This window comes from Bradyrhizobium sp. PSBB068, from assembly GCA_016839165.1.
GTDB lineage: Bacteria > Pseudomonadota > Alphaproteobacteria > Rhizobiales > Xanthobacteraceae > Bradyrhizobium.
On record CP069300.1, the window covers coordinates 1475388 to 1532396 of the forward strand.

At 65.7% G+C, this 57009-nt stretch carries 55 protein-coding genes (2 of these 55 running past the window's edge); 37 read left to right on the top strand and 18 right to left on the bottom strand.

Annotation, left to right across the window (positions count from 1 at the left end):
* The 5 genes from JQ507_07030 to JQ507_07050 all read right to left on the bottom strand — a co-directional run.
* Window positions 1-14: the start of a YiiG family protein gene (locus JQ507_07030; protein QRI73228.1), read on the bottom strand. Its footprint begins 904 nt before the window's first position; only the first 14 of its 918 coding nucleotides appear in the window; its start codon is at window positions 12-14; its stop codon lies beyond the left edge, outside the window.
* Between the two features lie 191 nt (window positions 15-205).
* Window positions 206-853 (bottom strand): arylsulfatase, encoded by a 648-nt coding sequence (locus JQ507_07035; protein QRI71240.1) that lies wholly within the window; start codon window positions 851-853, stop codon window positions 206-208.
* A gap of 166 nt (window positions 854-1019) precedes the next feature.
* Window positions 1020-2030, bottom strand: coding sequence for an amino acid ABC transporter substrate-binding protein (locus tag JQ507_07040; protein ID QRI71241.1), 1011 nt, complete (start codon window positions 2028-2030; stop codon window positions 1020-1022).
* 12 nt (window positions 2031-2042) lie between these two features.
* Complete coding sequence (locus JQ507_07045) at window positions 2043-3392, bottom strand: aspartate aminotransferase family protein (protein ID QRI71242.1); 1350 nt, start codon at window positions 3390-3392, stop codon at window positions 2043-2045.
* Between the two features lie 5 nt (window positions 3393-3397).
* Window positions 3398-4273 (bottom strand): MurR/RpiR family transcriptional regulator, encoded by an 876-nt coding sequence (locus tag JQ507_07050; GenBank protein QRI71243.1) that lies wholly within the window; start codon window positions 4271-4273, stop codon window positions 3398-3400.
* A gap of 95 nt (window positions 4274-4368) precedes the next feature.
* Here JQ507_07050 and JQ507_07055 point away from each other — a divergent pair, with 95 nt between their 5' ends.
* The 14 genes from JQ507_07055 (at window position 4369) to hemC (ending at window position 20659) form a co-directional block, all read left to right on the top strand.
* Entirely contained in the window at window positions 4369-5556 is a 1188-nt protein-coding gene (locus JQ507_07055; protein QRI71244.1) for an ABC transporter permease subunit, read from the top strand.
* 1 nt (window position 5557) lies between these two features.
* Entirely contained in the window at window positions 5558-6679 is a 1122-nt protein-coding gene (locus tag JQ507_07060; protein ID QRI71245.1) for an ABC transporter permease subunit, read from the top strand.
* Between the two features lie 124 nt (window positions 6680-6803).
* Window positions 6804-7598 (top strand): FadR family transcriptional regulator, encoded by a 795-nt coding sequence (locus JQ507_07065; GenBank protein QRI71246.1) that lies wholly within the window; start codon window positions 6804-6806, stop codon window positions 7596-7598.
* 30 nt (window positions 7599-7628) lie between these two features.
* Window positions 7629-9041, top strand: coding sequence for an amidase family protein (locus JQ507_07070; protein QRI73229.1), 1413 nt, complete (start codon window positions 7629-7631; stop codon window positions 9039-9041).
* A gap of 15 nt (window positions 9042-9056) precedes the next feature.
* Window positions 9057-10511, top strand: coding sequence for an amidase family protein (locus JQ507_07075; GenBank protein QRI73230.1), 1455 nt, complete (start codon window positions 9057-9059; stop codon window positions 10509-10511).
* A gap of 404 nt (window positions 10512-10915) precedes the next feature.
* The gene (locus JQ507_07080; GenBank protein ID QRI71247.1) at window positions 10916-12136 is read left to right on the top strand and encodes an ABC transporter substrate-binding protein; all 1221 of its coding nucleotides are present in this window, start codon (window positions 10916-10918) and stop codon (window positions 12134-12136) included.
* A 1060-nt stretch (window positions 12137-13196) separates the two neighbouring features.
* On the top strand, window positions 13197-13949 hold the full coding sequence (locus JQ507_07085; GenBank protein ID QRI71248.1) for a hypothetical protein: 753 nt from the start codon (window positions 13197-13199) through the stop codon (window positions 13947-13949).
* A 124-nt stretch (window positions 13950-14073) separates the two neighbouring features.
* Window positions 14074-15666 carry an NAD(P)/FAD-dependent oxidoreductase gene (locus tag JQ507_07090; GenBank protein QRI71249.1) on the top strand — a complete coding sequence of 531 codons (1593 nt, stop codon included), beginning with the start codon at window positions 14074-14076 and terminating at the stop codon, window positions 15664-15666.
* Window positions 15666-16073: a cytochrome c gene (locus JQ507_07095; protein ID QRI71250.1), complete on the top strand. Its 408-nt coding sequence runs from the start codon at window positions 15666-15668 to the stop codon at window positions 16071-16073. Before JQ507_07090 ends, JQ507_07095 begins: the two co-directional genes overlap by 1 nt.
* 25 nt (window positions 16074-16098) lie before the next feature.
* Window positions 16099-16599: a hypothetical protein gene (locus tag JQ507_07100; GenBank protein ID QRI71251.1), complete on the top strand. Its 501-nt coding sequence runs from the start codon at window positions 16099-16101 to the stop codon at window positions 16597-16599.
* Between the two features lie 130 nt (window positions 16600-16729).
* A complete protein-coding gene (locus JQ507_07105; protein ID QRI71252.1) occupies window positions 16730-18148 on the top strand; it encodes a M20/M25/M40 family metallo-hydrolase in 1419 nt (472 codons plus the stop codon).
* Window positions 18148-18966 carry an aspartate dehydrogenase gene (locus JQ507_07110; GenBank protein ID QRI71253.1) on the top strand — a complete coding sequence of 273 codons (819 nt, stop codon included), beginning with the start codon at window positions 18148-18150 and terminating at the stop codon, window positions 18964-18966. Before JQ507_07105 ends, JQ507_07110 begins: the two co-directional genes overlap by 1 nt.
* Entirely contained in the window at window positions 18966-19586 is a 621-nt protein-coding gene (pncA, locus tag JQ507_07115) for a bifunctional nicotinamidase/pyrazinamidase (protein ID QRI71254.1), read from the top strand. Before JQ507_07110 ends, pncA begins: the two co-directional genes overlap by 1 nt.
* A 101-nt stretch (window positions 19587-19687) precedes the next feature.
* Window positions 19688-20659 carry a hydroxymethylbilane synthase gene (gene hemC / locus JQ507_07120; protein ID QRI73231.1) on the top strand — a complete coding sequence of 324 codons (972 nt, stop codon included), beginning with the start codon at window positions 19688-19690 and terminating at the stop codon, window positions 20657-20659.
* An 8-nt stretch (window positions 20660-20667) separates the two neighbouring features.
* Here the strand turns inward: hemC and JQ507_07125 are convergent, their stop codons facing one another.
* Complete coding sequence (locus JQ507_07125; GenBank protein ID QRI71255.1) at window positions 20668-21456, bottom strand: crotonase/enoyl-CoA hydratase family protein; 789 nt, start codon at window positions 21454-21456, stop codon at window positions 20668-20670.
* 32 nt (window positions 21457-21488) lie between these two features.
* Window positions 21489-22736, bottom strand: a complete 1248-nt coding sequence (locus tag JQ507_07130; GenBank protein QRI71256.1) for a Rieske 2Fe-2S domain-containing protein — start codon at window positions 22734-22736, stop codon at window positions 21489-21491.
* A gap of 150 nt (window positions 22737-22886) precedes the next feature.
* On the opposite strand from JQ507_07130, the gene JQ507_07135 reads away from it, so the two are divergent.
* On the top strand, window positions 22887-23741 hold the full coding sequence (locus JQ507_07135; protein ID QRI73232.1) for a LysR family transcriptional regulator: 855 nt from the start codon (window positions 22887-22889) through the stop codon (window positions 23739-23741).
* On the opposite strand, the gene JQ507_07140 is transcribed toward JQ507_07135, so the two are convergent.
* Genes JQ507_07140 through JQ507_07150 form a run of 3 tightly spaced genes read right to left on the bottom strand, consistent with a single transcriptional unit; the run spans window position 23738 to window position 26280 of the window.
* Window positions 23738-24430 (bottom strand): DUF1045 domain-containing protein, encoded by a 693-nt coding sequence (locus tag JQ507_07140; GenBank protein QRI71257.1) that lies wholly within the window; start codon window positions 24428-24430, stop codon window positions 23738-23740. The two genes, JQ507_07135 and JQ507_07140, sit on opposite strands and share 4 nt — an antisense overlap.
* A 15-nt stretch (window positions 24431-24445) precedes the next feature.
* On the bottom strand, window positions 24446-25618 hold the full coding sequence (locus JQ507_07145; GenBank protein ID QRI71258.1) for an alpha-D-ribose 1-methylphosphonate 5-triphosphate diphosphatase: 1173 nt from the start codon (window positions 25616-25618) through the stop codon (window positions 24446-24448).
* The gene (locus tag JQ507_07150; GenBank protein QRI71259.1) at window positions 25615-26280 is read right to left on the bottom strand and encodes a chloramphenicol acetyltransferase; all 666 of its coding nucleotides are present in this window, start codon (window positions 26278-26280) and stop codon (window positions 25615-25617) included. Before JQ507_07150 ends, JQ507_07145 begins: the two co-directional genes overlap by 4 nt.
* 210 nt (window positions 26281-26490) lie before the next feature.
* Between JQ507_07150 and phnC the strand changes: the two genes are divergently transcribed.
* From phnC to phnE (JQ507_07170), 4 genes are all read left to right on the top strand, one after another.
* A complete protein-coding gene (gene phnC, locus JQ507_07155; GenBank protein ID QRI73233.1) occupies window positions 26491-27306 on the top strand; it encodes a phosphonate ABC transporter ATP-binding protein in 816 nt (271 codons plus the stop codon).
* A gap of 76 nt (window positions 27307-27382) precedes the next feature.
* Window positions 27383-28315 (top strand): phosphonate ABC transporter substrate-binding protein, encoded by a 933-nt coding sequence (phnD, locus tag JQ507_07160; GenBank protein QRI71260.1) that lies wholly within the window; start codon window positions 27383-27385, stop codon window positions 28313-28315.
* A gap of 80 nt (window positions 28316-28395) precedes the next feature.
* Window positions 28396-29280 (top strand): phosphonate ABC transporter, permease protein PhnE, encoded by an 885-nt coding sequence (gene phnE, locus JQ507_07165; protein QRI71261.1) that lies wholly within the window; start codon window positions 28396-28398, stop codon window positions 29278-29280.
* A complete protein-coding gene (gene phnE / locus JQ507_07170) occupies window positions 29277-30125 on the top strand; it encodes a phosphonate ABC transporter, permease protein PhnE (GenBank protein QRI71262.1) in 849 nt (282 codons plus the stop codon). The genes phnE (JQ507_07165) and phnE (JQ507_07170) overlap by 4 nt, the downstream gene beginning before the upstream one ends.
* A 52-nt stretch (window positions 30126-30177) precedes the next feature.
* On the opposite strand, the gene phnF is transcribed toward phnE (JQ507_07170), so the two are convergent.
* Window positions 30178-30903, bottom strand: coding sequence for a phosphonate metabolism transcriptional regulator PhnF (gene phnF, locus JQ507_07175; GenBank protein ID QRI71263.1), 726 nt, complete (start codon window positions 30901-30903; stop codon window positions 30178-30180).
* A 104-nt stretch (window positions 30904-31007) separates the two neighbouring features.
* On the opposite strand from phnF, the gene phnG reads away from it, so the two are divergent.
* From phnG to JQ507_07220, 9 genes are read left to right on the top strand one after another with little or no spacing between them, the layout of a single operon-like run.
* Complete coding sequence (phnG, locus tag JQ507_07180) at window positions 31008-31478, top strand: phosphonate C-P lyase system protein PhnG (protein ID QRI71264.1); 471 nt, start codon at window positions 31008-31010, stop codon at window positions 31476-31478.
* 4 nt (window positions 31479-31482) lie between these two features.
* Window positions 31483-32091, top strand: coding sequence for a phosphonate C-P lyase system protein PhnH (gene phnH, locus JQ507_07185; protein ID QRI71265.1), 609 nt, complete (start codon window positions 31483-31485; stop codon window positions 32089-32091).
* Between the two features lie 3 nt (window positions 32092-32094).
* Window positions 32095-33198 (top strand): carbon-phosphorus lyase complex subunit PhnI, encoded by a 1104-nt coding sequence (locus JQ507_07190; GenBank protein QRI71266.1) that lies wholly within the window; start codon window positions 32095-32097, stop codon window positions 33196-33198.
* Window positions 33195-34079 carry an alpha-D-ribose 1-methylphosphonate 5-phosphate C-P-lyase PhnJ gene (locus JQ507_07195; protein QRI71267.1) on the top strand — a complete coding sequence of 295 codons (885 nt, stop codon included), beginning with the start codon at window positions 33195-33197 and terminating at the stop codon, window positions 34077-34079. The genes JQ507_07190 and JQ507_07195 overlap by 4 nt, the downstream gene beginning before the upstream one ends.
* Window positions 34072-34869 carry a phosphonate C-P lyase system protein PhnK gene (gene phnK, locus JQ507_07200; protein QRI71268.1) on the top strand — a complete coding sequence of 266 codons (798 nt, stop codon included), beginning with the start codon at window positions 34072-34074 and terminating at the stop codon, window positions 34867-34869. The genes JQ507_07195 and phnK overlap by 8 nt, the downstream gene beginning before the upstream one ends.
* An 8-nt stretch (window positions 34870-34877) precedes the next feature.
* Window positions 34878-35576 (top strand): phosphonate C-P lyase system protein PhnL, encoded by a 699-nt coding sequence (gene phnL, locus JQ507_07205; protein ID QRI71269.1) that lies wholly within the window; start codon window positions 34878-34880, stop codon window positions 35574-35576.
* A gap of 13 nt (window positions 35577-35589) precedes the next feature.
* Complete coding sequence (locus JQ507_07210; protein ID QRI71270.1) at window positions 35590-36744, top strand: alpha-D-ribose 1-methylphosphonate 5-triphosphate diphosphatase; 1155 nt, start codon at window positions 35590-35592, stop codon at window positions 36742-36744.
* Complete coding sequence (phnN, locus tag JQ507_07215) at window positions 36741-37334, top strand: phosphonate metabolism protein/1,5-bisphosphokinase (PRPP-forming) PhnN (GenBank protein QRI71271.1); 594 nt, start codon at window positions 36741-36743, stop codon at window positions 37332-37334. Before JQ507_07210 ends, phnN begins: the two co-directional genes overlap by 4 nt.
* A gap of 35 nt (window positions 37335-37369) precedes the next feature.
* On the top strand, window positions 37370-37981 hold the full coding sequence (locus JQ507_07220; protein QRI71272.1) for a pyridoxamine 5'-phosphate oxidase family protein: 612 nt from the start codon (window positions 37370-37372) through the stop codon (window positions 37979-37981).
* Between the two features lie 61 nt (window positions 37982-38042).
* Here JQ507_07220 and JQ507_07225 read toward each other — a convergent pair whose 3' ends face one another.
* Entirely contained in the window at window positions 38043-38642 is a 600-nt protein-coding gene (locus tag JQ507_07225) for a TetR/AcrR family transcriptional regulator (protein ID QRI71273.1), read from the bottom strand.
* 204 nt (window positions 38643-38846) lie between these two features.
* Here JQ507_07225 and JQ507_07230 point away from each other — a divergent pair, with 204 nt between their 5' ends.
* Window positions 38847-40091 (top strand): efflux RND transporter periplasmic adaptor subunit, encoded by a 1245-nt coding sequence (locus JQ507_07230; GenBank protein QRI71274.1) that lies wholly within the window; start codon window positions 38847-38849, stop codon window positions 40089-40091.
* Between the two features lie 23 nt (window positions 40092-40114).
* Window positions 40115-43297 carry a multidrug efflux RND transporter permease subunit gene (locus tag JQ507_07235; protein QRI71275.1) on the top strand — a complete coding sequence of 1061 codons (3183 nt, stop codon included), beginning with the start codon at window positions 40115-40117 and terminating at the stop codon, window positions 43295-43297.
* A gap of 37 nt (window positions 43298-43334) precedes the next feature.
* Here JQ507_07235 and JQ507_07240 read toward each other — a convergent pair whose 3' ends face one another.
* The 4 genes from JQ507_07240 to JQ507_07255 all read right to left on the bottom strand — a co-directional run bounded on the left by JQ507_07240 (window position 43335) and on the right by JQ507_07255 (window position 46122).
* Window positions 43335-43553 (bottom strand): hypothetical protein, encoded by a 219-nt coding sequence (locus JQ507_07240; GenBank protein QRI71276.1) that lies wholly within the window; start codon window positions 43551-43553, stop codon window positions 43335-43337.
* A 216-nt stretch (window positions 43554-43769) separates the two neighbouring features.
* A complete protein-coding gene (locus JQ507_07245) occupies window positions 43770-44570 on the bottom strand; it encodes an SDR family oxidoreductase (protein QRI71277.1) in 801 nt (266 codons plus the stop codon).
* A gap of 1 nt (window position 44571) precedes the next feature.
* Complete coding sequence (locus JQ507_07250) at window positions 44572-45126, bottom strand: carboxymuconolactone decarboxylase family protein (protein QRI71278.1); 555 nt, start codon at window positions 45124-45126, stop codon at window positions 44572-44574.
* Between the two features lie 42 nt (window positions 45127-45168).
* On the bottom strand, window positions 45169-46122 hold the full coding sequence (locus JQ507_07255; protein ID QRI71279.1) for a hypothetical protein: 954 nt from the start codon (window positions 46120-46122) through the stop codon (window positions 45169-45171).
* A gap of 204 nt (window positions 46123-46326) precedes the next feature.
* Here JQ507_07255 and JQ507_07260 point away from each other — a divergent pair, with 204 nt between their 5' ends.
* The 4 genes from JQ507_07260 (at window position 46327) to JQ507_07275 (ending at window position 53208) form a co-directional block, all read left to right on the top strand.
* The gene (locus JQ507_07260; GenBank protein ID QRI71280.1) at window positions 46327-49800 is read left to right on the top strand and encodes an indolepyruvate ferredoxin oxidoreductase family protein; all 3474 of its coding nucleotides are present in this window, start codon (window positions 46327-46329) and stop codon (window positions 49798-49800) included.
* Between the two features lie 187 nt (window positions 49801-49987).
* Window positions 49988-50359, top strand: coding sequence for a hypothetical protein (locus tag JQ507_07265; GenBank protein ID QRI71281.1), 372 nt, complete (start codon window positions 49988-49990; stop codon window positions 50357-50359).
* Window positions 50360-50641: 282 nt separating this feature from the next.
* On the top strand, window positions 50642-52222 hold the full coding sequence (locus JQ507_07270; GenBank protein QRI71282.1) for an alkaline phosphatase D family protein: 1581 nt from the start codon (window positions 50642-50644) through the stop codon (window positions 52220-52222).
* Between the two features lie 167 nt (window positions 52223-52389).
* The gene (locus JQ507_07275; GenBank protein ID QRI71283.1) at window positions 52390-53208 is read left to right on the top strand and encodes an aldo/keto reductase; all 819 of its coding nucleotides are present in this window, start codon (window positions 52390-52392) and stop codon (window positions 53206-53208) included.
* A 92-nt stretch (window positions 53209-53300) separates the two neighbouring features.
* Here JQ507_07275 and JQ507_07280 read toward each other — a convergent pair whose 3' ends face one another.
* On the bottom strand, window positions 53301-53519 hold the full coding sequence (locus tag JQ507_07280; protein ID QRI71284.1) for a hypothetical protein: 219 nt from the start codon (window positions 53517-53519) through the stop codon (window positions 53301-53303).
* 160 nt (window positions 53520-53679) lie between these two features.
* Between JQ507_07280 and JQ507_07285 the strand changes: the two genes are divergently transcribed.
* The 3 genes from JQ507_07285 to hpaD all read left to right on the top strand — a co-directional run bounded on the left by JQ507_07285 (window position 53680) and on the right by hpaD (window position 56196).
* Complete coding sequence (locus JQ507_07285) at window positions 53680-54960, top strand: amidohydrolase/deacetylase family metallohydrolase (protein ID QRI71285.1); 1281 nt, start codon at window positions 53680-53682, stop codon at window positions 54958-54960.
* A gap of 111 nt (window positions 54961-55071) precedes the next feature.
* The gene (locus tag JQ507_07290; protein QRI73234.1) at window positions 55072-55320 is read left to right on the top strand and encodes a helix-turn-helix domain-containing protein; all 249 of its coding nucleotides are present in this window, start codon (window positions 55072-55074) and stop codon (window positions 55318-55320) included.
* Window positions 55321-55341: 21 nt separating this feature from the next.
* Window positions 55342-56196, top strand: a complete 855-nt coding sequence (gene hpaD, locus JQ507_07295; protein QRI71286.1) for a 3,4-dihydroxyphenylacetate 2,3-dioxygenase — start codon at window positions 55342-55344, stop codon at window positions 56194-56196.
* Window positions 56197-56315: 119 nt separating this feature from the next.
* Here the strand turns inward: hpaD and JQ507_07300 are convergent, their stop codons facing one another.
* Window positions 56316-57009, bottom strand: the 3' portion of a protein-coding gene (locus JQ507_07300) for a PLP-dependent aminotransferase family protein (GenBank protein ID QRI71287.1). 545 nt of this gene lie beyond the right edge of the window; the window shows 694 of its 1239 coding nt (coding positions 546-1239); the start codon falls outside the window, past its right edge; it ends in the stop codon at window positions 56316-56318.

Genomic DNA, 57009 nt, shown 5'->3' on the forward strand with positions numbered 1-57009 from the left:
AAGACGGCTGCAATCACAAGGAAAGGGGTATTTCGCATCGGGAATTTGCCCTCATCTCGGCCGGAAGTTGGCCGCCTCAGTCTAGGAAGGTTATGTGACGGCAGGAGGTGTCCGTCACGCGCCTCCGCCGAGGCCGCGCGGCACACTATCGACAGACTTGTTTGTCGGCTACGGGCCAAAAGCCACTACCGCCGGAACAAGGCGCTTATCGGTGCGCCTGGTTGATTCCGAGCAATGCCTTCAGCTTCTTGACCGCGCTGTCCGGCGTCGTCAGCACCTCGCGGCCGGTGGCTTCGGCGACACGCTCGGCGGCCGGCGCCATGCTGTACTGCGCGAGCGCGATCAGGTCGCAGTCGCGCAAGTCCTTGCTGGCCTCGACCACGATGCGGTCATGCTCCGCACGGTCGCCGCGATCGAGCGCGGCCAGCGCGCCCTCGGCGAGCTTCGGCACCAGCGTGACCTCAGACGGAAATTCCGGCGGCATCGACACCAGCGTCGGCGGGAAGGTCGAGAGCAGGCCGATCCGCTTTCCCCGTGCGACCGCCTGTTCGATCATGGCTTCGTTCGGCTTCAGGACCGGCATCGGCGCCTGCGCGCGCGCCACCGCCTCGATGCAGGGCCCGAATGCCGAGCAGGTGAACAGGATGCCGTCAGCGCCGGTGCTGGTCGCATAGCGGCCCATCACGAGGAAGCGTTCGGTCATGCGCTCGGTGAGCTTGCCCTCGCGCGCGAGATCAGCCGACAGGCTGTCGTCGAGCAGATTCATCAGCCGCGCTTCCGGCCAATGTCGTGCGAATGACGCCTCGATCGGCACGATCGAGTGCTTCAGGGCGTGAATGAGCGTGATACGCATGGTCGCTGCTCTTCTCCCTCTCCCCGCTCTTCGCGGGGAGAGGGTTGGGGTGAGGGGCTCTATCGTCGTAACAGGTCAGAGGGGGATATGCGGAGACTCCCCCTCACCCGTCATTCAAGCTTTGCTTGAATGACGAACTCTCCCCGCAAGCGGGGCGAGGTGGAGATCACTTGAACGGGATCGCGTACATCAAGCCGCCCTTGCTCCAGGTGGCGTTGAGGCCGCGCTCGAGCTTCAGGGGGCTCGCCTTGCCGACATTGCGTTCGAAGATCTCGCCGTAATTGCCGCCGGCCTTGATCGCCGGGACCAGCCATTTGTTGTCGAGGCCGAGCCGGCTGCCGAGATCGCCGGATACACCGAGCAGGCGCTGGATCGCCGGGACCTGCGACTTCGTCATCTCGTCGGCGTTCGACTGGGTGACGCCGAGCTCCTCGGCTTCGACCAGGCCGTAATGCAGCCAGGTGACGATGTCGCTCCAGACCTCGTCGCCGTTGCGGGTGAACGGGCCGAGCGGTTCCTTGCTGATGGTCAGCGGCAGCACGACGTAATCGTCGGGCTTCGGTGCTGCGGTCGCGACCGCGCCGGCGAGCGCGGAGGCGTCCTGGGTCATGGCGTCGCAGCGGCCGCCGAAGAAGGCCTGGTACATGGTGTCGGGCCGATCGAACACCAGCGGCTTCCAGTCGATGCCGTTGGCACGGCCGTAATCGCCGAGCGTCACCTCATGCGTGGTGCCCTGGGCGACGCAGACGGTGGCGCCCTTGAGATCCTTCGGCTCCTTCACGCCGAGGTCCTTCTTCACCACAAACCCCTGGCCGTCGTAGAAATTGACCGGGCCCTGGCGCAGGCCGAGCGTGGTGCCGCGCAGATAGGTCTGCGTCGAGTTGCGGTAGAGCACGTCGATTTCGCCGGACTGCAGCGCGGTGAAGCGGTTCTGCGCGGTCAGCGCGACGTAGCGCACCTTGGCAGGATCGCCGAGCACACCGGCGGCGAGCGCGCGGCAATAATCGACGTCGAGGCCCTTGAAATTGCCTTGCGAGTCCGGCGCCGAAAAGCCGGCAAAGCCGGTCGAGACGCCGCACACCAGCGTGCCGCGCTGCTTGACGGTGTCGAGCGTCGCCGCGCTTGCGGTTGAAAGCCCCGCGACGAGCAGGCTCGCCGCGATCAATACGTTCCTCATTCTGTCCTCCTCCTAATGACCAACGTCTTTCAATGCGCTGTCGACTGCGACACCGAGCCTTTCCACGATCATGTCGATGTCGCCGGACGTCGCGATATAGGGCGGGGCGAGCAGCACATGGTCGCCGCGCTGGCCGTCGGCAGTGCCGCCGGACGGATAGCAGCCGAGCCCGCCAGCGAACGCCGCGGACTTGATCCGCTGATGCAGCTTCAGCTTGGGATCGAACGACTGCCGTGTGCCGCGGTCAGCGACCAGCTCGATCCCCCAGAACAGGCCGCGGCCCCTGATGTCGCCGACATGGCGGTGATTGCCGAAACGCTCGACCAGCCGCTGCTCGAGCTGGCGGCCGCGCTCCTTGACCTGGTCGAGCAGCCTCTCCTCGCTGATGACCTTCTGCACTTCGAGCGCGGCGGCGCAGGCGAGCGGATGCGCCAGATAGGTGTGACCGTGCTGGAACGCGCCGGAGCCGTTGCGCACGGTGTCGACGATGCTGCCGCTCGCAAGCATCGCGCCGATCGGCTGATAGCCGCCGCCGAGCCCCTTGGCGACCGCCTGGATGTCGGGTGCGATGCCTTCCTGCTCCCACGCATGCAGCGTGCCGGTGCGGCCCATGCCGCACATCACCTCGTCAAGGATCAGGAGCGCGCCGTGGCGGTTGCAGATCTCGCGCACCGCCTTGAAGTATCCCTCCGGTGCCGGCACGCAGCCGGCAGTGGCGCCGACCACGGGCTCGGCGATGAAGGCCGCGACATTCTCCGGGCCGAGCCGCTGGAATTCGGCCTCGAGCTCGGCGGCGAGGCGGCCGACGAACGCGGCCTCCGATTCATCGTCGCGCTTCTCGTGATAGGCAAAAGCGGGCGTGACGTGACTGAACGACGGCGACAGCAGCGGCGCGTAGGGCTCGCGGCGCCAGGCATTGCCGCCGGCCGACAGCGCGCCCAGCGTGTTGCCGTGATAGCTCTGCCGGCGGGCGATGAAGCGGGCACGCTTCGGCTCGCCGCGCTCGATGAAATATTGCCGCGCCAGCTTGATCGAGGCCTCGATCGCCTCCGATCCGCCGCTGACGAAATAGACATAGCCGAGGCCGCCCGGCTCGTGGCCGACCAGCCGTTCGGCGAGCTCTTCCGCCGGCTCCGACGAGAAGAACCCGGTATGGGCATAGGCGATCTTCGACGCTTGTCTTGCGATCGCGGCCAGAATCCGCGGGTGCTGGTGGCCGAGACACGAGACGGCGGCGCCGCCCGAGGAATCCAGAATGCGGTGGCCATCCTCCGCGATCAACCAGACGCCTTCACCACCGATCGCTTTCGGCGGGGTCTCGCGCAGGCTGCGATGCATCACGCGGCTCTTGTTGGCGGCCATGACGGTCATCCTTTCTCGACAAAATATTGCGACGTCTCGGCAAGCCGGCCCTCGGTCTCCTCCAGCTTGCGCTTTGCGCTTGCGCCCCCGAGCGTGAAGGCGACGGCGGCCAGCGACTGCGCCACCGCGATCGCGCCGGTGAGGCTCGGGAAGAAGCCGGGGGAGGAGGCGGCCTCGAACAGCAGCAGGTGATCGGCGCCCTCGGCCATCGGCGCGCTGATCGTGTCGGCGATCGCGATCAGCGTGGCGCGCGCTTGATGCGCCGCGCGCGCCGTCTCGACGCTGACCAGGGTGTAGGGCGCAAAGCCGATCACGACCACGGCGTCCTCAGTGCGGAAGGCACCGTGGTCGAGATCGAACGGACCGGAACCGCCGACCAGCTGCACGGCGTCGGGCCGGAACAGGCGGAGCTGATAGGTCAGCAGTTCCGCCACGCTGCGGCAGCTGCGAAATCCCGTGATCCAGATCCGGTTTGCCGCGTGCAGCGCACGCGCGGCGTCCGCAATCGCATTCGCGGAAATTCGCGCAAGCCCTGCCGCTTCGGCTTCGAGCTTGTCGTGAATCAGTTTGACGTCGGCATTCGGCCCGCCGCGGCGGCTCCTGGCGCGGCCGGAGAACGGCGAGCCCTGCGCCGGCCGTCGCGCCTCGGTGAGTGCGGCGCGCAATTCGTCCCAGCCGGAATAGCCAAGCGCTTTTGCCAGCCGGGTGAAGGAGGCCGGGTCGGCGCCGGCGACGGCGGCAAGCTCGCGCATCGAGCGGGTGGTGGCGTCGTAATCATTGGCTGCGACAAACCGACCAACCTCCTGCAAGCGCATTGGCAGCGACGGCAATGCGCTGCACAATTCGTTCAGGGGCGATGGTTTCGGCTGAGCCTGGGCCATGAAACATATGTTGCACGTTTATCAATTTGGTGCAACATATGACGCGCGCGCATAGCGCATGGCAGCAGATCGCTTCTCATTGGGATCCTTGCGCTGTGACGACATCGACGCCGAAACGCCCTCCCGCCCGACCCTGGCGGTTTTCGCTCAGCGATCCCCGCGTCGCCGGCCTGTTCTGGCAGGTCCTGGTGGTTGCCGTTGCAGTTGCCGTCATCGCCTTCCTGTGGTCGAACGCGGTCCATAACCTCTCGGTGCGGCGTATCTCGACCGGCTTCGCCTTCCTCGGCCGCGAAGCCGGCATGCCGATCGCCGACAGCTGGATCGACTACACGCCGAAGGACACCTATCTGCGCGCCTTCATCGTCGGCGTCGTCAACACGCTGCGCGTCGCCGTGATCGGCATCGTGTTGGCGACCGTGATCGGCACGCTGGTCGGCATCGCGCGGCTGTCGTCGAACTGGCTCTTGGCACGGCTCGCCGCCGTCTATGTCGAGGTGCTGCGCGACCTGCCGCTGCTGCTGCAGCTGTTGTTCTGGTACGTCCTGATGCAGGGCCTGCCGGCGGCGCGCCAGGCGTTCAAGCCGGTCGAAGGCGTGTTCCTGTCCAATCGTGGATTGATCCTGCCGTCGGTCCCGCTAAGCGCGTCCAACTGGTGGACCATCCTCGCGCTGGTCGCAGGTCTGACCGTCTTCACCATCGTCAGGCGCCGCCTGATCGCGCAGCAGATGCTTGACGGCAACGCGCGCCCGGCGTGGCCTTACGCGCTCGGCCTGATCGTCGCGCTGCCCGCGCTGGTGTCGTTCCTCGCGGGCGCGAGCTGGCGCATCGTGCTGCCGGAGCTGCGCGGCTTCAACTTCGTCGGCGGGCTGACCCTGGCGCCGGAATACTTTGCGCTGCTGATCGCGCTCGTCACCTATACCTCCGCCTTCATCGCCGAGATCGTGCGCAGCGGCATCCAGGCTGTGCCGCGCGGCCAGTCGGAGGCCGCCAAGGCGCTCGGGCTGAAGCGCGGCTTCGTCTTGCAACACATCGTGCTGCCGCAGGCGCTGCGCGTCATCATCCCGCCGATGACCAGCCAGTATCTGAACCTGACCAAGAACTCCTCGCTCGCGGTCGCGGTCGGCTACCAGGACATCGTCTCGGTCGCCAACACCACGCTGAACCAGACCGGGCAGGCGATCGAGTCGATCGCGCTGATCATGATGGTGTTCCTCACCATCAGCCTCGGCATCAGCCTGTTCATGAACTGGTACAACGCGCGGATCGCGCTGGTGGAGCGCTGAGATGAGCTCGGTCGCCCATGTCCCGCAGGATCCGCTGCCGATCGGCCCGCGTCCCGCCCCGCGCGCGCTCGGCGGACATCTCACCGCCTGGCTGCGCGCCAATCTGTTCGCCTCGATCCCCTCCAGCATCATGACCTTGCTGCTGCTGTTCCTGCTCGGCAAGGCCTGCATCGGCCTCTGGCAATGGGGCATCGCCAATGCGGTCTGGATCGTCTCCGGCAGCGACACCAGCGCATGCCGCGCGCTGCGCGGCGTCGGCGCCTGCTGGGCCGTCGTCCCCGAGAAGTATCGCTTCATCCTGTTCGGCACCTATCCGTTCGACGAGCAGTGGCGGCCGGCGCTTGCGGTGCTGATCTTCATCGCGCTGTTCGTGGTCTCGAGCCGCCGCAGCTTCTGGCGCAAGGAGCTGTTCCTGCTGTGGGCCGCGGCCCTGATCGTGATCGGCTGCCTGATGTGGGGCGGCTTCCTCGGCCTCTCCTTCGTTACCCAGGATCGTTGGGGCGGGCTGCCGGTGACGCTGATCCTCGCGACCTTCGGCCTCGCGTTCGGCTTCCCGCTCGGCATCCTGGTCGCGCTCGGCCGCCGCTCGAAACTGCCGGCGATCCGCTCGCTCTGCGTGCTCTATGTCGAGCTGATCCGCGGCGTGCCGTTGATCAGCCTGTTGTTCATGGCAAGCGTGATGTTCCCGCTGTTCATGCCCGACGGCGTCAACATCGACAAACTGTTGCGCGCGCAGATCGCCTTCATCCTCTATGCCGGCGCCTATCTTGCCGAAGTGGTGCGCGGCGGCCTGCAGGCGGTGCCGCGCGGACAGTATGAAGCGGGCGATGCACTCGGCCTGTCCTATTGGGAGAAGCACGCGCTGATCGTGCTGCCGCAGGCGATCCGCCACGTCATCCCGCCGCTGGTCAACACCTTCATCGCCTTCTTCAAGGACACCAGCCTGGTCCTGATCATCGGCATCTTCGACCTGCTGACGACGGCGAAGACCGCGATCGTCGATCCGGCCTGGCAGTCCTTCAGCGTCGAGGTCTACGTCTTCGTCGGCGTGATCTACTTCGTGTTCTGCTTCGCGATGTCGCGCTACAGCCGCAGCCTCGAGGCGCAGCGCGGAACGAACTGAGCGATCGCCTCTCGCCAATTCCTAGAATGTTCGCTCTGCCGCCATGCCCGGGATGAGCTCCGGGCACGTCCCCTTGGGCGGTCACCCCTTGCCAAGCCATCCCGATCCTATTTATGATCATAAAATGGATAAATCGGCCCTGCCATCCCTGGACCCGTCCCGGCGCGCCTCGATCAAGCGCAAGCGCTCCGACGCTGTTGCCGACCTGATCCGCGGCCACATCTTCCAGGCCGGATTGCAGCCCAACGACCGGCTGCCGCAGGAGAGCGAGCTGATCGAGATGTTCGGCTGCAGCCGCTCGACCATCCGCGAGGCGCTCAAATCGTTGGAAGTGCAGGGGCTGGTGCAGAACACCACGGGGCCGGGCGGCGGCGCGCGGGTGGCGCCGGTGTCGATCAACCGGATCGTCGGCCTGCTCAGCAACTACTTCTATTTCCAGTCGATCAGTACGGCGCAGATCTACCAGATCCGCCGCCTGATCGAGCCGGAGCTCGCCTTCAGCGTGGTCGGCCACCTCACGGCGGCGCATTTCGCCGCGCTCGACAAGGCGATCGAGGTTCAGGAGCATCATCCGGGCGGGCCCACCGACTGGGAGCATCACCGCCACGCCGAGATCGATTTCCACGACATCATGATCGAGGCCTGTCCCAATCCGCTGCTCGGCCTGGTCGCGCGCTTCGTCAACGAGGCGATCCGCCATTTGATCGGCAAGCTCGGCGTGCAGGAATTCGCATCGAGCTTCACCTGCGAGAACATCGAGTTTCACAAGCGCCTGATGGCTGCGTTCCGCTCCGGCAATGCCGCGCGCGCCCGCCGCGTGATGCTCGATCACGTGCTGAGCGCCGAGGCCGTGGTCGTCCCGAAGGGAGATCGGCGCGTCGATCTGCCTGTCTTTCACCAGCCGTTGCGGCTCGACTGAAGATTTGCGTAGGAGGCGACGACGATGGTCATGCGGCGCGAGAATGAGTTGTGGAGCTGGTCGGCCGTCGATCTGGCGCGTGCGATCGCGACGCGTGCGATTTCGAGCCGCGAAGCGGTGCAGTCGAGCCTTGATCGCATCGCCAAGGTCAATCCGGCACTAAATGCCGTGGTCGAGGTGCTGACGGATGAAGCGCTGGCCGAGGCGGATGCGGCGGATGCCGCGGTGAGATCCGGCGCGGAGCTCGGCGTGCTGCATGGCGTGCCGGTCACGATCAAGGTCAATGTCGATCAGCGCGGTCACGCCACCACCAATGGCGTCGCAGCGTTCCGCGACGTCATCGCCGCCGAGGACAGCCCGGTGGTCGCGAATTTCCGCAAGGCCGGCGCCGTCATCGTCGGCCGCACCAACACACCGGCGTTCTCGCACCGCTGGTTCACCAACAACGATCTGCACGGCGCGACCTACAATCCGTGGAGCCGCCGGCTGACACCGGGCGGCTCCAGCGGCGGCGCCGCGTCGGCGGTTGCTTCCGGCATGGGCGCGATCGCGCATGGCAATGATTTCGGCGGCTCGATCCGCTATCCGGCTTACGCCTGCGGCGTCGCCGGCCTGCGCCCGACCCCGGGTCGCATACCGTCGTTCAATCCGTCCGCGACCAGCGATCGGCCGATCACCGCGCAGATGATGTCGGTGCAGGGGCCGCTCGCCCGCTCGGTTGCCGATCTCGGCGTCGCGCTCGCCGCGATGGCGCAGCCGGATCCGCGCGACGGCACCTGGCTGCCGGTGCCGCTGCAAGGCGCACAGCTCGAGCGGCCGATCGGGGTCGCGATCGCGCCGGCGCCGTTCGGCGACGAGGCGCCGGAGGTCAGTGCAGCCGTGCGCGCTGCCGGACGCTGGCTCGCCGAGGCAGGCTTTGCGGTGGAGGAGACCACGCCGCCGCGGCTCGCGGAGGCCGCCGATCTCTGGCATCGCCTCGTCATCAATGAGGAGCGGCGCGTGCTGGCGCCGCTGATCCGCAAGTTCGGCGATGCGAGGTCCCGCTACAATCTGGATTGCCATATCGCCTACGCGCCGGAGCTCGACGGCGACCAGGTGCTGGCCTGCTTCGAGCAGCGGCTTGCGATCGTGCGGGCCTGGCAGCTGTTCCAGGAGCGCTGCCCCGTCATCATCCTTCCGGTCTCGGCGCAGCTGCCGTTCCGCTTCGATCAGGATCAGGAAGGCGCTGACGTCGTGCGCGCGCTGCTCGACGCGCAGCGGCCGCTGCTCGCGGTGCCCGCGCTCGGCTTTCCATCGGTCGTGGTGCCGACCGGAACCGCCGGCGGCGTGCCGGTCGGCGTGCAGGTGATCGCCGGCCGTTTCCGCGAGGACATCTGTCTCGCGGCGGCCGCGGTGATCGAGGCGCGCGCCTCGACGCTGACGCCGATCGATCCGCGCGACTGAATCAACAACAAAGCTCTGAACACAACGGGAGAACACCAAGTGACGAATGCACCGATCTGGCAATGGTCAGCCGTCGAGACCGCCGCGGCGATCAGGAACGACAAGGTGACGTCGAAAGAGGTGGTTCGCGCCCACCTCGACCGCATGCATGCCGCCAACCCGGCGCTCAACGCCGTGGTCGTCGACCTCGGCGCGTCGGCGATGCAGGCCGCCAAGGCCGCGGACGAGACGCTGGCGGCAAGCAAGCGCGGCGGCAGTGAGGTCGGCCCGCTGCATGGCGTGCCGGTCACGATCAAGATCAACATCGACGTCGAGGGCCAGGCCAATTCGAACGGCGTGGTCGCCTTCAAGGACAATATCGCGCCGGGCGACTCGCCCGTGACGGCCAATCTCAAGAAGGCCGGTGCCGTCATCATCGGCCTGACCAACACGCCGGAATTCTCGCTGCGCGGCTTCACCGACAACCCGCTGCACGGCCTGACGCGCAATCCCTGGAACGCGGAGGTGACCTGCGGCGGATCATCCGGCGGCGCCGGCGCGTCGATCGCGGCCGGCATCGGCACCATCGCGCATGGCAACGACATCGGCGGCTCGCTGCGCTGGCCGGCGCATTGCAACGGCATCGCCACCATCAAGCCGACCCAGGGTCGCATTCCCGCGTTCAATCCCTCAGCCACCGCAGAACGTCCGCTGATGGCGCAGTTCATGTCGTCGCAGGGCCCGCTGGCGCGCCATGTCGCCGACGTCCGCCTCGGCCTCGAGGTGATGGCGCAGCGCGACCCGCGCGATCCCTGGTACGTGCCGGCGCCGTTGCAGGGTCCGAAGCCGGCCGCGCCGGTCAAGGTCGCGCTCGCGAAGATCCCCGGGGACATGGTGACCGACCGTGGCGTGATCGCGCTTCAGCGCAAGGCGGCCGATCATCTCGCCGATGCCGGCTATGCCGTCAGCGAGGTCGACGTCCCCGATCTGAACAAGGTGTGGCAGCTCTGGTGCGATCTGATCATGACCGAGACCCGCGTGTTGCAGCAGGACCAGATGCTGGCGGTGAGCAGCGCCGACTTCCAGAAGACGTTCCATGGCTTCATCGCACTGGCAAATCAGTTGGACCAGGCCGGCTACATGAAGGCGATCGCCGCGCGGTCGGGCCATATCAGGAACTGGATGACCTTCCTCGAGCAGTACCCGCTGGTGCTGATGCCGACCACGGTGCGCAAGACGCCGGAGGTCAACGCCGATCTCGGCGGCGATCAGCGTGTCAAGGATTTGTTCTGGAACGACCTGCGCTTCATTTCGTCGATGAACGTGCTGGGGCTGCCGGCGGCGGTGGTGCCGGTGGGGCTGCATGAGGGATTGCCGGTCGGTGTCCAGATCGTCGGCTCGCGCTATCGCGAGGACATGTGCCTCGACGCCGCCGAGGCGATCGAGCGCAAGGCCGGCATTCTGACCAGGCAATTGTGGGAACGGCGCTGAGGCGATCGCGACCTCATTTTTCAATCGTCTGATCTAGAGCAAGATGAGTTTGGATTGAATCGGATGCGACCTCTCCCCATTGGGGAGAGGTCGATTTGCGCAGCAAATCGGGTGAGGGGCCGCAGCTCCAACGAGAGAGCGTAACCCCTTGCCCGGGCGCTGCGCGCCGACCTCTCCCAAGGGAGAGGTGAACGGCTGCCGCGCCAGACAACACTCTCGTCATGCTTTAGGGAACGCCGCGGCGGCACCTCGTTGCGGTGTTCGCTTGTTTGGCGTAGGGACCGTGTTCCTTCTCCCGGAATTCTGGCGCGAAATCGCAGAGCGCCATGCCCGGCGGCGGGGTTGTCGGTGATCCCTGATTGCTGCAGGAGATCGGCCGAACCATCCGAATCCCTGGGAACGAAATGTCCATCACCAAACGCTCGCATCTCCTGGCCGCAATCGCCGCCGTGTGTCTCTCATTTGCAGCCGGCGCTGCCCGGGCGGAGGATGGTGTGCTGCGGGTCGGCATCATCACCGACATGAGCGGGCAATATTCCGACGGCAATGGCCCGGGGTCGGTGATCGCGGCGCAGATGGCCGCGGAGGAGATCGGCGGCACGGTCGCCGGACGCAAGATCGAGATCATCTCGGCCGATCACCAGAACAAGCCCGACGTCGCGACCGGCATCGTGCGCAACTGGATCGACAACAAGGGTGTCGACGTGATCGCCGAAGGCGTCAATTCCGCGGTGGCGCTCGCGATCCAGACCGTCACGCGCGAACGCAAGAAGCTGTTTTTGATCTCGGGCTCCGGTTCATCCGATCTCACCGGCAAGCAATGCTCGCGGACCAGCGTGCAGTGGACCTACGACACCTATGCTTCCTCTAACGCGACGGCGAAGGCCGTGGTCGCGCGCGGCGGCACGCCCTGGTTCTTCCTCACGGCCGATTATGCGTTCGGTCAGGCGCTGGAGCGCGATGCCAGCAAGGCCGTGACGTCCGCCGGCGGCAAGGTGCTGGGCGCGGTCCGCCATCCCTTCGACACCGCCGACTTCTCGTCCTTCCTGCTGCAGGCCCAGTCCTCCGGCGCCAAGATCCTTGCGCTCGCCAATGCCGGCTCCGACTTCCGCAATGCGGTGTCGCAGGCCGACGAGTTCAACATCCGCGCCAGCATGCAACTCGTCGCGCTGCAGGTGACGCTCACCGACGTGCCGGCGCTCGGCCTCGCGCATGCGCATGATCTGCTGTTCACCGATTCCTTCTATTGGGACCGCACGCCCGAGACCCGCGTCTTCGCCCAGGAGTTCTTCAAGCGCCACGGGTCGATGCCGACCGCCTATCAGGCCGGCGTCAACTCGGCGCTGCGGCACTATTTCAAGGCGGTAGCCGCCACCAACTCGGCCGATTCCGAGACCGTGATCGCACAGATGCGCAAGACCCCGGTGAATGATTTCTTCGCCCAGAACGGCGTCGTGCGCGAGGACGGCCGCATGGTGCACGACATGTATCTGATGCGCATCAAGAAGCCGGAAGAGTCCAAGGGCAAGTGGGACCTCTACGAGTACCTCGCGACGGTGCCGGGCGACCAGGCCTTCCGTCCGCTCGCTGAAGGCGGTTGCCCGTACATCGCGAAGGCGCAGTAGGCGAGGCGGTCGGGTCAGAGCGCACCGTAAGGTGAGCACGCCTCTCAGGCTCCCTCTCCCGCAAGGGGAGAGGGAACCCTGCCGCCGGCGGCTCCCTCACGCGCGTGCCACTGAGTTGCCCGACGGGCAACTCAGTGAAAATGCGTCAAGCCTCTCGCGCAAAAATATTTCGGTTTATCGTAACGGCAACTCAGTGTATGGTTCGCCCGTCTCACCCGATCGAGGGGCGCTTGCGCATCGTCAGGAGTGTTGCGGTGAGATGCGGTGGACGTCGAGGTCACGGGTGACGACGCGTGACCGAGGCGGACGGTGAAGTCGTGTGGTCCTGACGCCCTAACGGCAGGTGTCTCGTCGCAGGATGCTTGAGCGTCTTGCGAAGGCGGTGACAAGCAAGCCCAGTCTCGCCGGGGAGAGCACGAAGTAAGCCGTAACCCATCGCGCAGGGAAAGCCGGGTTGTTTCCGGTTACACCTGTGGTCCTACCCCCGAGCTTTCTATCCTATGCTCGGGGCCCATGGGTGCGATCGGCACCCGGCTTTCCCTGCGCCCTCTGCGAGAGAGGGCGGAACGAAGAGCAAAGCTCGGACAAACATGTCGCGAGAATGCGGATGTGTAACTCCCAGGCGCTGCAACACATTCAGTGTCGTCCCGGCGAAGGCCGGGACCCATAACCACAAATGCAAATTGCTACGCAATGCTGGAACGACGAGTCCCTTCGACAACACCTGCCGCGGAGTATGGATCCCGGCCTTCGCAGGGACGCCGGCCGGAGAGAGCCGCGGCTGCGTCACCCATCTTCGCCTTCGCGGCGATAACACCGATCTTCGACATCTTGAATCGAGAACGATCTCATCGTCGTCCTGGCGAAAGCCATGACCCATTACCCCAATTGCACATTGTTGCGCGCGCAGTGGCCACTGTCCCGTTCATCACCGAATGCTGTGGTTATGGGTCCTGGCTTTCGCCAGGACGACGGCTGTGATGAAATCGGGCCGTTCGTATGTATCTTGCATCCCGCGACGTCATCGTAACGGCCGCATCACTCCACATCGCGAGGCACCATGACCAGCACCATCGACACCCCGGACGGCGACTACCGCTTCATGCCCGGCGTCAGTCAGTATTCCTGCGGCATCGGCGCGCTGCCCGGCTTTACCATCGAGCGGGTCAGGTTTTCCGGGCCGGTGCCGCTGAGCGCCGGGTTCGAGCGGATTGCCGACATCATCAAGGCCGCAGGCCGTCCGCTGACGGCGTTCGGGGCCTGTGAACTGCGCTCGCCGGCGCCGTTCACCGAGGACGGGTTCAAGGCCTTCAACGAGATCTACATCGAGACGTTGATCGCCTGGGGCGTGATGCGGGACGGTGTCAATCCGGTGGCGCGGAGCAATGTCTGTCCGAAACTCGATCCGCCCGGCGAGCCGTCTTTCCATGCCTTCTGCTACACGGTGCCGGCCGCAAAGGACGCGCAGACGAGTTTTGTCGTGGCCGGCAGCGGCGAGTCTGTCGAGGGCAAGGCCAATTACCGCGATCATACCGTGGCGCCCGGCGACACCAGCCCCGCCGGCATCTCGGCCAAGGCGAAGTTCGTGCTCGGTGAGATGGAACGGCGGATGAGCGCGTTCGGTGGCTCCTGGCGGGACACCACCGCGGTGCAGCTCTACACCGTGCATGACGTCTATCCCGTGCTCGAAATCGAGCTCGGCCGCCGTGGCGTGCTGCGCAACGGCTTGACCTGGCATTTCGACTGTCCGCCGGTGGTCGGGCTCGATTTCGAAATGGACTGCCGGCGTGTGCATCTCGAGCGTGTGGTGTGATGGAGCGGTCGCGTGATGCATCAAAAGCGCGTGTGGGTGCGTGTGGAAGCGTGCGCCCTTTCTTGACATGGGTCGCGTCAACCGTTTCCCTTCGGCATCGGCGTCAGTGGCTGGGTGAACACGGGTGCAGAACGAATCTGTGATCAGGCGGCGGGATTTGCTGGCGCTGATCGGGACCATCGCCGGCAGTTCGGCGATGTATCACGCGATGACGAGCCTCGGCTTCGCATCCGAGTCTGCCTACAAGGGGCCGCTCAAGCTCGCGGGCGACGTCAAGGGCGCTTCGGTGCTGATCCTCGGCGCCGGGCTTGCCGGCATGACGGCGGCGCTGGAGCTGCGCAAGGCCGGCTACAAGGTCCAGATCCTCGAATTCAACAATCGCGCCGGCGGCCGCAACTGGTCGATCCGCGGCGGCGACAGCTTTACCGAGCTCGGCGGCCTCAAGCAGACCTGCCAGTTCGAGCAGGGGCTGTATCTCAATCCCGGCCCATGGCGGATTCCCTATCATCACCGCGCGCTCCTCGACTATTGCCGCCGGCTCAACGTGACGCTGGAACCCTTCATCCAGCTCAACCACAACGCCTATATGCACGCGACGCGTGCATTCGGCGGCAAGCCGCAACGCTTTCGCAGCATCAAGGCCGATTTCCAGGGCGGGGTGGCGGAGCTGCTGGCGAAGGTCAGCCAGCAGGGCAGGCTCGACGAGTTCGTCACCAAGGAAGATCAGGAGATCCTGCTGCAGGCGCTACGCGACTGGGGCGCGCTGGATCGCGACTACAAGTACAATGCCAACCTCGGCTCCGCCGAGTTCCGCGGTTATGCGCGCGATCCCGGCGGCGGCTTGATGGGCGATCCGCTGCCCAGCGACCCGATCCCGCTCCAGGAGCTGTTGCGGTCGCGGATGTGGCGCTATCTGCAGAGTTTTGCACGCTACGATTTCCAGATGACGCTGTTCCAGCCGGTCGGCGGCATGGACATGATCGGCAAGGCGTTCGCGCGCGAGGTCGGCGATCTCATCCGCTACAATTCCAAGGTGACGCAGATCCAGCAGAACGGCTCGGGCGTCACCGTGAGCTATGTCGACACCGCCAGTCCATCCGCGGTGCAGCAGGCGACCGCCGACTGGTGCATCTGCACCATCCCGCTGCCGATCCTGAGCCAGCTGCCTCTCGATGTCAGCGGGCCGATGAAGAACGCGATCGATTCCTTGCCCTACGCCGCCTCGGTGAAGGTCGGGCTGCAGTTCAAGCGGCGGTTCTGGGAAGAGGATGAGGCGATCTATGGCGGCATCAGCTACACCGACCTGCCGATCCGGAATATCGGCTATCCGAACTATGGGTTCAACCGCGGCGGCCGCGGCGTCCTGCTCGGCGCCTATCTTTATGAGGGTGCCAATTCCTTCGAGTTCACGGCGATGACGCCGGCCGAGCGGGTCGCCAGTGCGGTCGAATTCGGCGCCAAGATCCATCCGCAATACAAGAGCGAGTTCGAGAACGGCGTCGCGGTGGCGTGGCATCGGGTGCCGTTTACCCTCGGCTGCGCCGGGGAGTGGACCGAAGCCGGGCGGGCGCAGCATTATCGCAATCTCTGCCAGATCGACGGCCGCATCGCGCTCGCGGGCGAGCACGCCTCCCAACTGCCGGCCTGGCAGGAGGGCGCGATCCTGTCGGCGCTCGACGCCATTACCCGACTGCACGAACGCGTGGTGAAGACGTGATGAGGCGGACAGGAATCTCTGCTATCGCCGCGCTGGCGCTGCTGTCGGCAACCGCGGCCCTTGGACAGGATAGTGGCGCCGGCAAGCGCACCTTCTCGTCGGGCTATCGTTTCGTCGAAATGACCGGCGAGGAGCTGTTCGGCAATGTCTGCCAGGGTTGCCACATGCCGGATGCGATGGGCGCGAGCGGCGCCGGCACCTATCCCTCGCTTGCCGGCAACAAGACTCTCGAATCCGGCAGCTATCCGATCTACCTCGTCGTCAACGGCCGCCGCGGCATGCCGGCGTTCGGCGACATGATGACCGATGGTCAGGTCGCCGCTGTTGTGAATTATCTGCGGACGCACTTCGGCAACAACTATCAGGATGCGGTGACGGCCAAGGATGTCCAGGACGCCCGCCGCTGACCAGGCCACTCATGGGGAGAGTTTGATGAAATTCATCGGTATTGTGTTGGGCGCCGCACTGTCGGCGATGGCGACGGCTGCCTCGGCCGATGTGGTCAGGCATCCGATTCCCAACTCGACATTCCCGATCGCGCAGGCTGTGACCGTCACCGGCAACACGACCACGGTCTATGTCAGCGGCCAGGTGCCGCCGGTCGTCAGCAAGGACGCCGACCCGTCGAGCCCGCAGGCCTATGGCGACACCAAGACCCAGACCGTCGGCGTGCTCAACCGCATCAAGGGCATTCTCGAAGGCCAGGGCCTTGGCATGGGCGACGTCGTCAAGATGCAGGTGTTCCTGGTCCACAACGCGTCGGCCCCGATGGACTTCAAGGCCTTCATGGAGGGCTACACCCAGTTCTTCGGCGGCAGCCAGCCGAACCTGCCGGCACGCTCGGTGGTCGGCGTCGCGGCCCTCGCCAATCCCGGCTTCCTGGTCGAGATCGAGGTGATCGCGGCCAAGGATACTAACAAGGAAGCCAAATAAGGACTCCAAATAGGATGCGCGAAACTGCGGAGCATGCGCGCGGAAATTGAAGGGCTCAGCGTCTTGCCAAAGCGCGTGCCGCCTGTCTGAATTCGTCGCCAATCAGGCGGTCGAATTCTGGGAGAGCACGATGTCGTACAAGGCTAGAGACATGGTTCGATCGCTGCGGCTCGCGGCCGCGCTTGCACTGATCCTGCTCGCGTCCGGCGCCAGTGCCGAGGGGCTGACCGAGCAGCAGCAATTTGCCCGCGGCATCTACCAGGAGCTGGTCGAGATCAACACCACCACCGCGACCGGCGATACCCAGAAGGCGGCGGAAGCGATGGGCGCGCGGCTCCGCGCGGCGGGCTTCCCCGAGGGCGACGTGCAGGTGTTCTCGCCCGCGCCGCACAAAGGCAATCTGGTGGCACGCCTGCACGGCTCCGGCGCGCGCAAGCCGATCCTGCTGGTCGCCCATATCGACGTCGTGCCCGCCAACCGCGAGGACTGGACGGTCGATCCGTTCAAGCTCACCGAGCAGGACGGCTATTTCTACGGCCGCGGCTCGAGCGACGACAAATACATGGCTGCTTCCTTCGTCACCAATTTGATCCGCTACAAGAAGGAAGGCTACAAACCCGACCGCGACATCATCGTCGCGCTGGAGACCGATGAAGAGATCGGCGACACCAATGCCCTCGGCATCCAGTGGCTGATCAAGAACCACCGCGACCTGATCGATGCCGAGTTCGCGCTCAACGAAGGCGGCGGCGTCGGCCTGAAGAACGGCAAGGCGATCCGCAACAGCGTGCAGACCAGCGAGAAGATCTCCACTGCCTACCAGCTCACGGTCACGGACCGCGGCGGCCACTCATCGCTGCCGCGCAAGGACAACGCGATCTATCGCCTCGCCGAAGGCCTGGTTCGGCTGTCGAAATACGACTTCCCGATGAATCTCAACGAGACCACGCGGATCTATTTCGCCAAGACCGCCGAGACCGAGAGCAAGCAGAACGCCGACGACATCCGCGCCATTCTGGCGCCGCAGCCGGATCCGGCGGCGCTGGCGCGGCTGTCTGAGATTCCCGGCTACAACGCGCAGCTCCGCACCACCTGCGTCGCGACCATGCTGCATGGCGGCCACGCCATCAATGCGCTGCCGCAGCTTGCGACCGCGGGGGTGAATTGCCGGATCCTGCCCGGCGAGCCGGTCGAGGGCGTGCAGGCCCAGATCGAGCGTGCGCTCGCCGACAAGCGGATCGAGGTGAAGGGCGGCAAGGCGACGTTGAGCCCGCCGTCGCCGCTGAACGAGGAGATCATGGGATCGATCGAGAAGCTGTCGAAGGAGTTCTGGCCGGACGCTGCGGTCGTGCCGGTCATGAGCACCGGCGCCACCGACGGCCTGTTCCTGCGCAATGCCGGAATTCCGACCTACGGCCATTCCGGGCTCGGCGCCGATGTCGACGACAACCGGAATCATGGCAAGGACGAGCGCGTGCTCGTCAAGTCGTTCTACGAAGGCCAGGAGTATCTCTATCGCCTGGTCAAGATGCTCGCCGGCGGGAAATGATGGCTGACAACAAGACAAAATTGCGGGTAGCGGTCGCCGGTCTTGGCGCGATCGGCACTGATGTCGTCAAGGCACTCGATCGGGGCATCGAGGGCCTGACGCTGGTTGCGGTCTCCGCGAACAGCCCCGACAAGCATCGCGGCTGGATTGCGGAGCTCAAATCCGCGCCGAAGCTGGTGCCGATCGCTGAGCTGGCCGATGTCGCCGACATCGTGGTCGAGTGCGCGCCGAGCAGGGTGGTTCGCTCGATCGTGGCGCCGGTTGTGGAGCGCGGCAAGACCGCAGTGGTGCTCAGCGTCGGTGCGCTGTTGCAGAACGGCGACCTCGTCGATCTCGCCAACGCGCATGGCGGCCAGATCATCGTGCCGACGGGCGCGCTGATCGGGCTCGATGCGGTGACGGCCGCGGCGATCGGGACCATCCATTCCGTGAAACTGGTGACACGAAAGCCAGTCGCGGGCCTGCTCGGCGCGCCGCATCTGGTCGAGAACGACATCCGGATCGAGGGCATCACCGCGCCGCTACGCATCTTCGAGGGGAGCGCACGCGACGCTGCCAAGGGCTTTCCGGCCAATCTCAACGTCGCGGTGGCGCTGTCGCTCGCCGGCATCGGACCCGATCGCACACGGGTCGAGATCTGGGCCGACCCGACGGTGACGCGCAACACCCACCGGATCGAGGTCGATTCTGATTCTGCGCGGTTCTCGATGATGATCGAGAACATCCCCTCGGAGAATCCGAAGACCGGCCGCATCACCGCGCTCTCGGTGATCGCCTGCCTGCGCAAGCTGCGCGCGTCGTTGCGGATCGGCACCTGATGAAGATCGGGCCCGACGACCTGCTGCTGATTATCGACGTGCAGAACGATTTCTGCCCGGGCGGCGCGCTGGCGGTCGCGGACGGCGATGCCGTGGTGCCGGTGGTCAACCGGCTCGCGGAGCGGTTCGACCATGTTGTCCTGACCCAGGACTGGCATCCGGCGGCTCACAGCTCGTTCGCGAGCTCGCATCCGGGCGCGGCGCCGTTCTCCTCGATCACGATGCCCTATGGGCCGCAGACGCTGTGGCCGGATCATTGCATCCAGGGCACGACGGGCGCCGCGCTTCACCGCGGGCTTGCGGCCGACCGGGCCGAGCTCGTGATCCGCAAGGGATTCCGGGCCGCGATTGATTCCTATTCGGCGTTCTTCGAAAACGATCGCACCACGCCGACCGGGCTCGCCGGCTATCTGCGCGAGCGCGGCCTGAAGCGCGTCGTGATGGCGGGGCTGGCGACGGACTTTTGCGTGCAGTATTCGGCGCTCGATGCGCGGCGGCTCGGCTTCGAGACCACGGTCGTGTTATCCGGCTGCCGCGCCATCGATCTCGGCGGTTCGCTCGCCGTCGCCACCGCCGCGATGCGCGAGGCTGGCGTCGCGCTTGTTGAGGAGATTGCCTGAGCCGGCCAAGCGGGGGCAAAAACCATTGTTTTGACTGGCCTTTTGTTCTAATCCCCAGCCGTTGATGACCACGCAGCGGAGCTTTCGTGTCGGGACAGGTTTTGCGGATCGGGACGCGCAAGAGTGCGATGGCGCTCGCGCAGACGGACGAGGTCGCGCGGCTGCTGCGCGCCTCGGCGGCCGACCTTGCCGTCGACATCGTCAAGTTCGAGACCCGCGGCGATGCGGACCAGACCAGCAAGCTGCTGCGACACGGCGGCAAGGGCGGCGCCTTCGTCGCCGAGATTCGCGAGGCGATGCGTGCCGGCACGCTGCAGGCCGCGATGCATTCGCTGAAGGACGTGCCGGGCAATGAGGAGACGCCGGGGCTCGTCCTCGCGGCGATGCTGGCGCGGGATGCCGCCAACGACAGCCTCGTGCTGCGTCCCGGGTTGTCGCTGGACACGATCCGCGCCGCGCGCGGCAAGGGCTTCATGATCGGCACCAACGCGGTGCGCCGCGCCGCCTATCTGCGCCGGCTGTTTCCGGAAGCGACCGTGATCCACTATCGCGGCGCCGCCGACACACGCGTTGCAAAGCTCGATCGCGGCGACAAGCAGCGGCTGCCCGATGGCGGCGAGGTGGGGCCGGCGGATGCGCTTGTCATGGCGCGCTCCGGCCTCGAGCGCATCGGCATGACGGCGCGCGTTGCACATGATTTCTCCGTCGCCGAGATGCTGCCCGCGGTCGGCCAGGGGATCGTCGCGGTCGAATGCGTCGACACCGATTGGGCGACGCGTGCGCGGCTTGCTGCGATCGACAACGCGCCGTCGCGGCTTGCCGCCGAGGCCGAGCGCGAGGTGCTCTGGGTGCTCAACGGCCACTGCAATTCGCCGATCGCCGGCCACGCCACGCTCGCGGGCAGCGAGTTGACGCTGCGTGCTGCCGTGCTGGATGAGGCCGGCGCCGGCTTCATCGAGGTGACGCGACGAGGGCCCGCCGAGCGGCCGCGCGAACTCGGCCGCGCCGTCGGCATGGAGCTCCTGGAGAAGGGCGCCGCCGAGATCATCGCGCGCACCCGGGTGGACGAGTAACGCGCTGCTCAGCCGATGTCGGCGAAATCGCCGTGCCGGCCCTTGCCGCTTGCGAAGCGGCGGGCGCCGGCCTCGGTCTCGCCGGTCGCGACCGTCGCAAGCCCGAGGCGGAATTCGTTCAGCGTGGCCTGTTCCCAGCCGAGCTCCCATTGCTCGATGGCGGAGAGTCGGTCGCTGCGTAGCGCCGCCTGCGGCAGGCGGCAGAGATCGTCGGCGAGGCTGCGCGCCTCGGCGAGCGCCGTGCCCGGTGCGACCACGCGGTTGACGAGCCCGATCCGCCCGGCCTCCTCGCCGGAGACGCCGCGGCCGGTGAGGATCATGTCCATCGCTCGGCTGTGCCCGATCAGGCGCGGCAGGCGCACGGTGCCGAGGTCCATCAGCGGCACGCCGAAGCGCCGGCAATAGACGCCGAAGGTGGCGTCGGATGCGGCGACGCGGAGATCGCACCAGATCGCAAGCTCGAGTCCGCCCGCCACGGCCGGCCCCTCGACCGCGGCGATCACCGGCTTCGACAGCTTCATGCGGGTCGGGCCCATCGGGCCGTCGCCGTTCTCGACACGATGGCCGCGATGGCCGGTCGCGGTGCGCTTGAGGTCGAAGCCGGCGCAGAACGCGCCGCCCGCGCCGGTCAGGATCGCGACCGACAGCGACGGATCGCGATCGAACGCGCGGAACGCCTGCGCCAGCCCCTGCGCGGTCTCCGGATTGACCGCGTTGCGCGCCTCGTCATAGCGATCGATGGTCACGATCGCGATCGCCTGCTCGGTTCGATATTTGACGGTCGGGTGGTTCAGCATGCTCGGTCCTCGGTGCGCAATATTGATGCAGATCAGCGGGCGCTTGCGCCGCGCTCGATGATCGCGGCCAGGTTCTGATGAAAGTGCCTGATCGCACCTTCGAACAGGCCGAAGGTGAAGTGATCGTTGGCCCGCGTTGCGAGCCCGCGCTGTGCGGCGCAGGCCATCTCGCGATCCTCGGCCGCGCCCGCGGTGACGAAGTCGCGTCCCTGGGCGACCGCGGCGCGGCCATCGTCCGCCGCGATCTGGTTCGACAGCGTGTAGGTGACGAGCCGGGTGCGGTCCACGGCGAGCGGCTCGAGCACCGTCATCAACCGGTTGGTCGGGAAGGTCGACAGCATCACGTTCGGAAACAGGTGATAGACGTGGGTCAGCATGCCGGCCGTCCGGCGCTCACCCGGCGGCACGTTGCGCAGCTTCTCGATGCGTCGATAGGGGAAGCTGATCCGGCTGTTGCGGCCGAACGATTCGATCACGTTGAGGTTGTCGTATTGCAACGGATAGAACGTATCCTGATGCGTCGAGCGGATATGGTAGCCCTCGAGGAAGCCTTCGGCGACGATCTTCCAGTTCGCCTCGACCTCTTGCATGACGGTCGAATAGAGTGTCCAGTCGTCGCCGAACAAGGCCGGCAAGTCGCTGGCATCTGTCGCCGCGGCGGGATCGTCCTGCGAGACGAACACCAGGCCATCGCGCTCGATGCAGGTGACGGGCACGAGACCATGCGTGGTCTTGTCGAGCCCGGGAAAACCATGGTCGTCGGGGATGCCGCGCAGCCGGCCGTCGAGGCCGTAGGTCCAGCCGTGGTAGCGGCAGGTCAGCGCCTTGCGGCAGCCGGCGCCGTCGACCAGCTGCACGCCGCGGTGCCGGCATGCATTGCGGAAGGCGCGTGCGACGCCGTCGGCGCCGCGGATCGCGACAACAGGCGTCAGCGCCGCATCGCGCGCGACATAGGCGCCGATCTCTGCGAGCGCGGCCGACGGGCAGAACGGTGTCAGCGTGCGGCGGAACACGTGGTCGATTTCGGCCGCGAAGCGATCCTGCGACAGATAATGCGCGACGGGTTCATGCCAGACGCCGTCGCTGAGATCGGTCGATTTCGCGTCGATATGGTTGAGGATGCGATCGACGATGGATGCTTCGTCCGCGAGCTGTGTCGTCATCGCCGTTCTCCCGCTCGGTTGGCCGGGCTTGCCGCCGGTCTGGTTCGTGGGACAGGATTTCGCATTGCGCCGCGCGCGACAAGCGAAAGCTGCCAGGTTCGGATGAATGGCATTCATCCGAACCTGATTTTTCGCGCGACATCGGGGGCGGCTCGCCGTTAGGATCGGCCGATGAGCAGGAACAATCCACGACCGCGGCGCCGGTCAGCCTCGCGGGGAAGGGACGACCTCGCCGCGGCGAGCCTTCGGCCGGCGCACCTGCTGGCGCTGCAGGCGTTCGATGTCGCGGTCAGGCTCGGCAGCTTCAAGGAGGCTGCGGGCGCGCTGAATGTCAGCGCCTCGGCGATCAGCCACCGCATCCGCAATCTCGAAGCCCATCTCGGCGTTGCGCTGTTTCACCGTGCCCACCGCGTGGTTCGGCCGACCCACGCAGGGGAGAAGCTGGCGGCCGCAACCGGCCGCGCGTTCGCATCATTGGCACAGGCGGAGTCCGCGGTCGAGGCGGCCGGCCAACGCCGGCTGCGGCTGAAGGTGCTGCCGCAATTCGCGTCGGCCTGGCTGATCCCGCGGCTATCCTCGTTCCTCACCCGGCATTCCGAGGTCGATCTCGCGATCGAGACCTCGAACCGCAACGTCGATTTCGACACCGAGACGTTCGATGCCGGCATCAGCTTCGGGCCCGACAAGCCCGAGGGCGTCGTCGCGCATCGCCTGATGGATGTGAGCACCGTTCCAGTCGGCGCGCCGGCGCTGGCGCGGCGGTTGAAGCTGCGCACTGCCGCCGACCTCGGGCGTGCCGTGCTGATCCATGTGACGACGTTCCCGGCGGCCTGGCCGCTCTGGTTCAAGCATGCCGGTGAACCGATGCCGCCGGCAATGCGCGCGATCTCGGTCGACAGCTTTGTCGCCGCGCTGCAGGCCGCCGAGCGGGGTGCCGGCGTTGCGCTCGCGCTCGAGCCGTTCATCGCGGAAAGCGAACGGCGCGGCACCATCCGCCGGCTCTTGCCGGTCGGTCACGTCACTGGCAGTTACTGGCTGGTTCATCCGTCCGGCGCGCAGCGCAATCGCGCGCTGCAGACGTTCAAGAAGTGGCTTCTGGCCGAACTCGCGAAGCGGGACTAGCTCGCCTGCAAGAGCCAGCTTCCGATGATCCGGAAGCGTGAGGCCGGCTCCGCCTGCTTGAACAGCGCGATGCGGTCGATCGCGAGCGTCGAGAGGTCGACTGCGGCGAACCGCTCGCGCAGCCGCGCCACGATAGGGCCGCGCCGCTCGTCGCTCAGCCGTCCCGTCAGCGTCATGTGGAAGCGGAATTCCTCCATCACGTAGGGATAGCCCCAGCGGTCGAGATAGTCGCATTGCCGCGCGGTGAGCCGTTCGGGCTTGCGCCGCGCGCGATCCTCAGCCGTCAGTGGTGCGCGGAACGGGTCGAACGCGGTGACGCAGTCGGCGGCAAGCTGTTGCAGATCATCGGAACGGCTCGCCGGAATCACGGCGATGAAGCCGCTGATGGCATCGACCACCGGTTCGATCACAGGAATGCGCCGCGCGCGGCCGGCGAAGGCGGCACAGGCATCGAGAAGCGCGGCCTCATTGCTGCCGTCGGCGAGCGCGGTTGGCGCCTTCAGCGTGGCGTGGAAGCCGTACTTGCGGGGGTCCTCCGTCACCTCGCGCCAGTCCGGCGTGACGCCATCGGGAAACGGCAGGTCGTCGCCCGACACCGCATCATAGCCGAGCAGTGCCGAACCGAAGCGGTGCAGGGCGCTGTCGGGTGACGGCGCGTAATAGATCGCGTAGCGCGGTGTAGTGGTCATGACAGCAGAGCCGAACTACGCCGCCGCAACGGTCTTGCGCGGCGCGATCGAATGAACGAGGCAGCTCGCATCGGCCAGATGCACCAGCCGTCCGGACGAGATCACCGCGACGATGCGCGGCCGCAGCGGCACCTTGTCGTCGACGACGATGATGTCGGCGCGGCGGCCCGCCGCGAGCACGCCGCGATCGACGAGCCCTGCCGCGCGTGCCGGTGCCGACGAGATCAGGTCCCAGGCCCTGGCGAGCGGCAGGATGCCGTCAGCGGCGAGGCGGAAGGCGGCGAGCAGCTGCGCCGGATAGTAATAGTCCGACGCCAGCACCGAGCAGAGCCCCTGTGCGATCATGTCGGACGCCTTGGTCCAGCCGGTGTGGCTGCCGCCGCGCACCACGTTGGGCGCGCCGAACACGATGAAGTCGCCGGCGGCCGCGGCGTCGCGCGCGGTTTCTTCATTGACGGGGAATTCGGCGATCGTGGCGCCCAGCGCGCGAAACTCCTGACGCATCACCGGAGTGTTGTCGTCATGAGAGAGCATGCGGATATCGGCCGCGCGTGCCGCGGCGGCCAGCCGCGCGATCGAGGCCGGCACTTCGGGACGGCGCGCGACCACCTGGTCGAGCATCTCGTTGATGGCCTCGACCGAGAGCCCGGCCCGTTCGGCCAGCTGGTTGCGCTTCTTCGGCTTCACGTTGCTGTGGTCATTGAAGGCGAACAGGTCGATCCGACCTTCGCTGAGCCATTGAATGATCTCGGTCTCGGCGTCGAGATTGTGGGTCTCGTGGCGCAGATGGAAACGCGTGTCGGCGGCGAGCTGCGGCCGCAGCGCCTCGATCGCATCGAGCAGCTTCCGCGCATTTTCCGCACTGCGCAGGCCAGGCTCCCACGACCAGGTCGTGCCATGGAAGACGGTGGTGATGCCGTTGGCGATCGCCTGCCGATCGCTGTCGATCAGTGCCACGTCGGTCGGGAAGTCGACGCTTGGGCGCGGCATCATCTGCCGCTCGAACGCATCGCCGTGCAGATCGATGATGCCGGGCAGCACCAGGAGGCCGCTGGCATCGATATGAAGCGCGGCGCGCCCCTGTTCGGTGTCGAGCGCGCCGATGTCGCGGCCCGCGGTGCGCAGCGAGGTCTCTACGAATGCACCGTCAACCAGCGCGCGCCCGCCCTCGATGAAAATGTCCGTCACGATGTCGCGCTCCGTTGTTTTGCTTTTGATTGAGATACGGCTTCGGCCTCGTACTTGTCGAGGAATTCCTCGACCGCGAGCTTGCGAAAGTCGGGCAGAACACGACGAAGTGTCTCGTGATCCCAGTCCCACCATGCGAGTGCGGCGAGGCGATCCGCGACATCCTCGGAAAAGCGCCGCTTCACCGGACGCGCGGGATTGCCGGCGACGATGGCATAGGCGGGCACGTCCTTGGTGACGATCGCACCGGCAGCGACGACCGCGCCGGTTCCGATGTTCCGCCCAGCGAGCACGATCGCGCCATGACCGATCCAGACGTCATGGCCGATATGCACGTGGTGCGCACGTCGCCAGTTGAAGAAGTCGGTGTCGTCGCTCTCTCCGGGAAAATAGGCGCTGGCGCGGTAGGTGAAATGCGCCTGGGTCGCGCGATGCATCGGGTGGTTGCCGGGATTGATCCTGGTCATCGCCGCGATCGAGCAGAACTTGCCGATCGACGTGTAGGTGATCTGGCTGTCGTTCACGACGTAGGAATAGTCATCCATGCTGACTTCAAGCAGGATCGTGCGTGCGCCGACCTCGGTATATTTGCCGAGCTTGCTCTCGCGAACCGACGCAGTCGGGTCGACGGTCGGCACAACCGAGAGTGTTTTTCCGGCCATCAGGGCCTCCGCTGATCTTGCAAATCGTTGGCTTCCGGGGAGATGTGCGCTCGTCATCGGGATGCTTGATGACAACATCATGACGTCGCGGTGACAGCAAGGGGTGGACAAAGACGGGTGTGAACGATCGCCGCACCGCAGCGCAACCGTCACATAACTGTAAAACGCCGGGGATAGCGATGGCCCAACGTGACGCGGTTGGAGCATTACATGCTGGTGGTGGAAGGTTTGACGTGCCGTTTCGGCGCAAAAGCCGCGGTCGACAACGCGTCTTTCTCGATTGCGCCGGGCAGCTTTGTCGGCGTGATCGGCCGCTCCGGTGCCGGCAAATCGACGCTGCTGCGGATGATCAACCGTCTCGCCGATCCGACCTCCGGCCGTATCCTGTTCGAAGGCACTGACGTGACCGCGCTGCGCGGCAAGGCGCTGCGGCAGTGGCGGGCGCGTTCGGCGATGATCTTCCAGCAATTCAATCTGGTCGGCCGTCTCGACGTGCTGACCAACGTGCTGATGGGCCGGCTTGCCCAGATTCCGTCATGGCGCTCGCTGGCGCAGGTCTGGCCGGAGCAGGACAGGGCGCTCGCGCTGTCCGCACTCGAGCAGTTCGACATCGCCCAGCTCGCGGCGCAGCGCGCCGACCAGCTCTCCGGCGGCCAGCAGCAGCGTGTCGCCATCGCCCGCGCGCTGGTGCAGGAGCCCGACATCATCCTTGCCGATGAGCCGATCGCTTCGCTCGATCCGCGCAACACCAAGATCGTGATGGATGCGCTGCTGCGCATCAACAAGCATTTCGGCATCACCGTGCTCTGCAATCTGCACTCGCTCGACCTCGCGCGCACCTACTGCGACCGTCTGGTCGGTATGGCGGCCGGCCGCGTGGTGTTCGACGGAGCGCCTGCGGCGCTCACCGACCATATCGCCCGCGAGCTCTATGACCTCGAGGCCAATGACGTCATCGGCGCGGCGCCGCTGCCGGCGCCCGACGGCGCGACCGCGCCGGCGCTCGGCACCGCTGCCGCGGCCTGAGCGTCGCGTCATTTTCAATCCGAGAGGCCGGGCATTTTGCCCGGCCAACAGGTGCAACTACAGAACAGGGGTAGTCATGATCACTCGTCGCATCATTCTGGCCGGCGCTGCCGCGCTGGCTTTTGCCGGTTCGGCCTCCGCGCAGGACTGGAAGGCAAAGTATCCGGAGCTCACCTTCGCGGTGGTGCCGGCCGAGAACGCCTCGGGCGTCACCGAACGCTGGACGCCGTTCGTCGCGTATCTGTCGAAGGAGCTCGGCGTGAAGGTCACGCTGCGCATCGCCAATGACTACGCGGCCGTCATCGAAGGCCAGCGTTCCGGCAACATCCAGATTGCCAGCTACGGCTCGGCCTCGTTCGCCCGCGCCCGCCTGACCGGCGTCAAGACCGACGCCTTCGCCAACGACATGAACGCCGACGGTTCGACCGGCTACTATTCGGTGTTCTTCGTCAAGGCCTCGAGCCCCTACAAGAAGGTGGAAGACCTGAAGGGCAAGAACCTCGGCCTGGTCGATCCGAATTCCACCTCGGGCAACAACGTGCCGCGCTTCGAGCTCGACAAGATGGGCATCCACGATGCCGAGGGCTTCTTCGGCAAGGTCGTGTTCACCGGCAGCCACGAAAACGCCGTGCTGGCGCTGGCCCAGGGCACCGTCGACATCGCGGCCAACCAGTGGACCAACGAGGACGACTCGACGCTCGCTCAGATGCTGACCAAGGGCATGCTGAAGAACGCCGACGGCTCGGCAATGAAGAAGGACGACTTCCGTATCATCAACAAGTCGTCGCCGATCATCAACGGCCCCTACGCCTACAACACCGACCTTCCGGAAGATCTGAAGGCGGCGATCGCCAAGGCCTTCTTCGACGCGCCGACCAAGGACAAGGCCGCCTTCGACCGTCTCTCCGACGGCCAGAAGAAGGGCTTCCATCCCGCTACGACCAAGGATTGGGACAGCACGATCGAGCTGATCAAGTTCGTCGACAGGCTGCGCAAGAAGGCGAGCTGATCGCCTCCCGGAAACGAACCGGGCCGGGTTTCAATAACCCGGCCCGTTGCATTTGACCTCCAGCCAAACCGACCAGAACGATGGCCACTGCCGTATCCATTCTTCCAGCCCAGCAATTGGCGGTGCTGGAAGACGCCTACCGCAAGGCGGTCGCGCGCAAGCGGCTGAAGGGCGCGCTGGCCACCGCGGCGTTTTGCATCGTTCTGGTCATCGCGGCCTTCGGCGCCGAAGTGAATTTGCGCACGCTGTTCACCTATTTCGGCAACTTCGTCAGCTATTTCGATCGTATTCTCACGCTCGATTCCGGCGCGCGGGTCTGGACCGATCCCGGCGAATGGTTCTGGGGCTGGCATAAATGGCTGAGGATGCTCGGCGAGACGATCCTGATCAGCTATGTCGGCACGCTGACCGGCGCGGTGCTCGCTTTCGCGCTGAATTTCTTCGCCGCCCAGAATACCTCACCCGGACCGTGGGTGCGCTTCGTCGTCCGCCGTCTGCTGGAATTCGCCCGCACCGTGCCGGGCATCGTATTCGCGCTGATCTTCGTGATCGCGTTCGGCCTCGGCCCGATGGCCGGTGTGCTCGCGATTGCGATCCACACCACCGGGGCTCTCGGCAAGCTGTTCGCCGAGATCGTCGAGAACGCCGACATGAAACCGGTAGAGGGCATCCGCTCCACCGGCGCAAGCTGGCTGTCCTGCATGCGCTTTGCCATCCTGCCGCAGGTGTCGGCGGGCTACGCCAGCTATGCGCTGCTGCGGTTCGAGATCAACGTCCGCGAAGCGTCGGTGATGGGCTTCGTCGGCGCCGGCGGCATCGGGCAGGAGCTCGTGGTCGCGATCCGCAAGTTCTACTATTCCGACGTCAGCGCCATCCTCGTCACCATCATCGTCACCGTCTTCATCATCGACATCTCGACCGGCTGGCTGCGCGGCCGGCTGTTCGGTAAGGAGACCCGCCGATGAGCCAGATGCCGAAGCCGGACGCTGCGGAGCTGCGGGCCAAATATCCCGGCGTGTTCGAGCGGCCCGCATCGGCGCGGCTGGCGATGCCGGCCATGATCGCGGCAGCGCTCGCGATCTTCGTCTACGGCCTGGTCGATCTCGACTTCTCGCCGACCAGGCTGATCGCGGGGATGAGCCAGCTCGGCTGGATCACCATGATGATGATCCCGCCGAATCCCGGTTCGTCGTTCCCGCTCTACATGCAGGCGCTCGGCGAGACGCTGTCGATCGCGCTGCTTGGTACCACGCTTGCCGCGCTGCTGGCGCTGCCGGTCAGCCTGCTCGCGGCGCGCAACATCATCCCGTCGAACCTGATCCGCTTTCCGGTGCGCCGCTTCCTCGACTCGATCCGCGGCGTCGATACGCTGATCTGGGCGCTGGTCTGGATCAACGTCGTCGGCCTCGGCCCGTTCGCCGGCGTGCTGGCGATCATGGTGTCGGACTTCGGCGCGTTCGGAAAGCTGTTCTCGGAGGCGATCGAGGCGGCGGATCGCAAGCAGGTCGAGGGTATCAGGGCCTCCGGCGGCAATGCGCTGCACGAGATCCGCTTCGGCCTGCTGCCGCAGGTCTTGCCTGTGATCGCCGGGCAGGTGCTCTACTTCATCGAGTCCAACACCCGTTCTGCCACCATCATCGGCATCGTCGGCGCCGGCGGCATCGGCCTGCAGCTCGCCGAGCAGATCCGCGTGCTGGAATGGCAGAAGGTGTCGTTCCTGATCCTGATGATCCTGATCGCGGTCGCCGCGATCGATTTCATCTCGAGCAAGCTGCGCTTTGCCATCATCGGCCAGCGCGCCGTCGTGTAGCGTCTCCTCTGCCTCTCCCCGCAACAGCGGGGCGAGCCAGAAGCACACTACGTCAGCCGTTCTCGACCAGAAACTCGACGCGCTCGGCGGCGAAGCGCGAGCGCTTGGTCACCAGCGGCTGGTCAGTCAGATCGACGTCGGTCGAATCGACCACGAGCACGGGCCGTCCCAGCGGCAGATCGAGCCGCGCCGCGTCGGTGGCGTCGGCGATCGCCGCGGTGATCCTTGTCGAGGAGCGCCGGTAATCGCGGACGCCATAATGCGCCAGCAGCTTGGTCATCGAGCGGACATCGGCGAACACGCTGCCGGCATCGGGAAATCGCTCCGCCGACAGCCAGGTGGTGGAGACGCAGATCGGAGTCCGATCCGCGAAGCGCACGGCCTCGATCCGGATCAGCGGCGCGCCGGTCTTCAGGCCGAGGTCGCGCGCGAGTTCGCGGTTGGCGAGGTCGCTGCTTGCCTCGATCAGCTGGCCGCGCGGTTCGTGACCTTCGGCGCCGACGATCTCCGAAAACCGCGTGCGTGAGCGCAGCGGATAAGCGAGGCGCTGGGCTTCGACATAGGTGCCGCTGCCGCGCTCGGCGCGCACCAGGCCGCGCTCCGCGAGTGCGGCGAGCGCCCGCCGCACGGTGTGGCGGTTGACCCGGTAAGTCTCGGCGATCTCCATCTCGCCCGGCAGTTTTTCACCGGCGGCAAAGCGGCCGTCAGCGATGCCGCGCTCGATGCCGTCGGCGACCTGCCGCCACAAGGCGACGCCGGAACTCTCCTGCATGCTCATCGCGCGGTGATACCAGAAATCTTCGGTTTGTCACGAAACAGTCATGGCGCTCGGCTATCAAGTTGTCTATTATCATAGACAACTTGATGCAAGCAAGGTTGCGCATGAGTTCGACCAATTCGACCGGACCAAACAGCAAGCAGGCGCAGCGCAAGGCCGCGATGTCGGTGCTGGCGCACTCCGCCGCTAGCGACATCGCAGGCCGGCTGGCGGCGATCACGTTGCCCGGGCATGAGAACCTGCGCGAGCCCGAGAACGGCCTCGTGATGATGCGCGGGCGGGTCGGCGGCGACGGCGCGCCGTTCAATCTCGGCGAGGCGACGGTGTCGCGCGCGGCGGTGCGGCTTGCGAGCGGCGAGGTCGGCTTCGGCTACACGCTCGGCCGCGATGCCGAGAAGGCACGGATGATCGCGCTGTGCGACGCCATGGTGCAGTCGGCGGAGTTGTCCGGCGAGGTGGAGGCCAAGGTGATCGCGCCGCTGCGGGCCGCCATGAATGCCGAGCGTAGCCGCAAGGCTGCCGAGACCGCGGCGACGCGGGTCGATTTCTACACGATGGTGCGCGGTGAGGGATGATGCAATGACGACGATTGCCGAAATGCCCGCAGGCTTTGCCGACAAGGTGCTGTCGGCGCAATCAACCTTCCGCTCCGTGATGGATGCGATGGCGCGCCCGGGCAGCGTGCAGCGCGTCGCCGCCAGCGTCGGAACGCCGGCCGGTCTGATGCGCGGCGCGGCCGCGATCGCGCTGACGCTGTTCGATCACGATACGCCGATCTGGCTCGACGCTGCGATGTCCGCAACGCCCGATGTCGCCCGCTGGCTCAAGTTTCACGCCAGCGCGCCGGTGGTCGAGGATTCTTCGATCGCAAGCTTTGCGCTGATCGGAGATGCCGCGAACCTGCCCGCACTGGAGTGCTTCGCGTTCGGCAGCGGCGAATATCCGGACCGCTCGACCACGCTGATCCTGCAGATCGACAGCCTGACGCAGGGGCCGGCCTTCGAGCTGAAGGGGCCCGGCATCGACGGCAGCGCGGTGCTGCAGGCGATGATCAAGCCGCGCGATTTGTTCCAGCGGCTGTCGATCAACGAGGCCCTGTTCCCGCGCGGCATCGATGTCGTGCTGGTCCATGACGACAATATTGTCGCGATCCCGCGCACCACGCGGCTGATCGCAAGCGGAGTGTGAGCGATGTATGTAGCGGTCAAGGGAGGCGAGCGCGCCATCGAGAACGCTCATCGGTTGCTTGCGCATGAGCGGCGCGGCGATCGCGATGTGCCCGAGGTGACGCTGGCGCAGATCTCCGAGCAACTCGCGCTCGGCGTCGACCGCGTGATGACCGAAGGTTCGCTCTACGATCGCGAGCTTGCGGCGCTCGCGATCAAGCAGGCACGCGGCGACATGATCGAGGCGATCTTCCTGGTCCGCGCCTTCCGCGCCACGCTGCCGCGCTTCGGCGCCACCGAGCCGGTCAATACCGGCGAGATGCAGGTGCGGCGGCGCATCTCCTCGACCTTCAAGGACGTCCCGGGCGGCCAGATCCTCGGGCCGACCTTCGACTACACCCATCGTCTGCTCGATCCGCAGCTCGCGGAAGGCTTTGTGCCGGAGCAGCCGGAGACGGCGGAGGCTTCGCAGGCAGCGACGCCGCGGGTGACCGACATCCTCGGTCGCGATGGTTTGATCGAAGCGTCGCCGCAGGCAGATGGCGACGCGCCGGTCGGCGACCTCACGCGCGAGCCGCTGAGCTTCCCGGCCGATCGCGACCTGCGGCTGCAGAACCTGGCGCGCGGCGACGAAGGCTTCCTGCTTGCGCTCGGCTATTCGACGCAGCGCGGCTACGGCCGCAACCATCCCTTTGCCGGCGAGATCCGCTTCGGCGAGGTCGAGGTCGAGTTCTTTGCCGAGGATGCGGGCTTCGCCGTGCCGCTCGGCTCGATCGAGCTGACCGAGTGCCAGATGGTCAACCAGTTCAAGGGTTCGACCACCGAGGCGCCGTGCTTCACGCGTGGCTATGGGCTGGCCTTCGGGCAGAGCGAGCGCAAGACCATGTCGATGGCGCTGGTCGATCGCGCGCTGCGTGCGCGCGAGCTCGGCGAGGAGGCGGTGGCGCCGGCACAGGACGAGGAATTCGTGATGTCGCACTCCGACAACGTCCAGTCGACCGGCTTCGTCGAACATCTCAAGCTGCCGCATTACGTCGACTTCCAGTCCGAACTCGGCCTGCTGCGCAAACTACGGCAGGAATTCGCCGAGGCCAATCAGGCGGTCGAACTGCAGGAGGCCGCGGAATGAACGCGCCGACGTATAATTTCGCCTATCTCGACGAGCAGACCAAGCGGATGATCCGCCGTGCGATCCTGAAGGCGATCGCGATTCCCGGTTATCAGGTGCCGTTTGCGAGCCGCGAGATGCCGATGCCCTATGGCTGGGGCACCGGCGGCGTGCAGGTGACGGCCGCGATCCTCGGCCCCGACGACGTGTTGAAGGTGATCGACCAGGGCTCGGACGACACCACCAACGCGATCTCGATCCGCAAGTTCTTCGGCAAGACCGCTGGAGTCGCGACCACGACCTCGACCGCCGACGCGACCGTGATCCAGACCCGGCACCGGATTCCCGAGGCGACGCTGCATGAGGGGCAGGTGATGGTCTATCAGGTTCCGATCCCGGAGCCGCTGCGTTTCCTCGAGCCGCGCGAAACCGAGACGCGGCGCATGCATGCGCTCGCCGAATACGGGTTGATGCACGTCAAGCTGTACGAGGACATCGCGCGCTTCGGCCATATCGCGACCGCCTACGCCTATCCGGTGAAGGTGAATGCGCGCTACGTGATGGACCCGTCGCCGACCCCGAAATTCGACAATCCGAAGATGGACAATTGCGCGGCGCTGCAGCTGTTCGGCGCCGGCCGCGAGAAGCGCATCTACGCGATCCCGCCCTACACCACTGTGGTCTCGCTGGATTTCGAGGACCATCCGTTCACGCGCTACCGCTTCAACGCGCCCTGCGCGCTGTGCGGCGCCGATAACTCATATCTCGACGAGATCGTCACCGACGACAAGGGCGGCCGGATGTTCGTCTGCTCCGATACCGACTTCTGCGAGCAGCGCCAGGCCGCCGGCCATCACGGCACCGAGAGCGCAGCACCGCACAAGGAGAAGGCGAATGTCTGAGCTTTCGAGCCTCGACACCGATCAGCCGCTGCTGGTGGCCGAGGGGCTTGCCAAGAATTACGGCCGGCTGCCGGCCTGCCGCGACGTCTCGTTCGCGCTGTATCCCGGCGAGGTGCTGGCGATCGTCGGTGAATCCGGTTCGGGCAAGTCGACCTTGCTGCAATTGCTCTCGGCGCAGCTCGCGCCGAGCGCAGGAAGGGTGTCCTACCGGATGCGCGACGGCGTGCTGCGCGATCTCGCCGAGCTCGGCGAGGCGGAGCGGCGTTTCCTGTTCCGCACCGACTGGGGCTTCGTGCATCAGGACCCGGCGCAGGGCCTGCGCATGGGCGTTTCGGCCGGCGCCAATGTCGGCGAGCGGCTGATGGCGGTCGGCTGGAACCACTACGGTCGAATCCGCGACACCGCGTCGACCTGGCTGGAACGGGTCGAGATCGATGTCGGCCGCATCGACGACGCGCCGAAGACCTATTCCGGCGGCATGCGGCAGCGGCTGCAAATCGCGCGCAACCTCGTCACCGAGCCGCGGCTGGTGTTCATGGATGAGCCGACCGGCGGCCTCGACGTCTCGGTGCAGGCGCGCCTGCTCGATTTGATGCGCAATCTGGTCAGCGAGCTTGGCCTTGCCGCCATCGTCGTGACCCACGACCTCGCCGTCGCGCGCCTGCTGTCGCATCGCGTGATGGTGATGAAGGGCGGCCGCGTCATCGAGACCGGCCTCACCGACCAGGTGCTCGACGATCCCCGCGAGCCCTATACCCAGCTGCTCGTTTCCTCGATTCTGCCGCCATGAGCTTGCCAATGACCGCGATGATCGAACTTGCCAATGCCGAGAAGACCTTCACCATGCATCTGCAGGGCGGCGTCGAGCTGCCCGTGGTGCGCGGCGTCTCGTTCCACGCCGATCCCGGCGAGTGCGTGGTGCTGTCGGGCCCGTCGGGCGCCGGCAAATCCTCGATCCTGAAGATGATCTTCGGCAATTACCGCTGCGACAGCGGCCGGATCGGCATCCGCCACAACGGCAGGGTTGTTGACCTTGCGACCGCCGAGCCGCGTCAGGTGCTGAGCATCCGCCGCTCGACGATCGGCTATGTCAGCCAGTTCCTGCGCGCGGTGCCGCGGGTGGCGACCATCGACGTCGTCGCCGAGCCGTTGATCGTCAACGGCGTGGCGCGCGAGGAAGCCCGCGAGCGTGCAGGCAAACTGCTGCGCCGGCTCAACATTCCGGAGCGGCTGTGGTCCTTGCCGCCGTCGACCTTCTCCGGCGGCGAGCAGCAGCGCGTCAACATTGCACGCGGATTCATCTCGGACCTGCCGATCCTGCTGCTGGACGAGCCGACCGCTTCGCTCGATGCGGCGAATCGCGCAGTGGTGGTCGAGCTGATTGCGGAAAAAAAGACCAGGGGCGTCGCGATGGTCGCCATTGTCCATGACGACGAAATCCGTCATCTGATTGCCGATCGCATCGTCGATGTGACCTCGTTCGCTGCTGCTGCCTGAAGGACCGTTTGAAATGACCACCAAGCAAGACGCCATCATCGGCAACGCCCGGCTGGTCCTCGCCGATCGCGTGGTCGAGCAAGGCTGGGTGGCTATCGTTGACGGCAAGATCGCCGAGTTCGGCGAGGGCAGGGCGCCCGGGGGCGCGGAGGACGCCGGCGGCGATCTCCTGATGCCGGGTCTGATCGAGCTGCACACCGACCATCTCGAGATGCACTACGTGCCGCGGCCGAAGGTGTTCTGGAACCCGGTCGCCGCCGTAATTTCCTATGACGGGCAGCTCGCAACCTCCGGCATCACCACGGTGCTGGATTCGCTGCGGGTCTGGCGCGAGGACGGCGCCGAGGACGTCGACGGCCGCGCCGGCGTGCTGGCGGCGGCGATCTCGGCAGCACGCGAGGAGGATCTGCTGCGCGCCGATCACTTCCTGCATCTGCGCTGCGAGGTACCGATGCCTGACGTCGTCGCCGAGGCCAAGGAGCTGATCGACCGGCCGGACGTGCGGCTGATGTCGCTGATGGATCATACGCCGGGCCAGCGCCAGTTCCGCGACGAGGTCAAGTTGCGCGATTATTACCGCGGCAAGGGCGGCGGCATGACCGACGCCCAGCTCGACGTGCTGTTCGCGCGGCGCTTCGCCTATCAGAAGGAATATGCGGTCGCGAACACCCGCGCGATCGTCGCGCTGGCGCATGAGTACAGGATCCCGCTGGCGAGCCACGACGACACCACCGACGAGAACGTGGTCGATGCCGTCAACGACAAGGTGGCGGTGGCGGAATTCCCGACCACGATGGAAGCCGCGCGGGGCCTGCACGCCGCCGGCATCGACATCCTGATGGGCGCGCCGAACGTGGTCCGCGGCGGCTCGCACTCCGGCAATATCGCGGCGGTCGATCTCGCCAATGAAGGCATGCTCGATATCCTGTCGTCGGATTACATCCCGTCCAGCCTGTTGATGGCGGCGTTGCAACTGCCGCGGCATGTGCCGGCGATCGACCTTGCCTCCGCCGTGCGCACCGTGACCAAGACGCCGGCCGAAGCGGTCGGTCTGTCAGATCGCGGCGAGGTCGCGGTCGGCCGGCGCGCCGATCTGATCCGCGTGCACGTCGCGCGCGACCTGCCGGTGGTGCGCAGCGTCTGGCGCGAGGGGAGGAGGGTCGCGTGACCGATGCGTCCGTGATCGCCGAACAGCGCGCTGCGATCGGGCCGGGCCGGTTGATCCTGGTGGTCGGCCCGAGCGGCGCCGGCAAGGATACGCTGCTTGGGTTCGCGAAGGCGGCCTGCGCCGATGATCATGACATCGTGTTTCCCCGCCGGCTGATCACCCGCCAGGCCTCGGCGTCGGAAGACAATGAGGAGATCGGCGCGGACGCGTTCCAGCGTGCGGCGGCCGCCGGTGACTACGCCATGCACTGGGAAGCGCATGGCCATCGCTATGCGCTGTCGCGGGCGATCAACGACGAGATCCGCGCCGGACGCACTGTGATCGCGAACGTCTCGCGCACGGTGATCGCGGCGGCCCGCCGCGACTATGCCAGTGCCACGGTCGTGCTGGTCACGGCGCCGCCGGACGTGCTGGCCGCCCGGCTCTCGATGCGGGCACGCAGCAGCGACGGTCTGCTCGCGCAGCGGCTGGCCCGCACCGTCGACGAGAGCACCGCGACACCCGACTTCACCATCGTCAATTCCGGCACCGCCGAATATCATGCGCGACAGCTCGTCCGCATCATCAGGGGCGAACGCTGGGACGCGTGACAACGGACGAGCAGCCACAAAGGAGAACAGCACTGATGTCGGTGATCTCTACGATCGAGCAGCTTGAGGCGATCTACGGCTTCCCGAACGACGCGTCGACCGTGAAGGTCGCCGATCACGTGACGCCGCTCTATCGTGTGCTCATCGAGAAATCACCGTTCGTGTCGCTGGCGACCTCGGGCCCCGAAGGGCTCGATTGCTCGCCGCGCGGTGACCTGCCGGGCTTCGTCCGCATCCATGATGCGAAGACGCTGATGATGCCGGATCGCCGCGGCAACAATCGCTGCGATTCGCTGCGCAACATCGTTCGCGATCCCCGCGTCGGGCTGCTGTTCCTGATCCCGGGATCGGGCAGCACGCTGCGCGTCAACGGCCGCGCCTTTGTCACGGCCGAGCCGGAGCTGCTGGCCTCGTTCAAGATGGAAGGCAAGGCGCCGCGCACGGTGATCGTGATGAATGTGGAGGAAATCTACTTCCAGTGCGCCCGCGCGATCGTGCGCTCTGATCTCTGGAATCCGGACAAGCGAATCGATCCGGCGGCCTTGCCGACGCCGGGCCAGATCCTTGCCGAGATGAGCGAGCACACGGTCGGCGGCGAGAAGTACGATCGGGAATGGCCGGAGCGCGCGCGCCAGACGATGTGGTGACGTCTTCCTCCCTCGCCCCGCTCTTCGCGGGGCGGTTGCAACGGCTGCGCCGAAGCTGCGATCAGCCCTTGGTCTGCTCCTCGAACGCCTTCAGCGACACCGCTGCGATCTCACGCAGCGTCTCGCGGTTCGCGCCCGAGGAGGCCATCACGCACATGCCCGATGTGACCGCGGAGAGATAGCGCGCAAGCGTGACCGGATCGACGCTTGCGCCGAGGTCACCGTCGGCCTTGGCGCGGACAAAACGTTCGCGCAGCTGGTCCTCGGTGCGGGTGCGGCGCGCCGCGAGTTCGAACGGAACGTTCTCCGAGCCGGTGCCGCAGGCAAGGCCGCCCTGGACCAGCAGACATCCGGGCGGGTTGGCGGGGTCGGTCTGGGCGTCCGCATGCTCCATCAGAAATCGTTCGGCCACCTCGTGCGCGGTCGGGGCACTGACCACCCGGTCCATCCAGGCGTCGCGCTTTTCGCTGTAACGGTCGAGCGCGGCCTTGAGCAGGCCTTCCTTGCTGCCGAAGGCGGCATAGAGGCTCGGAGGATTGATGCTCATCGCCTCGGTGAGCTGCGCGATCGTCGCGCCCTCGTATCCGTGGCGCCAGAACACGTCCATGGCCCGGTCCAAGGCGGCGTCCGCGTCGAAGGCGCGGGGGCGTCCCATTCCCATTTTTCGTTGCTCCGTAAGCGGGGTGCCGTTTCTCTGACGGACTGTCCCTAGCTTATCCTATTGTTGCACCGGATGTTTTTCCACGACTTCCCATTTCCCCATGAATGAGATAATAATTTCATAGTGCCTGATACATAAGTATCTTGCGAACCGGCGTCCAGCTCCACATTTGTAGCGAACACTACAGATATCTGGAGCGCGTGAATGCCCCCGTCAACCCAAAATCCCCGTTCCGGCCGGTTCCGACGCGTCGTCGGCGGCGTCGTGATCCTTGGCGCCGTGGCCGTCGCCGGTTCGGTCGCGACCGGCCATTATTTCCATGCCGCGCAGGCGACGGCCACCGCCGCCGCGCCCGAACCGGCAGTTCCGGTCACCGTCGCCGTGATCCAGCCGCGGTCGACCACCCTGTTCGATGACTTCTCGGGCCGGCTCGAGGCGGTCGACCGCGTCCAGCTGCGGCCGCGAGTGGCGGGCGCGATCCTGTCGACCAACTTCACCGAGGGCGCGCTGGTGAAGTCCGGCGACATCCTGTTCAAGATCGATCCCGCGCCCTACGCCGCCGAGGTCGACCGCGCCCAGGCCCAGCTCGAGGCGGCCAAGGCCCGCGTCGTGTTCACCACCAGCGAAGTCGAGCGCGGCGCGCAGCTGGTCGGCAACAACATCGTCACCAAGCGCGATTTCGACCAGCGCGACAACGCCAATCGTGAGGCGATCGCCAACGTCAAGGCTGCCGAAGCCGCGCTGCAGACCGCAAAGCTCAATCTCGACTACACCGAGGTCCGCGCCCCGGTCGACGGCCGGGTCGGCCGGATCGAGGTCACGGTCGGCAATCTCGTCGCGGCGGGCACCTCGTCGCCGGTGCTGACCTCGCTGGTCTCGGTCAATCCGATCTATGCGAGCTTCGATGCCGACGAGGAAGTCGTGCTGCGGGCGCTGAACTCGATCGCGGACGCCTCCGGCAAGCGCGGCAATCTTGATCAGATCCCGGTCGACATGGTCACCTCGGGCGGCCTCAGCGCCAAGGGGCACATCCAGCTGATCGACAACCAGGTCAACGGGCAGAGCGGCACGATCCGCGTCCGCGCCGTGTTCAAGAACGACGACGGCCGGCTGATCCCGGGGCAGTTCGCCCGCGTGCGGATGGGCCAGCCCAAGCAGCAGACGCTGGTGCTGATCGACGAGCGCGCGGTCGGCACCGACCAGGACAAGAAATTCGTCATGCTGGTCGGCGACGACAGCCGCGCGGTCTATCGCTCCGTCACGCTCGGCGGCGCGGTCGATGGCCTGCGGATCGTCACCGCCGGCCTGAAATCCGGCGACCGCATCGTCGTCAACGGCCTGCAGCGCGTGCGCCCCGGCGCACTTCTGAAGACGGAAGTCGCCGAGATGGGCGCGCGCGGCATGCAGCAGGCATCCACTGAAACCAACCAGCACGTCGTGCAGCGCTAGGCGCTGCACGCGGGGGCGGAGCCATGAATCTCTCAAAATTCTTCATTGACCGGCCGATCTTCGCCGGTGTGCTGTCGATCCTGATCTTCCTCGCCGGCCTCATTTCGCTGGTGGCGATGCCGATCTCGGAATATCCCGACGTGGTGCCGCCGTCGGTCGTGGTGCGGGCGACCTATCCCGGCGCCAATCCGAAGGTGATCGCCGAGACGGTGGCAACGCCGATCGAGGAACAGATCAACGGCGTCGAGGGCATGCTCTATATGTCGAGCCAGGCGACCACCGACGGCGCGATGACGCTGACGGTGACGTTCCGGCTCGGCACCGACCCCGACAAGGCGACCCAGCTGGTGCAGAACCGCGTGCAGCAGGCCGAGCCGCGCCTGCCGGCCGTGGTGCGTCAGCTCGGCATCATCACCAAGAAGAGCTCGCCCGACCTCACCATGGTCGTGCATCTGCTGTCGCCGAACAACCGCTACGACATGACGTATCTGCGCAACTACGCGGTGCTCAACGTCAAGGACCGGCTGGCGCGGATCGACGGCGTCGGCGACGTCCAGCTCTATGGCGCCGGCGACTATTCGATGCGGGTCTGGGTCGATCCGCAGAAAGCCGCAGAGCACTCGCTGACCGCGAGCGACGTGGTCCGGGCGATCCAGGCCCAGAACGTCGAGGCCGCGGCCGGCGTGGTCGGCTCCTCGCCCAGCGTCAAGGGCCTTGACCTGCAGCTCTCGGTCAACGCCGAGGGACGGTTGTCGACCGAGGAGCAGTTCGGCGACATTGTGGTCAAGACCGGCTCGGCCGGCGAGGTGGTCCGGCTGCGCGACGTCGCGCGGATCGAGCTCGGCGCATCCGAATACGGCCTGCGCTCGCTGCTCGACAACAAGCAGGCGGTTGCGATCCCGATCTTCCAGGCGCCGGGTTCGAACGCGCTGGAGATCTCCGACCATGTCCGCGCGACGATGGCGGAGATCAAGAAGAACATGCCGGAAGGCGTGTCGTACCAGATCGTCTACGATCCGACCCAGTTCGTGCGCTCCTCGATCGAGGCCGTCATCCATACGCTGCTGGAGGCGATCGCGCTCGTCGTGCTGGTCGTGATCCTGTTCCTGCAGACCTGGCGCGCCTCGATCATTCCGCTGATCGCGGTGCCTGTGTCGATCGTCGGCACCTTCGCGGTGATGCATGTGTTCGGCTTCTCGATCAACGCGCTCAGCCTGTTCGGCCTGGTGCTGGCGATCGGCATCGTGGTCGACGACGCCATCGTCGTGGTCGAGAACGTCGAGCGCAATATCGAGTCCGGCCTGTCGCCGCGCGACGCCACCAACCAGGCGATGCGCGAAGTGTCCGGCCCGATCATCGCGATCGCGCTGGTCTTGATAGCGGTGTTCGTGCCGCTCGCCTTCATCTCCGGCCTCACCGGACAGTTCTACAAGCAGTTCGCGCTCACGATCGCGATCTCGACCGTGATCTCGGCGATCAATTCGCTGACGCTGTCGCCGGCGCTGTCGGCGCTGCTCCTGAAGGGGCATCACGAGCCCAAGGACTGGCTGACCCGGATCATGGAGAGGTCGCTGGGCTGGTTCTTCCGCGGCTTCAACAAGGTCTTCACCAAGTCGTCCGAGAACTACGGCCGCACCGTCACCAATGTGATCTACGGCAAGGCCGTGGTGATCGGCCTCTATGTGCTGCTGATCGGCCTGACCGGCGTGCTGTTCAAGCAGGTGCCGTCGGGCTTCGTGCCGGGCCAGGACAAGCAGTATCTGGTCGGCTTTGCGCGGCTGCCCGACGGCGCCACGCTCGACCGCACCGAGGAAGTGATCCGCAAGATGAGCGACATCGCGCTGACCCAGCCCGGTGTCGAAAGCTCGGTGGCATTCCCCGGCCTGTCGATCTCCGGCTTCACCAATTCGTCCAACGCCGGCATCGTGTTCTCGACCCTGAAACCGTTCAATGAACGCAAGGACCCGTCGCTCTCGGGACCTGCGATCGCGATGGCACTGAACAAGAAATATGCCGGCATCCAGGACGCTTTCATTGCCATGTTCCCGCCGCCGCCGGTCAATGGCCTCGGCACCATCGGCGGTTTCAAGCTGCAGATCGAGGATCGTGCGGGTCTCGGCTATGAAGCGCTGAACGACGCCACCAAAGCGTTCATGACGGCGATGCAGAAGGCGCCGGAGATCGCCGGCGTGTTCTCGAGCTTCCAGGTCAACGTGCCGCAGCTGTTCGCCGACATCGATCGCACCAAGGCGCTGCAGCTCGGCGTGCCGGTCACGGAGGTCTTCAACACGCTGCAGATCTATCTCGGCTCCTACTACGTCAACGACTTCAACAAATTCGGCCGCACCTATTCGGTCTATGTGCAGGCGGATGCGCCGTTCCGCGCGCGGGCCGACGACATCAGGCAGTTGAAGGTGCGCTCGTCGTCGGGCGACATGGTGCCGCTGTCGGCGCTGCTGAAGGTCCGCCAGAGCGCGGGGCCGGAGCGGGCGATTCGCTATAACGGCTTCCTGTCGTCGGATATCAACGCCGCCGCGGCGCCTGGCTATTCGTCCGGCCAGGCGCAGGAGGCGGCGACGCGGATCGCAGCCGAAACGCTGCCGCCGGGCTTTGCCTTCGAATGGACCGACCTGACCTATCAGGAGTTCATCGCCGGCAATTCCGGAATCTGGGTGTTCCCGCTGGCGATCCTGCTGGTGTTCCTGGTGCTCGCCGCGCTCTATGAGAGCCTGGCGCTGCCGCTCTCGATCATCATGATCGTGCCGATGGGGCTCTTGGCCGCGATGTTCGGGGTCTGGCTGTCGAAGGGGGACAACAACGTGTTCACCCAGATCGGCCTGATCGTGCTGGTGGGCTTGTCGGCCAAGAACGCCATCCTGATCGTCGAATTCGCGCGCGAGCTCGAATTCGCCGGGCGCTCGCCGATCAGGGCCGCGATCGAAGCGAGCCGGCTGCGGCTGCGGCCGATCCTGATGACGTCGATGGCGTTCATCATGGGCGTGCTGCCGCTGGTCCTCTCGACCGGTGCGGGCTCGGAGATGCGGCGCGCGATGGGTGTCGCGGTGTTCTCCGGCATGATCGGCGTCACGGTGTTCGGCCTGTTCCTGACGCCGGTGTTCTATGTGCTGCTGCGCACCGTCACCGGCATGAAGCCGCTGACCCAGCACGGCGAGGCGACCATCCCCGGAAAAGCACACGCGGCATGATGCCGCGTGTGTAAGCTTGATGTCAGCTTGGAAGGGATCAAGCTGCGATATCGAGCAGCAGAAGTGACGAACCACGGACCAGCACCTTGCGGCCCGCGGGCGTCAGCTCAAACGCGTCGCCACGTATCGCGACATAGCCGAGCGTGATCAGGCTCTCGACGGCGAACCGGTTCAGCCGTGACGGGTTTGCTGCGGGAGCCCGCAGCGCTTTCAGCGCATCCCACTGATCGGGTCTGAGTTCGAATTCTTCGCTCATTGGTCCAGGCACTCCAGAAGTTCTTGGCGTGCGAGATACAGAGCGCAGATGAATTTCGTGCGACCACAACGAGTCAGGATTTCGATTTATGTGGACACGCCGTCACATCGCCGTGTCATTGGAATACTTCAATTTTTTCGAATCATTGCGGCGCAAAAACACGTGATTGCGTCACAGAGATTAACTGCACAGCGTCACAGGGGTTAATGGTCTCGATTAGCCGCGCCGCACGCTGGCACCGCCATCGACCGGCAACGTGACACCGGTCACGAAGTTGGCCTCGTCGGAGGCGAGAAACAGCGCGGCATTGGCGACATCCCAGCCCGTGCCCATCTTGTGACGCAGCGGCACCTTGCTGTCACGCTCCGCCTCGACCTCGGCGCGGGTCTTCTTGAATTCGCGGGCGCGGGTGTCCACTGCCATCGGCGTGTTCATCAATCCCGGCAGGATCACGTTTGCGCGAATGCCATATTGCGCATTCTGGTAGGCCAGCTGTTCGGTGAAGGCGATCATCGCCGACTTGGTCGCCTTGTAGGCGACGTAAGGATAGGTCGTGATCGCGGCCATCGACGAGATGTTGATGATCGAGCCGCTCTGCTGCTTGCGCATGATCGGGATCACGTGCTTGGCGGCAAGAATGCAGCTCTTCAGGTTGATCGCGACGCAGCGGTCGAACGCCTCCTCTGATATGTCGAGCAACTCGGCATCGCCGCCGGAGAGGCTGACGCCGACATTGTTGTGCAGGATATCGACGCTGCCCCAGCGGCCATGCGCATCCGCCACCATCGCCTTGATGTCGGCGTTTTTCGTGACGTCGGCCTTGAAGGCGGTCGCAGTCCCGCCCTTGGCCACGATCAGGTCGACGGTTTCCTGCGCCGACGCCAGATTGTGATCGACGCACAAAACCTTGGCGCCTTCGCGGGCGAAGGTCAGCGCGGTGGCGCGGCCGTTCCCGATGCCCTCGCCAGGGCTCTGGCCGGCGCCGACGACGATGGCGACGCGATCTCTAAGGCGCATGTCACTTCACTCCCGGGATCGGGTACTGCTGCAGTACTTCTTTGTAGCTGGGTTCGTTGTCGATCTGCATGGTGGCGAGCACGCGCACCACGGCGCAGTAGAACGCGATCGTCAGCACCAGATCGGTCATGTGCTCGTCGGAGAGCTCTTTCTTGATCTCGGCGAAGGTCGCCTCCGACATCGCGAGCTCGCGCACCATCTCGCGGGCGCCCCTGAGGATCGCTCGTGCCAGCGGCTCGAGCTGCGACGGCTTGCCGTCGGTCTCCGCGATCAGGCCCTTGATGTCCTCGTCGGTGACGCCGAACTCCTTGCCGATCTTCACATGGTGGGTGAATTCATATTCCGACTTCTCCAGCCAGCCGACCTGCAGGATCGCAAGCTCGCGCAATCGCGGGTCGAGCTTGCTCTTGAAGCGGATGTAGCCGCCGATTCCATTGAAGGCGCGTGCCATGTCCGGTGAGTTCACCAGCAGCTTGTGCAGGTTGGTGTTGCGCTTGAGCATGTCGCGATACTCGGGGGCGACCTGGTCGGCTTCGAGATAGGGCAGGCGGGCCATTGTTGTTGTCCTTGTTCGGCGGCTTGCGGGAGAGGCGGCGCTTCAGCCGTAGAGGGCTTTGTGCTCGCCGGCGTAGTTGGCGTAGGAGTCCTTCATGCTGGCACCGTTGAGCAGCATGGTTGCGACCACGGCGTTGTCGGCGTCGAACACGGTCGAGCGCACCCACATGCTTTCGGTGCGCTTGCTGCCGGAGAGCGCCACGACCTCGCGCTCCACCCAATAGGTCTCGCCCGGGAACAGCGGCCCGCGCAGCAGCCGGATCTCCTGGTCGGCGAACAGCCCGACCGCGGGGCCACGGACCGGCAGCCGGTCCTCGCGCGCGCGGTACTGGAACAGCACGCTGAGCATCTCCATCGGGATGACGGCGCGACCCCACGGATTGTGCTCCTGCGCGTAGTAGCCATCCGAGGGTTCGGTGATCACTTTCAGCTTGTCGGCCAGCGAGAACGGATAGAGGTCGCCCATGTTCTGGTCGAAATCCATCTTGATCGCCTGCCGGGCCGTCTTCATGCCGACCTTGATGTCGGCGAGGATCACCGGATCGGTCAGCGGCTTCAGCTCGCCGAGCCGGCGGCTGAGCGCTGTTTCGGTGCCGTCGCCGTCGATCGAGGCCGTGCCACGCAGGATCTCGGTGCCGTCGCGCTTGATCATTCCGATTGCGCAAACCGTCTGGCCCGGTTTCGGCTTCTCGATCTGGGCCTGCACCTCTTCGCCCTCGAACACCGGGTTGCGGTAATGCGCCGACAGGCAGCCGGTCTCGAACCAGGTGCGGCCCCAGATCCGCTCGCACAGCGGCGCGAACTGGCTGAAATGGGTCGGCCCCTCGATGGTGCCGCCGCGGAAGCCGAGCTTCTGCGCGGTTGCGTCGTCGTGAATCGAGGCGTGGGAGTCGTAGGTCTGGGCCTGCAGCATCTGTTTCGGGCTGCGCCAGGGACCCACCAGCAGATCGCCGTTCTCCACGATTTCCGTCGTGAACGCGGATTCGACTCTTATCATCCTTGGTCTCCCTTTGCGCGCACCGTTTCAAAGATGCCGGGGTTCGGCAAGCCTCGAGGCCTCGCGCACGCAACATCGAGATATGTGTTGGGGCCATGGAACGAGGCTGTTCATGCATAACAAAATCAGTGCATGCTGATGCATGATCATTCCGAAGATAATGAGACCGGTTCGGACCGGCGTGGCTGACTGACGGGGAAACTGATGGCGTTGATGGACGTTGGACTGGACGACAAGTACCGGTTGGACACCAAGCGAATCTTCCTCTCCGGTACCCAGGCTCTGGTCCGATTGCCCATGTTGCAGCGCGAACGCGACCGCGCGCACGGGCTGAACACCGCCGGATTCATCTCCGGTTACCGCGGCTCGCCGCTCGGCATGTATGATCACGCGCTGTGGCGCGCCAAATCGTTCCTCAAAGAGCACGACATCGCGTTCGTTCCCGGCCTCAACGAGGATTTGGCGGCGACCGCGGTCTGGGGCAGCCAGCAGGTCGGCATGTTCCCCGGCGCCAAGGTCGATGGCGTGTTCGGCATCTGGTACGGCAAGGGCCCCGGCGTCGACCGCTCGCTCGACGCGCTCAAGCACGCCAATTCGGCCGGCACCTCGCTGAATGGCGGCGTGATCGCGCTGGCCGGCGACGACCATGGCTGCCAGTCCTCTACCCTGGCGCATCAGAGCGAGCAGGTGTTCGCCTCGGCGCTGATGCCGGTGGTCAATCCGGCGACGCTGCAGGACTATCTCGACCTCGGCATTCTCGGTTTCGCGCTGTCGCGCTATTCCGGCTGCTGGGTCGGCTTCAAGGCGATCTCCGAGACGGTGGAGAGCTCGGCCTCGATCGTCAGCGATCCCGATCGCATCAAGATCATCATGCCCGACGATTTCGAGATGCCGCCGGGCGGGCTGTCGATCCGGTGGCCGGATCCGCCGCTGGAGGCCGAGCGCAGGCTGCACGGGCCCAAAATGGAGGCGGTCGCGGCCTTCGCCCGCGCCAACCGCTTCGACCGCATCGTGCTGGATTCGAAGCCGGCGCGGCTCGGCATCATGGCGACCGGCAAGGCCTATCTCGATCTGCGCCAGGCGCTCGCCGATCTCGGCATCACCGATGCCGAGGCGCAGGAGCTGGGTTTGCGCATCTACAAGGTGGCGTTGACCTGGCCGCTGGAGGCCAACGGCGCGCGCGCGTTCGCGGAAGGCTTGCAGGACGTACTGGTCGTGGAGGAGAAGCGCGGCTTCGTCGAGGACCAGCTGGTCCACATCCTCTATAACATGGACGCGTCGAAGCGTCCGTCGGTGGTCGGCAAGCGCGACGAGAGCGGCGCGCCTCTGCTGCCGAGCGAAGGCGAGCTGACGCCGACGATGGTCGCTGCCGCCGTGGTGGCGCGGCTGCGCAAGCTCGGCCATCGCAGTCCGTTGCTGGAGCAGCGCCTGGCAAAACTCGAGGCGTTCGATCGCCCGGCCGAGGGCACCGGCGCCGCGAAGCTGTCGCGCACGCCGTATTTCTGCTCGGGCTGCCCGCACAATTCGTCGACCAAGATCCCCGAGGGCAGCCGCGCCATGGCCGGCATCGGCTGTCACGGCATGGCGCTGTCGGTGCCGAACCGCAACACCCAGACCATCTCGCATATGGGCGCGGAGGGCGTGAGCTGGATCGGGCAGGCGCCGTTCACCAGCGAACAGCATGTGTTCCAGAATCTCGGCGACGGCACCTACACGCATTCCGGTTTGCTGGCGCTGCGCGCCGCCGCGGCTGCCGGCGTCAACATCACCTACAAGATCCTCTACAACGACGCGGTCGCAATGACCGGTGGCCAGCCCGCCGAAGGCGGCTTCACGGTGGCGCAGATCGCCCACCAGGTCTGGGCCGAAGGCACCAAGAAGCTTGCGATCGTCTCCGACGATCCCGACAAATATCCCGCCAATTACTTCCCGTCCGGCGCCACCATCCACCATCGCCGCGAGCTCGACGCCGTGCAGCGCACCTTGCGCGAGATCGAGGGCCTCACCGTCCTGATCTACGACCAGACCTGCGCCGCCGAGAAGCGCCGCCGCCGCAAGCGCGGGCTGTTTCCCGATCCGGCCAAGCGCGTCTTCATCAATGAGCGCGTCTGCGAAGGCTGCGGCGATTGCTCGGTGGCGTCGAACTGCGTCTCGGTGCAGCCGCTGGAGACCGAACTCGGCCGCAAGCGCCGCATCGACCAGTCGAACTGCAACAAGGATTTCTCCTGCATCGAGGGCTTCTGCCCGAGCTTCGTGATGGTGCAGGATCCCAAGCTGCGCAAGGCCGACCGCACCGCCGCCGATCCCAAGGCGCTGTTCGCCGACCTGCCGACGCCGCCGGCGGCTGCGCTGAGCGCGCCCTACAACATCCTGATCACCGGCATCGGCGGCACTGGCGTCATCACCATCGGTGCGCTGCTCGGCATGGCCGCGCATGTCCAAGGGCTCGCCTGCTCGACGCTCGACTTCACCGGCCTGTCGCAGAAGAACGGCGCGGTCATGAGTCATGTCCGGCTGGCGCCGGCCTCCGACATGCTGACCACGGTCCGCATCGCGCCCGGCAATGCCAACCTGATCCTAGGTTGTGACCTCGTGGTTGCAACCAGCGTCCCGGCGCTGAGCCGCGCCGAGCGCGGCTTCACCCGCGCCGTCGTCAACGCCGATTTGCTGCCGACCGCGAGCTTCGTGATCGATCCCGATATCGACTTCGAGGCCAGCTCGATGCGCGATGCGCTGAACGGTGCGGTGAGACCTGACGATCTCGACATCCTCGATGCCACCGGGCTTGCGACCGCGCTGATGGGCGACAGCATCGCCACCAACGCCTTCATGCTCGGCTTTGCGTTCCAGCGCGGCGCGATCCCGCTGTCGCTCGAGGCGATCCTCAAAGCGATCGAGCTCAACGGCGCGGCGATCGAGATGAACAAGACCGCGTTCTCGTGGGGCCGGCTCGCCGCGCACGATCTGCAACGCGTGGTCAGCGCCGCGCGCTTCAAGAACGCGGGCGCAGCGCTGGCAAAGAAGACGCTGGATGAGGCGATCGCGTTCCGCGCCAAGTTCCTCACCGATTATCAGGACGCGGCCTACGCAAAGCGCTATCTCGACGATGTCGCGCGCGTTCGCGCGGCCGAGGCCGCGGCGGCGCCGGGTTCGCAAGACCTGACCGAGGCGTTTGCGAAGGGCCTGTTCAAGCTGATGGCCTACAAGGACGAATACGAGGTCGCGCGGCTCTATTCCGATGGCGAATTCAGCAGGGCGTTGCGCGAGCAGTTCGAGGGCAATTCCGGCTTGAAGGTCCTGCTGGCGCCCCCGCTATTGGCACAGCGCGATCCGGTCACCGGGCGGTTGCAGAAGCGCGAATTCGGGCCGTGGATATTCAAGGCATTCGGGCTGCTGGCCGGCCTGAAGGGCCTGCGCGGCACTGCGTTCGACATCTTCGGCTACACCGCCGAGCGCAAGATGGAGCGCGCGCTGCCGGTCGACTATTCGGCGATGATCCTGCGCCACCTCGACGGCAACAAGCCGCTCGATCTGCCGCGCCTGGTGGCGCTGGCGAAGGCCGCGGACCTCGTGCGCGGATACGGCCATATCAAGGAAGGCAATGTCGCCCGCTACCGCACCGAATGCGCGCGGTTGGAGCGCGCGATCGGCCAGCCGCTGGCACAGGCGGCGGAATAGGGGCCGGGAACTTTCCACGGCCGCCTTGGTTGACCAGTAACCCTGCCTGCAACCAGCGGCTGGATTCGCGCGGCCGGGTCCCTACATGATGGCTGTTCTGTTCGAGTGATTTCAGGAGGCCTTTTTGACGGTCCTGAAAAGCGTTTTCGTTGCAACCGTTTGTACCGCTTGCCTGGCTCTGGGTGGCGTGGCGTTGGCTGACGACTATCGTCCGAGCGAGTTCTTCAGCCTCGATCTCTCCCGGGCCGTGCTGTCGCCGAAGCCGCTCGGCCCGCCGGCACAGTTCGAGCCGGTTCCGGTCGAGGCAAAGACCGATCACGGTCCGGATCAGCATGCTGCTGTCGACCCGAAGGTCGAGGAGCCGAAGGTCGAGCGGCAGAAGCCCGTTCGGACGACCAGAGTGACCGCGCCGCAAGAGCGGAAGCGTGCCGCCACGCACGTTCCCACCCGCGCCAAGCTCGCGCGCCGGCACTCGAACCCGCTAGACGCGGAAGCCCGCGACACCAGGATCCAGACCTGGCCGTGCCGTACCGGCGGCATTTGCAACTGGCAGCGGTGAGGGCGGCTCGCGGTCTCGCGCCGGTCACGTGAGCACCGCATCAGCACAAGACCCGTCATCCCGAGGAGCGCGCACTTGCGCGCGTCTCGAAGGATCGACGGCCCCGTCGGTCGCCGATTCATCCTTCGAGACGCGCGTTCCGCGCTCCTCAAGGATGACGGGTCTGGGGACCCGAGAGTCATCCCGCCGTCGCAAAACCGTCGGCGGGGAGTCAAGAAACTGTAAGCCCGGAGTCAAACGGCGCAGGCAAAACCCTCGTCAGGATATGACGAAGGTTACTGAATGCCGACAGCGATCTCCGCGAGGCGGCGAGGCCTCACAAGGCGTCAGCTTCTGGTGCGCTCGGCGTCGACGGCCGCGCTGGCAGGGCTGGGCTCGCTGACAAGACCGTATCTGAGCCGCGCCGCCGATCGTCCCGCGATCGCGGGCATCCAGTCCGGTGACGTCGCAAGCGATTCCGCTGTGATCTGGGCTCGCGCCGATCGTGCCGCGCGCATGCGGATCGAATGCGCGGCCGTCGAGAGCTTTGCCACCGTCCTGCGCAGTGCGTCGGTCGATGCGCTGCCCGAGCGCGACTTCACCGCAAAACTGCTGCTCGACGGCCTGCCGCCGGGCCAGGACCTGTTCTATCGCGTCAGCTTCGAGGATCGTGACGGCCTGGTCGGCGAAAGCCGGGTCGGGCATTTCCGCACCGCGCCTATCGACCGCCGCTCGGTCTCGTTCGTCTGGTCGGGCGACGTCGTCGGGCAGGGCTGGGGCATCGACCCTGCGCGCGGTGGCCTGCGTAGCTATCGCACCATGCGGAACGAGCGCCCGGATTTCTTCATCCATTCCGGCGATCACATCTATGCGGATTGCACGGTGCCGCCGCAACAGGCGCTGCCGAACGGCGAGGTCTGGCGCAACATCGTCACCGAGGAGAAATCCGTCGTTGCGCAGACTCTTGAGCAGTTTCGCGGCAACTACAAATACAACTGGCTCGATGAGCATTTCCGCGCCTTCCACGCCGAGGTGCCTATGTTCGCGCAATGGGACGACCACGAGGTGGCCGACGACTGGGCGCCGATCGGCACTGCGGATTCGACCGGCTATGATGCGGACGGCAATTCGCGGTTGGTGGCGCGGGCACGCCGCGCCTTCCATGAATTCATGCCGATGCGGTTGATGCCGGAGCGCGACGGCCGGGTCTATCGCAAGATCGCCTACGGGCCGCTGCTCGACGTCTTCATCATCGACATGCGCTCTTATCGCGATTCCAGCTGGAACAAGCAGGGTGATCCGGACCAGGCCTTCATCCTTGGCGAGAGCCAGCTTGGCTGGCTGAAGCGGGAGCTGGCGGCGTCGGACGCCGTCTGGAAGGTGATCGCGGCCGACCTGCCGATCGGGCTCGTGAGCCTCGATGCCGTCGCGCTCGGTGACGGCCCGCCCGAGCGGCGCGAGCACGAGATCGGCGATCTCCTGTCCTTCATCAAGCGCGCCGGCGTGCGCAACACGGTGTGGCTCACCGCCGATATGCACTACACCGCGGCGCATCACTACGATCCGAACCGCGCGGTGTTCCAGGAGTTCGAGCCGTTCTGGGAATTCGTCTCCGGCCCGCTGCATGCCGGCACCTGGTCGCCCGGCGAGCTCGACAACACTTTCGGCCCGAAAGCGATGTACCAGAAGGGCTGTTCGGCCGAGCAGGGCGACAATCTCGCGCCGTGCTTCGGCCTGCAATTCTTCGGCCGTGTCGACATCGACGGCAAGACCGGCGTGATGAAAGTGACGCTGAAGGACGTCGACAATCATGATCTCTGGTCGGTCGACATCGAACCGCGGCCGGACGCGCGGCCCGGCCAGATCATGGCGCAGCACATCTAGAGCCGTCCCTTATCCCGTCGCGACATCTTGATTGCAGGCGCCTTGCCCGCAGGGCCGGTTTACGGGCAGACTGCGTCTCGGCAGTTCTGCCAATTTCATTCCTTTCAGCTGATTTGCTGGCGTGGCGTCGTCGATTTCATCGGCGTCCCACGCGTCAGGAGCTATCCATGGACAATCTGCAGACACAGGGCATCAGCCTGCCGCAGCTCGGGCTCGGCACCTTCCGCATGCAGGGCGATGCCTGCCGCGCGGCGGTCGAGAGCGCGCTCGGGCTCGGTTACCGGCACATCGACACCGCCGAGATGTACGGCAACGAAGAAGCGATCGGAGAGGCGATCGCGGCTTCCAAGGTCGCGCGGAAGGACCTGCATGTCACCACCAAGGTCTGGCACGAGAATTTGGCGCCCGATGCAATCCGGAAGGCGTTCGATGCCAGCCTGAACAAGCTGCGGCTCGATCACGTCGATCTCTATCTGGTACACTGGCCGTCGAAGAGCATGAAGCTGCCCGCCGTGTTCGAGACGCTGATGCAGCTGAAGGAAGAGGGCCGCACCCGCGCGATCGGCGTCGCGAATTTCACCACCGCGCTGCTCAAGACCGTGGTCGAGGATATCAGGGCGCCGATCGCCTGCAACCAGATCGAGTATCACGCGATGCTGGATCAGACGCCGGTGCGGAAATATCTCGCCGCGAAATCGATCCCGCTGGTGGCCTATTGTCCGCTGGCGCAGGGCCGTTTCGCGACCGACGAGACCTTGGCAAAGATCGGCCGCAAGCATGATGCGACCGCAGCCCAGGTGGCGTTGAAATGGCTGCTCGATCAGGATGGCGTTGCGGCCATCCCGAAAGCGTCACGCGCAGAAAGCCAAAGCGCCAATCTCGATGCGCTGAAGGTCGAGCTCGATGACGACGACCGCAAGGTGATCGCCGCGCTGCGCAAGGACATGCGCTGCGTCAATCCGGGTTTTGCCCCGGCGTGGGATTGAGCCGTCGACCATCCGATGTGAATGTTGAAAAAGAAAAATGGCTCCGCAAGGAGCCATTTTCCGTTGTGTCGACCTCTTGGACGTGTCGGTGGTTAGTAGCGGTCGCGCCGGATCACGACCGCTCGGTCATGGTCGTGATGCCAGCCGCGATGCCAACCACGGTCGTGGCGCATCTCGGCGCGCGTGCCCCAGCCGCGATCCCAGTGATGGTGATGGCCGCGCTTGATCACGACGGTCTCGGCGTTCGCGATCGACGGAACGGCCACTGCAAGCGTGCCGATCGCTGCAAGAACAAAACCAATCTTTTTCATTTCGTCCTCCTCAAATGATGCGAGGAGGAAACCGTGCAGGCATCGAAACGTTCCTCAGGAACTGGCGGAGTTTTCTTAACGGCTGTTCAGGTGGCCTTGCCTAACTTCTGCGTCCGACGCATCATCACACCATAAAAATCAATGTTCGGGGGACGTTGCCGTGAGTGGAATTTCGCGCCGCGTTTTTTTGAAAGCTACGGGATCGGCCGCTGCCGCCGCCATTGCAGGACCGGCCGCTGCGGCGATGGGGCCGGACGACAAGTTCGACCTCGTCATCAAGAGCGGCGACGTGATCGATCCAAGCCAGTCGCTGCGCGGCAAGCGCGATATCGGCATCCGCTGGGGCCTGATCGAGGCGATCGACGACGAGATCCCGGTCGCCCGCGCCAGCAAGACCATCGACGCGTCGGGCAAGCTCGTGATGCCGGGGCTGGTCGATCTGCACTGCCACGTCTACCCTTACGGATCGGCGATCGGCATTCCCGCCGACGAGCTGGTGCAATTCCAGGGCACCACGACCGTGGTCTCGGCCGGCGATGCCGGCGTCAACAATCTTGCGGCGCTGCGGCGCTTCATCGTGGCGCAGTCGCGGACGCGGATCTACGCCTTCGTCCATATCGCCAACAACGGCCTGTCGGCCTTTCCGGTGGCCGAGCTCTACAACATCGACAACGCCCAGGTCGAAGCCTGCGCAATGGCACTCGCCGAGAACCCGGACTTCCTGATCGGGGTCAAGGTGCGAATGTCGGAAAACGTCATCTTCAAGCACGGCATCGAGCCGCTGAAGCGCGGCATCCAGGCCTGCGAGATGTGCGGCTGGCCGGCGCGGATGATGGTGCATATCGGCGGCGTCGAGACCAGAGAGTTGATGTCCGCCATCCTCGATCTGCTGCGGCCGGGCGATATCCTCACCCATGCCTATTCGGGCGCGCCGAACATGTCGGGGGCTTTCACCAACATCGTGCAGGACGGCAAGCTGTTGCCGGCGGCGCTCGCGGCCAAGCAGCGCGGCGTGCTGTTCGATGTCGGCCATGGCGGCGGCAGCTTCGATTTTACGGTGGCGGAGGTCGCGATCCCTGCCGGCTGCACGCCCGATACGATCTCGTCCGACATCCACGTCTTTTCAGGCAACTCGCCGGGCGTCCCGTTCCTGCCGAACGTGATGAGCAAGTTCCTGGCGATGGGCTCGTCGCTGGATCAGGTCGTCGCGATGGCGACCTCGGTGCCGGCGCGGATCATCAACCGCACCCCGAAGATCGGCACGCTGCAGCGTGGCGCGCCCGCCGATGTCGCGATCATGGACCTCGTCGAGGGCCCGGTCACCTTCGTCGACACCCGCAACAACAAGCGCGACGGCAACCTGCAGCTGAAGCCGGTGCAGACCGTGGTCAACGGCGTGCCGTTCGGCCGGCCCTACCAGGCGCCATTTTCGGTGCGGTAGGCCGCCTGCCCCGGCGACCCCTGTCATTGATCCGCATCAACGACAGCAAATCCCGCTGGTCGATGATGAGCAATCATAAAGGGGCACGTCGTGACCGGGAATCATTCCTCCATCGACCGATCGGTACGTTCTTCCGCGCCGGGCGCACCGTTCTCCGAAAGTGATTTCCTGCTGCAGCTGGGCGCGGCTGTCCGCGGCGCGCGGGCGAATGCCGGTATGACGCGTCGCGAACTGGCCCGCCGGTCTGGCGTGTCGCAGCGCTATATTGCGCTCATAGAAGCGGGCAAGGGCAACGTCTCGATCGTGCTGCTGCTGCGCATCTTGAACGCGTTCCGCGACGTCGCCACCAAGGCAGCCTGACCGGAAGAGGATATTGCTTCGATGGGCGAACTCGTACTTGCCGCCAAAGTCAGCCATGTACCGTCTCTGATGCTATCGGAGCCTGCCGATCACCCGCTGCACGATGTGAGAGCGGGCGCGGTGGCAGCATTGTGCGAACTCGGCCGCCGAGCCAGGGATCGCAGGGTATCGTCCTTTGTGGTATTTGATACCCATTGGCTATCGAATTTCGGCTACCACATCAACGCCAATGCCTGGCATCGCGGCTCGTTCACGAGCCACGAAGCGCCGCAGATGATCAAGGATCTGGGCTACGATTTGCCGGAGAACACGTCGCTTGCCGAAGCGATCGCACGCGAGGCGGCAAGCGACGGCCTCAATGTGATGGCGCATCAGATCGAGAGCCTTGGTCTGGAATACGGCACCATCGTCCCGATGCACTACCTCAACCCGGAGGGTTGGGCGAAGGTGGTCTCGGTCGCGTCGCCGCTGTTCACATCGATCGAGGAGAGCCGGCTGCTGGGCGAAGCGACCCGCCGTGCGATCGCCCGATCCGGCGAGCGGGTTGCGCTGCTTGCCAGCGGATCGCTGTCGCATCGGTTGTTGCCGAACAAGAAGCTCGGCGCCGATGCCTGGACGTCGATCGCCAGCGAGTTCAACCGCCAGGTCGATTTGCGCGTGCTGGAGCTTTGGCAGCAGCGTCGCTATCGGGAGTTTCTCGATATGCTTCCCGATTACGCCACGCGGTGCCACGGCGAAGGCGGGATGGCCGACACCATCATGCTGTTCGCGGCGCTCGGCTGGTACGATTTCCGTGGCCCCGCCGAGCAACTCTGCGACTACTTCCCGTCGAGCGGAAGCGGCCAGGTGAACGTGGAGTTTCACTTGGCCCCGTGAACTTGGCTCGGCGGTGTCTGCCTAGAGCTCCGTTCCGATTGAATCGGAACGGGACTCTAGATTCTTATCTAGACGCGTTTTCTTCACGCGAACCGGTATCCACTTCGCTCGAAAACGCTCTAGCCGCGCTTCTCCACATTGCCGCTGCGCGCGGGCACGCCGAATTCCTTGCGGCACACTTCCGCCAGCACGGCGACGCCTTCGCGGATCTGGTCGTGCGAGGGGCTCGCGAAGCAGAGCCGGAGCCGGCTGCCGGAATGGGCCTTGCTGGTCGACCATTCCGGGCCTGGATTGATCGAGACCCCGGCGGCGAGCGCTGCCTGGTAGAGCTTCAACGTATCGACATTGTCGGGCAGCTTGACCCAGAGGAAGATGCCGCCCTTGGGCGCCTCGAACTCGGCCGCGGTGCCGAACTGCTCGTTGAGCGCCTCCATCAGCGTGTCGAGTTTTGCGCGCAGTCCTCGTGTCAGTTTGGGCACGTGGGTCGCGAAATGCGGCGCGCAGTATTCGGCGAGCACCATCTGCTCCAGCGCACCCGAGCCGGCATCGGTCTTCAGCGGCAGCATCCGCGACATGATCTCCCAGGGCGCAACCATGAAACCGACCCGCAGCGCCGGTGCGATCGATTTCGAGAAAGAGCCGATATGGATCACGCCGCCATGCTGGCTCATGGCGTAGATCGCGGGCGGCCGTTCGCCGTTCCAGATCAAGTCGGCATAGCAATCATCCTCGAAGATCGGCACGCCGTATTCCCTGGACAGCTTCAGCATCTCGGCGCGGCGGCTCTCGGGGAGGATCGAGCCGGTGGGGTTC

Coding starts and splice junctions, on each gene's coding strand:
- JQ507_07035 (QRI71240.1), bottom strand. CDS start 853: ATGCGTATCACGCTCATTCACGCCCTGAAGCACTCGATCGTGCCGATC.
- JQ507_07040 (QRI71241.1), bottom strand. CDS start 2,030: ATGAGGAACGTATTGATCGCGGCGAGCCTGCTCGTCGCGGGGCTTTCA.
- JQ507_07045 (QRI71242.1), bottom strand. CDS start 3,392: ATGGCCGCCAACAAGAGCCGCGTGATGCATCGCAGCCTGCGCGAGACC.
- JQ507_07050 (QRI71243.1), bottom strand. CDS start 4,273: ATGGCCCAGGCTCAGCCGAAACCATCGCCCCTGAACGAATTGTGCAGC.
- JQ507_07060 (QRI71245.1), top strand. CDS start 5,558: ATGAGCTCGGTCGCCCATGTCCCGCAGGATCCGCTGCCGATCGGCCCG.
- JQ507_07065 (QRI71246.1), top strand. CDS start 6,804: ATGGATAAATCGGCCCTGCCATCCCTGGACCCGTCCCGGCGCGCCTCG.
- JQ507_07070 (QRI73229.1), top strand. CDS start 7,629: ATGCGGCGCGAGAATGAGTTGTGGAGCTGGTCGGCCGTCGATCTGGCG.
- JQ507_07080 (QRI71247.1), top strand. CDS start 10,916: ATGTCCATCACCAAACGCTCGCATCTCCTGGCCGCAATCGCCGCCGTG.
- JQ507_07085 (QRI71248.1), top strand. CDS start 13,197: ATGACCAGCACCATCGACACCCCGGACGGCGACTACCGCTTCATGCCC.
- JQ507_07095 (QRI71250.1), top strand. CDS start 15,666: ATGAGGCGGACAGGAATCTCTGCTATCGCCGCGCTGGCGCTGCTGTCG.
- JQ507_07100 (QRI71251.1), top strand. CDS start 16,099: ATGAAATTCATCGGTATTGTGTTGGGCGCCGCACTGTCGGCGATGGCG.
- JQ507_07105 (QRI71252.1), top strand. CDS start 16,730: ATGTCGTACAAGGCTAGAGACATGGTTCGATCGCTGCGGCTCGCGGCC.
- JQ507_07110 (QRI71253.1), top strand. CDS start 18,148: ATGGCTGACAACAAGACAAAATTGCGGGTAGCGGTCGCCGGTCTTGGC.
- pncA (QRI71254.1), top strand. CDS start 18,966: ATGAAGATCGGGCCCGACGACCTGCTGCTGATTATCGACGTGCAGAAC.
- JQ507_07125 (QRI71255.1), bottom strand. CDS start 21,456: ATGCTGAACCACCCGACCGTCAAATATCGAACCGAGCAGGCGATCGCG.
- JQ507_07130 (QRI71256.1), bottom strand. CDS start 22,736: ATGAATGCCATTCATCCGAACCTGGCAGCTTTCGCTTGTCGCGCGCGG.
- JQ507_07140 (QRI71257.1), bottom strand. CDS start 24,430: ATGACCACTACACCGCGCTACGCGATCTATTACGCGCCGTCACCCGAC.
- JQ507_07150 (QRI71259.1), bottom strand. CDS start 26,280: ATGGCCGGAAAAACACTCTCGGTTGTGCCGACCGTCGACCCGACTGCG.
- phnC (QRI73233.1), top strand. CDS start 26,491: ATGCTGGTGGTGGAAGGTTTGACGTGCCGTTTCGGCGCAAAAGCCGCG.
- phnD (QRI71260.1), top strand. CDS start 27,383: ATGATCACTCGTCGCATCATTCTGGCCGGCGCTGCCGCGCTGGCTTTT.
- phnE (QRI71261.1), top strand. CDS start 28,396: ATGGCCACTGCCGTATCCATTCTTCCAGCCCAGCAATTGGCGGTGCTG.
- phnE (QRI71262.1), top strand. CDS start 29,277: ATGAGCCAGATGCCGAAGCCGGACGCTGCGGAGCTGCGGGCCAAATAT.
- phnF (QRI71263.1), bottom strand. CDS start 30,903: ATGAGCATGCAGGAGAGTTCCGGCGTCGCCTTGTGGCGGCAGGTCGCC.
- phnG (QRI71264.1), top strand. CDS start 31,008: ATGAGTTCGACCAATTCGACCGGACCAAACAGCAAGCAGGCGCAGCGC.
- phnH (QRI71265.1), top strand. CDS start 31,483: ATGACGACGATTGCCGAAATGCCCGCAGGCTTTGCCGACAAGGTGCTG.
- JQ507_07190 (QRI71266.1), top strand. CDS start 32,095: ATGTATGTAGCGGTCAAGGGAGGCGAGCGCGCCATCGAGAACGCTCAT.
- JQ507_07195 (QRI71267.1), top strand. CDS start 33,195: ATGAACGCGCCGACGTATAATTTCGCCTATCTCGACGAGCAGACCAAG.
- phnK (QRI71268.1), top strand. CDS start 34,072: ATGTCTGAGCTTTCGAGCCTCGACACCGATCAGCCGCTGCTGGTGGCC.
- phnL (QRI71269.1), top strand. CDS start 34,878: ATGACCGCGATGATCGAACTTGCCAATGCCGAGAAGACCTTCACCATG.
- JQ507_07210 (QRI71270.1), top strand. CDS start 35,590: ATGACCACCAAGCAAGACGCCATCATCGGCAACGCCCGGCTGGTCCTC.
- JQ507_07220 (QRI71272.1), top strand. CDS start 37,370: ATGTCGGTGATCTCTACGATCGAGCAGCTTGAGGCGATCTACGGCTTC.
- JQ507_07225 (QRI71273.1), bottom strand. CDS start 38,642: ATGGGAATGGGACGCCCCCGCGCCTTCGACGCGGACGCCGCCTTGGAC.
- JQ507_07230 (QRI71274.1), top strand. CDS start 38,847: ATGCCCCCGTCAACCCAAAATCCCCGTTCCGGCCGGTTCCGACGCGTC.
- JQ507_07235 (QRI71275.1), top strand. CDS start 40,115: ATGAATCTCTCAAAATTCTTCATTGACCGGCCGATCTTCGCCGGTGTG.
- JQ507_07240 (QRI71276.1), bottom strand. CDS start 43,553: ATGAGCGAAGAATTCGAACTCAGACCCGATCAGTGGGATGCGCTGAAA.
- JQ507_07245 (QRI71277.1), bottom strand. CDS start 44,570: ATGCGCCTTAGAGATCGCGTCGCCATCGTCGTCGGCGCCGGCCAGAGC.
- JQ507_07250 (QRI71278.1), bottom strand. CDS start 45,126: ATGGCCCGCCTGCCCTATCTCGAAGCCGACCAGGTCGCCCCCGAGTAT.
- JQ507_07255 (QRI71279.1), bottom strand. CDS start 46,122: ATGATAAGAGTCGAATCCGCGTTCACGACGGAAATCGTGGAGAACGGC.
- JQ507_07260 (QRI71280.1), top strand. CDS start 46,327: ATGGCGTTGATGGACGTTGGACTGGACGACAAGTACCGGTTGGACACC.
- JQ507_07270 (QRI71282.1), top strand. CDS start 50,642: ATGCCGACAGCGATCTCCGCGAGGCGGCGAGGCCTCACAAGGCGTCAG.
- JQ507_07275 (QRI71283.1), top strand. CDS start 52,390: ATGGACAATCTGCAGACACAGGGCATCAGCCTGCCGCAGCTCGGGCTC.
- JQ507_07280 (QRI71284.1), bottom strand. CDS start 53,519: ATGAAAAAGATTGGTTTTGTTCTTGCAGCGATCGGCACGCTTGCAGTG.
- hpaD (QRI71286.1), top strand. CDS start 55,342: ATGGGCGAACTCGTACTTGCCGCCAAAGTCAGCCATGTACCGTCTCTG.